56 protein-coding genes (2 of these 56 cut by a window edge) are annotated in these 55,047 nt (G+C 74.6%); 24 read left to right on the top strand and 32 right to left on the bottom strand.

Features of this window, described 5'->3' with window-relative positions; genetic code table 11:
- On the bottom strand, positions 1-12 hold the 5' portion of the coding sequence (gene efeO / locus LQ327_RS20610; protein ID WP_230737205.1) for an iron uptake system protein EfeO. The gene continues 1,113 nt to the left of window position 1, outside the view; the window shows 12 of its 1,125 coding nt (coding positions 1-12); it begins with the start codon at positions 10-12; the stop codon falls past the left edge of the window.
- Positions 9-872 carry an iron uptake transporter permease EfeU gene (efeU, locus tag LQ327_RS20615; RefSeq protein ID WP_230737207.1) on the bottom strand — a complete coding sequence of 288 codons (864 nt, stop codon included), beginning with the start codon at positions 870-872 and terminating at the stop codon, positions 9-11. The genes efeO and efeU overlap by 4 nt, the downstream gene beginning before the upstream one ends.
- A gap of 315 nt (positions 873-1,187) precedes the next feature.
- On the opposite strand from efeU, the gene LQ327_RS20620 reads away from it, so the two are divergent.
- Genes LQ327_RS20620 through LQ327_RS20635 form a run of 4 tightly spaced genes read left to right on the top strand, consistent with a single transcriptional unit; the run spans position 1,188 to position 7,340 of the window.
- On the top strand, positions 1,188-2,021 hold the full coding sequence (locus tag LQ327_RS20620) for a COG4705 family protein (RefSeq protein WP_230737209.1): 834 nt from the start codon (positions 1,188-1,190) through the stop codon (positions 2,019-2,021).
- Entirely contained in the window at positions 2,018-4,648 is a 2,631-nt protein-coding gene (locus LQ327_RS20625; RefSeq protein ID WP_230737211.1) for an AMP-binding protein, read from the top strand. The genes LQ327_RS20620 and LQ327_RS20625 overlap by 4 nt, the downstream gene beginning before the upstream one ends.
- Before the next feature lie 5 nt (positions 4,649-4,653).
- Positions 4,654-5,931, top strand: coding sequence for an alpha/beta hydrolase (locus LQ327_RS20630; RefSeq protein ID WP_230737213.1), 1,278 nt, complete (start codon positions 4,654-4,656; stop codon positions 5,929-5,931).
- Positions 5,928-7,340 carry an acyltransferase family protein gene (locus LQ327_RS20635; protein WP_230737215.1) on the top strand — a complete coding sequence of 471 codons (1,413 nt, stop codon included), beginning with the start codon at positions 5,928-5,930 and terminating at the stop codon, positions 7,338-7,340. Before LQ327_RS20630 ends, LQ327_RS20635 begins: the two co-directional genes overlap by 4 nt.
- A gap of 13 nt (positions 7,341-7,353) precedes the next feature.
- On the opposite strand, the gene LQ327_RS20640 is transcribed toward LQ327_RS20635, so the two are convergent.
- The 5 genes from LQ327_RS20640 to LQ327_RS20660 are packed head-to-tail and all read right to left on the bottom strand — an operon-like array spanning position 7,354 to position 12,411.
- On the bottom strand, positions 7,354-8,790 hold the full coding sequence (locus LQ327_RS20640) for a sensor histidine kinase (protein WP_230737217.1): 1,437 nt from the start codon (positions 8,788-8,790) through the stop codon (positions 7,354-7,356).
- Between the two features lie 21 nt (positions 8,791-8,811).
- Entirely contained in the window at positions 8,812-9,516 is a 705-nt protein-coding gene (locus LQ327_RS20645; RefSeq protein WP_230737219.1) for a response regulator transcription factor, read from the bottom strand.
- A gap of 11 nt (positions 9,517-9,527) precedes the next feature.
- Positions 9,528-10,307 (bottom strand): ABC transporter permease, encoded by a 780-nt coding sequence (locus LQ327_RS20650; RefSeq protein WP_230737221.1) that lies wholly within the window; start codon positions 10,305-10,307, stop codon positions 9,528-9,530.
- The gene (locus tag LQ327_RS20655) at positions 10,304-11,224 is read right to left on the bottom strand and encodes a DMT family transporter (protein ID WP_230737223.1); all 921 of its coding nucleotides are present in this window, start codon (positions 11,222-11,224) and stop codon (positions 10,304-10,306) included. The genes LQ327_RS20650 and LQ327_RS20655 overlap by 4 nt, the downstream gene beginning before the upstream one ends.
- Positions 11,224-12,411 (bottom strand): MGDG synthase family glycosyltransferase, encoded by a 1,188-nt coding sequence (locus tag LQ327_RS20660; protein ID WP_230737225.1) that lies wholly within the window; start codon positions 12,409-12,411, stop codon positions 11,224-11,226. The genes LQ327_RS20655 and LQ327_RS20660 overlap by 1 nt, the downstream gene beginning before the upstream one ends.
- A 294-nt stretch (positions 12,412-12,705) precedes the next feature.
- Here LQ327_RS20660 and LQ327_RS20665 point away from each other — a divergent pair, with 294 nt between their 5' ends.
- Positions 12,706-13,596: a COG4705 family protein gene (locus LQ327_RS20665; RefSeq protein WP_230737227.1), complete on the top strand. Its 891-nt coding sequence runs from the start codon at positions 12,706-12,708 to the stop codon at positions 13,594-13,596.
- Here LQ327_RS20665 and LQ327_RS20670 read toward each other — a convergent pair whose 3' ends face one another.
- Entirely contained in the window at positions 13,597-13,938 is a 342-nt protein-coding gene (locus tag LQ327_RS20670) for a CPBP family glutamic-type intramembrane protease (RefSeq protein WP_230737229.1), read from the bottom strand. It lies immediately after the preceding gene.
- A 339-nt stretch (positions 13,939-14,277) separates the two neighbouring features.
- On the opposite strand from LQ327_RS20670, the gene LQ327_RS20675 reads away from it, so the two are divergent.
- Positions 14,278-15,297, top strand: a complete 1,020-nt coding sequence (locus LQ327_RS20675; protein ID WP_230737232.1) for an NAD-dependent formate dehydrogenase — start codon at positions 14,278-14,280, stop codon at positions 15,295-15,297.
- Positions 15,298-15,322: 25 nt separating this feature from the next.
- Here the strand turns inward: LQ327_RS20675 and LQ327_RS20680 are convergent, their stop codons facing one another.
- Positions 15,323-15,595, bottom strand: a complete 273-nt coding sequence (locus LQ327_RS20680) for a hypothetical protein (RefSeq protein ID WP_230737234.1) — start codon at positions 15,593-15,595, stop codon at positions 15,323-15,325.
- A 209-nt stretch (positions 15,596-15,804) separates the two neighbouring features.
- On the opposite strand from LQ327_RS20680, the gene LQ327_RS20685 reads away from it, so the two are divergent.
- Both LQ327_RS20685 and LQ327_RS20690 read left to right on the top strand, forming a co-directional pair.
- On the top strand, positions 15,805-16,074 hold the full coding sequence (locus tag LQ327_RS20685; protein ID WP_230737236.1) for a DUF2795 domain-containing protein: 270 nt from the start codon (positions 15,805-15,807) through the stop codon (positions 16,072-16,074).
- 92 nt (positions 16,075-16,166) lie between these two features.
- Positions 16,167-16,418 carry a WhiB family transcriptional regulator gene (locus LQ327_RS20690; RefSeq protein WP_230737238.1) on the top strand — a complete coding sequence of 84 codons (252 nt, stop codon included), beginning with the start codon at positions 16,167-16,169 and terminating at the stop codon, positions 16,416-16,418.
- 39 nt (positions 16,419-16,457) lie between these two features.
- On the opposite strand, the gene LQ327_RS34885 is transcribed toward LQ327_RS20690, so the two are convergent.
- The 3 genes from LQ327_RS34885 to wsfD form a co-directional block, all read right to left on the bottom strand.
- On the bottom strand, positions 16,458-17,123 hold the full coding sequence (locus LQ327_RS34885; RefSeq protein ID WP_308286350.1) for a transglycosylase family protein: 666 nt from the start codon (positions 17,121-17,123) through the stop codon (positions 16,458-16,460).
- A 265-nt stretch (positions 17,124-17,388) separates the two neighbouring features.
- Positions 17,389-18,819 carry an indoleacetamide hydrolase gene (iaaH, locus tag LQ327_RS20705; protein ID WP_230737240.1) on the bottom strand — a complete coding sequence of 477 codons (1,431 nt, stop codon included), beginning with the start codon at positions 18,817-18,819 and terminating at the stop codon, positions 17,389-17,391.
- A gap of 60 nt (positions 18,820-18,879) precedes the next feature.
- A complete protein-coding gene (gene wsfD, locus LQ327_RS34890; protein WP_230737242.1) occupies positions 18,880-20,352 on the bottom strand; it encodes a glycan biosynthesis hexose transferase WsfD in 1,473 nt (490 codons plus the stop codon).
- Between the two features lie 45 nt (positions 20,353-20,397).
- Here wsfD and LQ327_RS34895 point away from each other — a divergent pair, with 45 nt between their 5' ends.
- Both LQ327_RS34895 and LQ327_RS20720 read left to right on the top strand, forming a co-directional pair.
- Entirely contained in the window at positions 20,398-21,093 is a 696-nt protein-coding gene (locus LQ327_RS34895; protein ID WP_308286353.1) for an NADPH-dependent F420 reductase, read from the top strand.
- A 96-nt stretch (positions 21,094-21,189) separates the two neighbouring features.
- Entirely contained in the window at positions 21,190-22,506 is a 1,317-nt protein-coding gene (locus tag LQ327_RS20720) for a serine/threonine protein kinase (protein WP_230737246.1), read from the top strand.
- A gap of 4 nt (positions 22,507-22,510) precedes the next feature.
- Here the strand turns inward: LQ327_RS20720 and LQ327_RS20725 are convergent, their stop codons facing one another.
- Positions 22,511-23,194: a TetR/AcrR family transcriptional regulator gene (locus LQ327_RS20725; RefSeq protein ID WP_230737248.1), complete on the bottom strand. Its 684-nt coding sequence runs from the start codon at positions 23,192-23,194 to the stop codon at positions 22,511-22,513.
- 77 nt (positions 23,195-23,271) lie between these two features.
- Between LQ327_RS20725 and LQ327_RS20730 the strand changes: the two genes are divergently transcribed.
- Both LQ327_RS20730 and LQ327_RS20735 read left to right on the top strand, forming a co-directional pair.
- Positions 23,272-24,405: an FAD-dependent oxidoreductase gene (locus LQ327_RS20730; RefSeq protein WP_230737250.1), complete on the top strand. Its 1,134-nt coding sequence runs from the start codon at positions 23,272-23,274 to the stop codon at positions 24,403-24,405.
- A 139-nt stretch (positions 24,406-24,544) separates the two neighbouring features.
- A complete protein-coding gene (locus LQ327_RS20735; protein ID WP_230737252.1) occupies positions 24,545-25,945 on the top strand; it encodes an NAD(P)-binding domain-containing protein in 1,401 nt (466 codons plus the stop codon).
- Between the two features lie 11 nt (positions 25,946-25,956).
- On the opposite strand, the gene LQ327_RS20740 is transcribed toward LQ327_RS20735, so the two are convergent.
- Complete coding sequence (locus LQ327_RS20740; RefSeq protein WP_230737254.1) at positions 25,957-26,403, bottom strand: ester cyclase; 447 nt, start codon at positions 26,401-26,403, stop codon at positions 25,957-25,959.
- A 183-nt stretch (positions 26,404-26,586) separates the two neighbouring features.
- Here LQ327_RS20740 and LQ327_RS20745 point away from each other — a divergent pair, with 183 nt between their 5' ends.
- The 5 genes from LQ327_RS20745 to LQ327_RS20765 all read left to right on the top strand — a co-directional run bounded on the left by LQ327_RS20745 (position 26,587) and on the right by LQ327_RS20765 (position 29,364).
- Entirely contained in the window at positions 26,587-27,255 is a 669-nt protein-coding gene (locus LQ327_RS20745; RefSeq protein WP_230737256.1) for an alpha-ketoglutarate-dependent dioxygenase AlkB family protein, read from the top strand.
- On the top strand, positions 27,252-27,422 hold the full coding sequence (locus LQ327_RS20750; RefSeq protein ID WP_230737259.1) for a hypothetical protein: 171 nt from the start codon (positions 27,252-27,254) through the stop codon (positions 27,420-27,422). The genes LQ327_RS20745 and LQ327_RS20750 overlap by 4 nt, the downstream gene beginning before the upstream one ends.
- Positions 27,423-27,606: 184 nt before the next feature.
- The gene (locus LQ327_RS20755) at positions 27,607-27,870 is read left to right on the top strand and encodes a hypothetical protein (RefSeq protein ID WP_230737261.1); all 264 of its coding nucleotides are present in this window, start codon (positions 27,607-27,609) and stop codon (positions 27,868-27,870) included.
- A 129-nt stretch (positions 27,871-27,999) separates the two neighbouring features.
- Complete coding sequence (locus tag LQ327_RS20760; RefSeq protein ID WP_230737263.1) at positions 28,000-28,602, top strand: cytochrome c oxidase subunit 3 family protein; 603 nt, start codon at positions 28,000-28,002, stop codon at positions 28,600-28,602.
- 30 nt (positions 28,603-28,632) lie between these two features.
- Positions 28,633-29,364 carry a hypothetical protein gene (locus LQ327_RS20765; RefSeq protein ID WP_230737265.1) on the top strand — a complete coding sequence of 244 codons (732 nt, stop codon included), beginning with the start codon at positions 28,633-28,635 and terminating at the stop codon, positions 29,362-29,364.
- A gap of 6 nt (positions 29,365-29,370) precedes the next feature.
- On the opposite strand, the gene LQ327_RS20770 is transcribed toward LQ327_RS20765, so the two are convergent.
- Genes LQ327_RS20770 through LQ327_RS20780 form a run of 3 tightly spaced genes read right to left on the bottom strand, consistent with a single transcriptional unit; the run spans position 29,371 to position 32,565 of the window.
- Positions 29,371-30,171, bottom strand: coding sequence for an enoyl-CoA hydratase/isomerase family protein (locus LQ327_RS20770; protein WP_230737267.1), 801 nt, complete (start codon positions 30,169-30,171; stop codon positions 29,371-29,373).
- Between the two features lie 31 nt (positions 30,172-30,202).
- Positions 30,203-31,522, bottom strand: a complete 1,320-nt coding sequence (locus tag LQ327_RS20775) for a protoporphyrinogen/coproporphyrinogen oxidase (RefSeq protein WP_230737269.1) — start codon at positions 31,520-31,522, stop codon at positions 30,203-30,205.
- On the bottom strand, positions 31,519-32,565 hold the full coding sequence (locus LQ327_RS20780; RefSeq protein ID WP_230737271.1) for an LLM class flavin-dependent oxidoreductase: 1,047 nt from the start codon (positions 32,563-32,565) through the stop codon (positions 31,519-31,521). Before LQ327_RS20780 ends, LQ327_RS20775 begins: the two co-directional genes overlap by 4 nt.
- Positions 32,566-33,231: 666 nt before the next feature.
- On the opposite strand from LQ327_RS20780, the gene LQ327_RS20785 reads away from it, so the two are divergent.
- The gene (locus LQ327_RS20785) at positions 33,232-33,654 is read left to right on the top strand and encodes a hypothetical protein (RefSeq protein ID WP_230737273.1); all 423 of its coding nucleotides are present in this window, start codon (positions 33,232-33,234) and stop codon (positions 33,652-33,654) included.
- 106 nt (positions 33,655-33,760) lie between these two features.
- Entirely contained in the window at positions 33,761-34,285 is a 525-nt protein-coding gene (locus LQ327_RS20790; RefSeq protein ID WP_230737275.1) for a hypothetical protein, read from the top strand.
- Here LQ327_RS20790 and LQ327_RS20795 read toward each other — a convergent pair.
- Genes LQ327_RS20795 through LQ327_RS20805 form a run of 3 tightly spaced genes read right to left on the bottom strand, consistent with a single transcriptional unit; the run spans position 34,180 to position 37,549 of the window.
- Positions 34,180-35,427 carry a glycosyltransferase gene (locus tag LQ327_RS20795; protein ID WP_230737277.1) on the bottom strand — a complete coding sequence of 416 codons (1,248 nt, stop codon included), beginning with the start codon at positions 35,425-35,427 and terminating at the stop codon, positions 34,180-34,182. The genes LQ327_RS20790 and LQ327_RS20795 overlap by 106 nt on opposite strands.
- Entirely contained in the window at positions 35,418-36,293 is an 876-nt protein-coding gene (locus LQ327_RS20800) for a hypothetical protein (RefSeq protein ID WP_230737287.1), read from the bottom strand. Before LQ327_RS20800 ends, LQ327_RS20795 begins: the two co-directional genes overlap by 10 nt.
- On the bottom strand, positions 36,293-37,549 hold the full coding sequence (locus tag LQ327_RS20805) for an FAD-dependent monooxygenase (RefSeq protein ID WP_230737289.1): 1,257 nt from the start codon (positions 37,547-37,549) through the stop codon (positions 36,293-36,295). Before LQ327_RS20805 ends, LQ327_RS20800 begins: the two co-directional genes overlap by 1 nt.
- Positions 37,550-37,626: 77 nt before the next feature.
- Here LQ327_RS20805 and LQ327_RS20810 point away from each other — a divergent pair, with 77 nt between their 5' ends.
- On the top strand, positions 37,627-38,763 hold the full coding sequence (locus LQ327_RS20810; protein WP_230737298.1) for a lipid II:glycine glycyltransferase FemX: 1,137 nt from the start codon (positions 37,627-37,629) through the stop codon (positions 38,761-38,763).
- On the opposite strand, the gene LQ327_RS20815 is transcribed toward LQ327_RS20810, so the two are convergent.
- Genes LQ327_RS20815 through LQ327_RS20840 form a run of 6 tightly spaced genes read right to left on the bottom strand, consistent with a single transcriptional unit; the run spans position 38,751 to position 46,818 of the window.
- The gene (locus LQ327_RS20815; RefSeq protein ID WP_230737300.1) at positions 38,751-39,821 is read right to left on the bottom strand and encodes a GNAT family N-acetyltransferase; all 1,071 of its coding nucleotides are present in this window, start codon (positions 39,819-39,821) and stop codon (positions 38,751-38,753) included. The two genes, LQ327_RS20810 and LQ327_RS20815, sit on opposite strands and share 13 nt — an antisense overlap.
- Complete coding sequence (locus LQ327_RS20820; RefSeq protein ID WP_230737310.1) at positions 39,818-41,941, bottom strand: sugar transferase; 2,124 nt, start codon at positions 41,939-41,941, stop codon at positions 39,818-39,820. Before LQ327_RS20820 ends, LQ327_RS20815 begins: the two co-directional genes overlap by 4 nt.
- Positions 41,935-43,563, bottom strand: coding sequence for a lipid II flippase MurJ (locus LQ327_RS20825; protein WP_230737312.1), 1,629 nt, complete (start codon positions 43,561-43,563; stop codon positions 41,935-41,937). The genes LQ327_RS20820 and LQ327_RS20825 overlap by 7 nt, the downstream gene beginning before the upstream one ends.
- Entirely contained in the window at positions 43,560-44,663 is a 1,104-nt protein-coding gene (locus tag LQ327_RS20830; RefSeq protein WP_230737314.1) for a YveK family protein, read from the bottom strand. The genes LQ327_RS20825 and LQ327_RS20830 overlap by 4 nt, the downstream gene beginning before the upstream one ends.
- A complete protein-coding gene (locus LQ327_RS20835) occupies positions 44,660-45,802 on the bottom strand; it encodes a DegT/DnrJ/EryC1/StrS family aminotransferase (RefSeq protein WP_230737316.1) in 1,143 nt (380 codons plus the stop codon). Before LQ327_RS20835 ends, LQ327_RS20830 begins: the two co-directional genes overlap by 4 nt.
- A complete protein-coding gene (locus LQ327_RS20840) occupies positions 45,799-46,818 on the bottom strand; it encodes a Gfo/Idh/MocA family protein (RefSeq protein ID WP_230737317.1) in 1,020 nt (339 codons plus the stop codon). The genes LQ327_RS20835 and LQ327_RS20840 overlap by 4 nt, the downstream gene beginning before the upstream one ends.
- Positions 46,819-47,351: 533 nt before the next feature.
- On the opposite strand from LQ327_RS20840, the gene LQ327_RS20845 reads away from it, so the two are divergent.
- Positions 47,352-47,531: a hypothetical protein gene (locus LQ327_RS20845; RefSeq protein WP_230737319.1), complete on the top strand. Its 180-nt coding sequence runs from the start codon at positions 47,352-47,354 to the stop codon at positions 47,529-47,531.
- A 14-nt stretch (positions 47,532-47,545) separates the two neighbouring features.
- On the opposite strand, the gene LQ327_RS20850 is transcribed toward LQ327_RS20845, so the two are convergent.
- Entirely contained in the window at positions 47,546-47,821 is a 276-nt protein-coding gene (locus LQ327_RS20850; RefSeq protein WP_230737321.1) for a hypothetical protein, read from the bottom strand.
- Between the two features lie 74 nt (positions 47,822-47,895).
- On the bottom strand, positions 47,896-48,423 hold the full coding sequence (locus LQ327_RS20855; RefSeq protein WP_230737324.1) for a hypothetical protein: 528 nt from the start codon (positions 48,421-48,423) through the stop codon (positions 47,896-47,898).
- Between the two features lie 174 nt (positions 48,424-48,597).
- Here LQ327_RS20855 and LQ327_RS20860 point away from each other — a divergent pair, with 174 nt between their 5' ends.
- From LQ327_RS20860 to LQ327_RS20870, 3 genes are read left to right on the top strand one after another with little or no spacing between them, the layout of a single operon-like run.
- Entirely contained in the window at positions 48,598-49,065 is a 468-nt protein-coding gene (locus LQ327_RS20860; protein WP_230737326.1) for a DUF7144 family membrane protein, read from the top strand.
- A 27-nt stretch (positions 49,066-49,092) separates the two neighbouring features.
- The gene (locus tag LQ327_RS20865) at positions 49,093-50,889 is read left to right on the top strand and encodes a GAF domain-containing sensor histidine kinase (RefSeq protein WP_230737334.1); all 1,797 of its coding nucleotides are present in this window, start codon (positions 49,093-49,095) and stop codon (positions 50,887-50,889) included.
- Positions 50,886-51,530, top strand: coding sequence for a response regulator (locus LQ327_RS20870; RefSeq protein WP_230737336.1), 645 nt, complete (start codon positions 50,886-50,888; stop codon positions 51,528-51,530). The genes LQ327_RS20865 and LQ327_RS20870 overlap by 4 nt, the downstream gene beginning before the upstream one ends.
- Here the strand turns inward: LQ327_RS20870 and LQ327_RS20875 are convergent.
- The 4 genes from LQ327_RS20875 to LQ327_RS20890 all read right to left on the bottom strand — a co-directional run.
- Positions 51,505-51,897 carry a response regulator gene (locus LQ327_RS20875; protein WP_230737345.1) on the bottom strand — a complete coding sequence of 131 codons (393 nt, stop codon included), beginning with the start codon at positions 51,895-51,897 and terminating at the stop codon, positions 51,505-51,507. The genes LQ327_RS20870 and LQ327_RS20875 overlap by 26 nt on opposite strands.
- Before the next feature lie 53 nt (positions 51,898-51,950).
- The gene (locus tag LQ327_RS20880) at positions 51,951-53,012 is read right to left on the bottom strand and encodes an Acg family FMN-binding oxidoreductase (RefSeq protein ID WP_230737347.1); all 1,062 of its coding nucleotides are present in this window, start codon (positions 53,010-53,012) and stop codon (positions 51,951-51,953) included.
- 74 nt (positions 53,013-53,086) lie between these two features.
- Positions 53,087-54,478, bottom strand: a complete 1,392-nt coding sequence (locus LQ327_RS20885) for a GAF domain-containing protein (protein WP_230737349.1) — start codon at positions 54,476-54,478, stop codon at positions 53,087-53,089.
- 50 nt (positions 54,479-54,528) lie between these two features.
- Positions 54,529-55,047: the 3' portion of an Acg family FMN-binding oxidoreductase gene (locus LQ327_RS20890; protein WP_230737351.1), read on the bottom strand. 474 nt of this gene lie beyond the right edge of the window; 519 of the gene's 993 nt are visible here — the last part of the coding sequence; its start codon lies beyond the right edge, outside the window; it ends in the stop codon at positions 54,529-54,531.

Consider the following 55,047-nt stretch of genomic DNA (forward strand, 5'->3'; position numbering starts at 1 on the left):
GCGGACGCTCATCGGACGTCCCCGGACTCGGCGGCGGTCACGACGGTGCTCGGGGTGCCCGCCGCGCTCGGCCGTCGCTGCGGCCAGAGGACGAACGCCAGCATCGGCACCAGGTAGACGACCCAGACGATGCCCTCGAGGACGGTCGGCTGCGGCTGGATGCCGAACACGCCGGTGACGATCGAGTACATCGGCGTGCCGTAGGAGACGACACCGGAGAGGTCGACGAGCCGGTCCTGGCCGAACGCGATCCACCCGGCGCCGTGGGCGGTGTGCGCGGCGGTGGTGAGGATGCCCGCGGCGACGACCACCAGGACCACGGCGGTGATGGTGAAGAAGCGGCCGAGGTTGATGCGCACACTGCCCCGGTAGATGCCGTAGCCGAGCGCGATCGACACGACGATCCCGAGAACCGCCCCGGACACGGCGGCGATCGGCGCGATCGACGAGGTGAACTGGGCGACCAGGAACACCGCGGTCTCGAATCCCTCCCGCAGGACGGCGAGGAAGGCCATCGCGACGAGCGCGGCGGACGACCCGCGGTCGATCGCGCCGGCGGCGGCGCTCTCCAGTTCACGGCGCATCCCGCGGGCGTGCGAGCGCATCCAGAAGATCATGTAGGTGACCATGCCGACGGCGACCAGGCCGATGACCGTCGACATCGCCTCCTGCCCGGCCTGCGGCAGTTCGACCGCGACGATCTCGAGCACGACCCCGACCAGGACGCAGATCGCGACCGCGAGACCGAGCCCGAGCCACATCGAGCGCACCGCGCCGGGTGGTCCCTGACGCCGCAGGAATCCCGCCACGATTCCCACGATCAGAGCCGCTTCCAGGCCCTCCCGCAGCCCGATCACGAATGTGGCCAGCACCGATGTCCCTCCCGGATCAGCACAGGCTCACCTCAATGAAGTGAGCCTCACCTTATCGACGTCGAGAGTGAACCGGACAATGCCGGCCCGGACAAGAGGAATGCGTAGCACATACCAGGAATTCCGCTGAGCGCAATTTTCAGAATTCTCACACGATCCATCAATGTTCGACGTGCTGATGCGTTCGTAGGTTCTCGCGCTCTTACCCAGTTCCGACCCGGGTTACGTCGGGGCTTCACCCGCGCCGATCAAGGTTGCTCGTCGGGCCCGGTCGACCGGTCGGGGCCAGGGACGAGAAACCGAGGTAGGCCCCCGATGCCCCCGAGCGGAACCACGCCCTCCCGAGCGCGCGTCTCCACCCTCCTGAGCAAGGTCCCGGAGATCACCCTGATGTTCTGGGCGGCGAAGCTGCTCACCACCGGGATGGGCGAGACCACCTGGGACGCCCTCGACATCGCCTTCGACCAGTACGTCGCGGTCGCGATCACCGGCGTGCTCTTCGTGGCCTCGATGGTCATCCAGTTCGCGCGGCGCTCCTACAACGCCTGGTCGTACTGGTTCGCGATCGTCATGGTCTCGGTGTTCGGCACCACCGTCGCCGACCTGGTCCACAACGACTTCGGCGTGCCCTACACGGTCTCGACGTCGGTGCTGTTCGTGCTGGTGCTCGCGACGTTCGGGCTCTGGTACCGCGTCGAGGGGACGCTGTCGATCCACTCGATCACCACCCGGCGCCGGGAGGTCTTCTACTGGGCCGCGGTGCTGCTGACGTTCGCGCTGGGTACGGCCGCCGGTGACTGGACAGCGTCCACGCTGCACCTGGGCTACCTGCCCTCGGGGATCATGTTCGCGATCCTGTTCATCCTGCCCGCGATCGCCTACCACTGGTTCGGGCTCGACGCGATCGCCGCGTTCTGGATCTCCTACATCCTGACCCGGCCGTTCGGGGCCTCGTTCGCGGACTGGTTCGGTGGCCCTCCCGGGCGCGGTGGGCTGGCGCTCGGCATGGACCGCACCGCGATCGTGCTCACCGTCCTCATCCTCGGGGTGATCACCTACTTCGCCGTCAGCAAGGTCGACCGGCCGCAGCCGGTCGAGGCCGGGACCCCCGCCGTCGAGACCGAGGCCTCCAGGACGAGCGCCCGATGAGGACCGCAGCCCCGACTCGGCCCGCCCCGGCGTTCGTGACGGGGCTGCGCCGGCACGGCGCCCGGACCGCGCTCATCGGCGACGGCGAGCGCCTGACCTACGCCGAGCTGGCCGACCGCGTCGACGACGCCGCGGCGGCGCTGGCCGGTCCCCGCCGGGTGGTCCTGCTCGCCGCGTCGTCGACGGTGTCGTCGCTCGTCGCCTACCTGGCGGCGCTGCGCGGTGGGCACGTCGTCCTGCTCGCCCCCGCCGGCGACCCGGGCACCCTCGAGGCGCTGCGGGACGCCTGGCGTCCCGACCTCGTCGTCGGACCCGACGGCAACGTGACCCGGAACCCCTCCGGCGCCCACCACGAGCTGCACGACGACCTGGCGCTGCTGATGGCGACCTCGGGCTCGACCGGCTCACCGCGACTGGTGCGGCTGGCGCGGGCCTCACTCGAGGCGAACGCGGCGGCGATCGCCGACTACCTCGACATCCGCCCCACCGACCGCGCCGTCACCACGCTGCCGCTGCACTACTGCTACGGCCTGTCGGTGGTGCACGCGAACCTGCTCACCGGTGCGGCGCTGGTGCTCACCGACGCCTCGGTGACCGAGCCCGGCTTCTGGGAGCAGGTCCGCGAGCACGGCGTGACCAGCCTGCACGGGGTCCCGCACAGCTTCGCGCTGCTCGAGCGGGCCGGGTTCGCCGCGATGGACCTGCCCCACCTGCGCTACGTCACCCAGGCCGGCGGACGTCTCACCCCCGACCAGGTCCGGTTCTGGGCCGCGACCGGCGAGCGCCGCGGCTGGCGGTTCGTCGTCATGTACGGCCAGACCGAGGCGACCGCGCGGATGGCCTACCTGCCGCCCGGGCTGGCGGCGTCCGCGCCCGAGGCCATCGGGCGGGCCATCCCCGGCGGGGAGCTGCGCATCGACGCCCCGGACGTCGACGGGGTCGGTGAGATCGTCTACCGCGGGCCGAACGTGATGCTCGGGTACGCGCACACCCCGGCCGACCTCGCGCTCGGGCGCGCCGTCACCGAGCTGCGCACCGGCGACCTCGGCCGGCGCCGCCCGGACGGGCTGTTCGAGGTGACCGGGCGCCGGTCGCGGTTCGTCAAGCCGTTCGGCGTGCGGGTCGACCTCGACGCGGTGGAGACCCTGCTCGGCGCGCAGGGGCTCACCGCGGCGGTGACCGGGGACGACACCGGGCTCGTCGTCGCCGTCGAGCACCACGACGCCGCAGCCGGCTCGCTGGCGGAGGCGACCACGGAGCACGACCTCGCCGCGCGGGCCCGCGAGCTCCTCACGGCCCGGCTGCACCTGCCCGGCTCCGCGGTCGCCGTGGTCGTCGTGGCGGAGCTGCCCCGGCGGGCGAACGGCAAGCTCGACCACCCGGCCGTCGCGACGCTGGCCCCGGTCGACGTCCCCCGGCGGCGAGGCACGGTCGCCCGGCTGTGCGAGAGGGTCGCGTCCGGCAAGCTCCCCGCAACGGTCCACGAGATCTTCGCGCGGACGTTCCCGGGACAGGAGCTCGACGACGCCGCGTCGTTCGTCGACCTCGGCGGGGACTCGCTGACCTACGTCGCCGTCTCGGCCGACCTCGAGCGGGCCCTCGGCGAGCTGCCCCGCGACTGGGACACCGTCCCGCTCGGCGAGCTCGCCGCTCGTGCAGCCCCCACCACACGGCCCTCGCGCTGGGCCCGGCTCGAGTCGGTGGTCGTGCTCCGCGCGCTGGCGATCGTGCTCGTCGTCGGCGAGCACGACCACCTCTGGACCTGGCTCGGCGGCGCCCACCTGCTGCTCGCCATCGCCGGGTGGACCTTCTCCCGCTTCCTGCTCACCCGCGCCGACGACGGGGACCCCGCGCTCGGGGTCTCGGCCCGGCTGCCGCAGCGCATCCTGCGCTCCGCGGCCCTGATCGCGGTGCCCAGCTCCCTGTGGATCCTGCTGCGGTCGACCATGACCGGCTCGGTGCAGCACCAGGACGCGCTGCTGCTCGGGTCGGTGTTCCACCCGCTGGTGCAGGGCTACTGGTTCGTCGACTCCCTGGTCCAGATCCTCGTGATGATGGCCCTGCTGTTCTCGGTGCCCGCGGTACGGCGGTTCGAGCGGCGGCACCGCTTCGGGCTGCCGGCGACGGTGCTCGCCGCCTCGCTGACGCTGTGGTGGGTGCCCAGCTACGACCGGACGGTGGTCTCCGATCTCTACAGCACCCACCTCGTGCTCTGGCTGTTCGTGCTCGGCTGGATGCTCCACCGGGCGACGACGCCGGCGCAGCGGGCGGTCACCGTGGCCGCGGCGCTGGTCCTGGTGCCCGCGTTCTTCGGGAGCGAGCTCGAGCGCGCGGCGATCGTGCTGGTCGGGCTCGGGGTGCTGCTGTTCGCGGCGCGCATCCGCGTCCCGCGGGTGCTCGCCGCCCCGCTCACGGCGATCGCGAGCGCCTCGCTGGGCATCTATCTGACCCACTTCGCGCTGCTGCCGCTGGCCGACGTCGGTGTCCCGCCGGTCGCGCTCGTCGCGCTCGGCCTCGTCGTCGGGATCGCGGCCTGGCGCCTCGGGAACGCCGCGGTGCACCGCGCGGTGCTGCTCCGGGCGCCGCGGCGCCCGCGGGTGCCGGCGGCGGCGCCCGCCACGCGGTGACCGAGGTGAGCGCGCGTCGGGTCCGGTCGCCCGGGGACGCGGTCGGCGACGGCCTCGCGCTGGTGGTCCTGACCGGGGTGGCCGCGGTCGTGCTGGTCGTGGCCGACGACGTCTGGCGGCCCGGGCGGACCCTCACCGGGTTCCTCGCGCCGATGCCACTGCTCGTGCCGGTGTACGGCCCGGTGATCAGCGTCGTCGCGGCGGTCGCCCTGGTGCTCGCCGGGTGCGTCTGGTTCCGGGCGCGCCGCGCGGGCCCGGCCTGGTCGCTCGCGGCGGCCGCGGTGGCAGTGCTCGACGCCGCGGCGCTGGTCGCGATCACGCTCCCGGTCGCCGACGTGGTCACCACGACCGTGCGCGCCGGCGGCTCGATCGACCCGCTCAGCGCGGTCGCGCTGCCCCAGCGCACGGTCCGGGCACCCGACCTGCGCACGGTGTTCACGACGACCGCCGAGGGGACGCCGCTGCACCTCTCGGTCTGGCGGCCCACGACCGGCACCGCGTCCCCGGGCGACCCCGACCCGGCGGCGATCGCCGATCCGGCCGCGGCGCCGGTCATCGTGTGGGTCCACGGCGGGGGCTGGGTGGGCGGGACCGATCTCGGCCAGGCCGCGGCGCTGACCCGCTGGGCGGACCGCGGCTGGCTGGTCGTCAGCGTGGAGTACGGCCTCGATGCCCCGGGGCACCCGACCTGGGACACCGCCGGGCCCCAGGTGGCCTGTGCGCTCGGCCGGGTCGCGTCCGACGCGGCCGCGCTCGGGGGCGACCCGGGCCGGATCGTGCTCGGCGGCGACTCCGCCGGCGGCCAGCTCGCGGTGTCGGTGGCCTACCACGCCGCCTCGCACACGCAGCCCTCGTCGTGCGGCGCTCCGGTCCCGGTGCCGCGGGCGGTGGCCGTGGAGTACCCGGCCGTCGACCTGGTCGACGGCTACGAGCACGGCGCCCGCTCCCCGGTGCCGCAGTTCGACGCCCGGTGGCTCGCCGCGACCTACACCGGCGGCAGCCCGGCGCAGGTCCCCGAGCGCTACCGGGCGATCTCGGGAACCGCCGCGCTGACCCCGCAGGCTCCGCCGACGCTCGTCGTCGGCGCGGGCCGCGACAGCCTGGTCCCGTTGCCGGGCCTGCAACGGTTCGTCGCCGCGGCCCGCGCGGGCGGGGTCGACGCCACGCTGGTCACCGTCCCCTTCGCCGACCACGCCTTCGACGTCGTCGACGGCTCGCTGGGCGCCCAGGCCGCCTCGTCGGTCCTGCGGGCCTGGGCCGCGGGCAGGGTCGGGGCCCCGTGAGGACGGCGCGCGACCCGTGGACCGACCTGCTGCGGATCGCCGCGCTGGGGATGGTGATCCTCTATCACAGCACCTTCATCGGGCCCCAGGTCTATCCGCAGTTCCTCGCCCGGCACCTGGTCTTCGCCCACCAGATCGGGGCGAGCGTGCTGCTCGTGATCTCCGCGCACCTGGCGGCGGGCTCGCTGGCCGACCCCGCCCACGCGACCCTCCGCTGGTGGTTCTCCCGCCTGGCCCGGCTGCTGCCCGGCTTCGTCGTCGGCACCCTCGCCGCGACCCTGGCGTTCGACTGGCTCGCACCCGCGGGGATGTACCGCGCGAGCGTCGGGGACCTGCTCGCCAATCTCGCGATGCTGTGGAACTGGAACGGCTACCACCACTGGGACTACGTCGACGGCTCCTACTGGACCCTGCCGCTGCAGCTCGCGGCGTTCTCGCTGGCGCCCTGGTTGCGCCGCTCACGTCTCGGCGGTGGGCGCGGGCTGCGGGTGCTGCTCTGGGCCGCGGTGCTGGTCCCGCTGGCGCAGTGGCCGCTGGCCCAGGGCGCGGGCGGGATCTACGACTCGGTGGTCGACGGGCTCGGGCTCTACCGCTGGCACCTGCTCGTCGCCGGCGTCGCCACCTGGATGCTCGGCAACGGACGTCTGCGCCCCGCCCAGGGCGCCGGGCTGCTGGCCGTCTGCGTCGCCGCGCACGCCGTCCAGAACGGCTGGTGGTCACCCACCGCGGGCCTGGTCACCGACGGCTGGTCGGTGCTCGGGGTCGGCCTCGGCATCGTGGCGCTGCTGCTCGCCCCGCGGGCCCGCGGGATCGCGCCGCCGCGTCCGGTGGCCGGCCTGTCCGCGCGGTTCGCGGGGATCTCCTACGGCGTCTACCTCGTCCACCAGACGCTGGGCTACGTGCTCATGCTGCGCCTGCAGGAGTGGTTCGGTGCCGGACCGACCGTCCAGACACTGGCCATGGTCGCCCAGGCGGTGCTGCTCGGCGCGGCCATGACCCGGTACGTGGAGCGCCCCGCCCACCGGGTCCTGCTGCGCTGGTTCGACGGGGTGGAGCGGGCCTCGGAGGGAGAAGGTCCGCCCCACCGCACATCAGACGATCAGCCCTGGCCGGGGGCGTCCGGCGTGTCGCCGGGCTCCGGGGTGTCCGGTCCCGGCTGGTCCGGGGTGTCGCCCGGCTCCGGGGTGTCGGCCGTGGCCGTCGACGCCGGCACGGCCGCCGGGACCGCGGCGGGGGCGGTGGTGCTCGCCAGGGCGAGCCCCGTGCTGCCCGCCGCCAGCAGCACGGCGGCGGCGCCGGCGACCACGAGGTACTTGGTCCGCATGGGTGGTGTCTCCTCTCGGTGGTCCGAAGGTCGGACCCACCGAGCGTCGCGGGTGGGCGATGAGACACGAATGTGCCGTTCCTGAACTTCGGTGAGCACTAGGACGGCACGGCCGCCGTGCGGTCCCCGTCCGGCACGGACCCGCCGTCGCCGGCGGAGCGGGGCAGGTCGATCTCCACCAGCGCCCCGCCCTCGGCGCGGTTGGCGGCCCGGACCCGCCCGTGGTGGGCGTGGGTGATGGTCTCCACGATCGCCAGGCCCAGTCCGCTGCCGCCGTCGCTGCGGGCGCGGGCGGTGTCGGCGCGGCGGAACCGCTCGAAGGCGTGGGGGAGGAAGTCGGCGGGGAAGCCGGGGCCGTCGTCGGCGACGGCGAACACCGCGCGGTCGTCCTCGCCGGTCAGGGTGAGCGTGACGACCGCGTGCTCCGGGCTGTGGCGGATCGCGTTCGCGAGGACGTTGTCCAGCGCCTGGCGCAGCCGGTCGGGGTCCACGTCGGCCTCGAGATGGGGTGGGGAGTCGACGACGACGTCCACGTCGCGCCGGTCGCCGACGGCGGAGGCGGCGCGGGCGGCCGACGCGGTCACCTCGGCGAGGTCCACCGTCCGGGCCCGGAGGAAGCCGCCGGACCCGTCGGCGCGGGCGAGGGTGAGCAGGTCCTCGGCGAGGCGGATGAGCCGGTCGGTCTCGCCCGCCGCCGAGGTGATGGCCTCGACGAGCTCGTCGCGGTCCCGCCCGGGACGGCCGGCGAGCTCGAGCTCGGCACGCAGGGTGGCCAGCGGGGTCCGCAGCTCGTGGCCCGCGTCGGCGACGAAGCCGCGTTCGCGCTCCAGCGCCTGGCGTTCCTGGGTGAGGGCCTGGCGCTGGCGGTCGAGCAGTTCGTTGAGCGTGGCCGCGAGCGAGGCGATCTCGTCGCGGGTGCCGGGCACGGCGAGGTGGGTGCCGTCGTCGTGCCGGGCCAGCCCGGCGCTCTGGCGGCGCATCCGTTCCACCGGGCGCAGCGCGGCGCCGGAGAGCCACCACGCGCCGAGCCCGGCCGCGATCACCGCGATCGGCCCGAGGATCAGCAGCCCGGTGTCGACGTGCTCGTCGGCGGCGTCGGCGATGTCGGTCCCGGTGCCCACGACCAGGACCAGCCCGTCGCGGTCGGAGAGGACGGTGGCCAGGAAGCGGGTGCGTTCGTGCTCGTCGCCGGTGGTGAACCCGAGCGGGCCCGCGCCGTCGACCCGGCGCGCGAGGACGGCCGCGAGCGCGCGCTGGTCGAGCACCGGCCCGCCCGTGAGGTCGGTGGAGCTCACGACGACCCGGCCGTCGGCCGACACCACCTGGACCGGCTCCTCGTCGCGGGTGGTGCGCAGCGCCGGGAGTCCGCCGGAGGTGTACTGCTCGGTCAGGGTCGCGGCGCGGCTGGCCAGCCCGACGTCGAGGGTGGCGTAGAGGCTGGTGCGCAGCTGCAGCACGAACCCGAGCCCGACGACGCCGATGAGCAGCGCCGTGCCCAGCGCGAACCCGAGCGCCAGGCGCACGCGCAACGGCACGGGGATCGACCCCCTTCCTGCTCAGCGCCCCGGGGTGGGTGCGGGCCGCTCCGGATCCGGGGCCCGGAGTCGGTAGCCCGCGCCGCGGACCGTCTCCAGCAGCTCGCTGCCGTAGGGCTTGTCGATCTTGCGGCGCAGGTAGGACACGTACTGGTCGATGATGTTCGAGACGCCGTCGTAGGCGAAGTCCCACACGTGCTCGAGGATCGTGGTGCGCGAGAGCACCTGGTCAGGATGCCGCAGGAACAGCTCGAGGAGCGCGAACTCCTTCGTCGACAGCGCCAGCTCGTCGTCCCCGCGCCAGGCCCGCCGGCTGGCCGGGTCGAGCACGAGATCCCCGACGCGCAGCACCGTCGGGCGGTCTACCCCGCCGCGCCGGATCAGGGCCCGGACCCGGGCCGCGAGCTCGCCGAAGCTGAACGGCTTGGTGAGGTAGTCGTCCGCCCCGACGTCGAGGCCCCGGATCCGGTCGTCGACGCCGTCGCGGGCGGTCAGCATCAGGATCGGCGACCAGCGACCGGACTCGCGCAGCTGGCGGCACACCTCGAACCCGTCGGCGCCGGGCAGCATCACGTCGAGCACGATCGCGTCGTAGCCGAACTCGCCGGCCTGCCAGAGGCCGTCCGGCCCCGTCGTCGCGATGTCGACGGCGTAGCCGTCCTCCTCGAGGCCACGACGGATCAGCGCGGCCATGCGCACCTCGTCCTCGACCACCAGCACCCGCATGGATCGTGACCCTAGGTCCGTTCCGTGTACTTCCGATGAGAGTCCGCCGGGGGCCGGACGACCCTGCCGCGGGCGACCAGTTCGAGGATCCCGGCGACGGCCACGGTCTCCGCGGCGAGCAGGCCGATCAGCACCAGCACCTGCGCCGCGGCCGCCTGGACGGGGTTCCCGCTGCCGATGAGGACGCCGACGAACGCGCCGGGCAGCGTCACGAGCCCGACGGTGCGGGTCTGGTCCATCGGCGGTACCAGGGCCTGGGTCGCGGCGGGCCGGCAGACGAGCATGGCCGCGTCGCGGTGGCGGCCGCCCAGGGCGAGGGCGGCCTCGTACTCGTCGCGGCGCTGCTCCAGATCGTCGAGGGCGCGGCGTCCGCCGAGGGACGTGGCGGTCATGGCGCCGCCGATGACGATCCCCGCCACCGGTACGACCGCGATGCCGGTGAGGGGGACCGCGCCGCTGAGCAGCGCGATCGCGAGCACCGGCAGGACGCCGGAGGTGATCGCGGCGGTCGCGAACAGCCCGCTGCGGTGCGGGGTCATCCGGCGCGCGGAGGTCCAGGAGGCGACGCCGAGCATGACCAGCACGAACGCGACCGTGAGCCACCAGGACCGCACCACCGCGACGATGACCGTGGCGACCAGGGCGAGCTGGACCACGGCCCGCAGCGAGGCCACCGACAGCATCCGCGCGATCCCGAAGCGAGCCACCAGCGAGACCGCCACCGCCACCGCGACGAGCACGAGCAGGGCGGCCGCCAGCCCCCAGCCGACGTTGACCGACGCACCGTTCATGCCGAGGAGCGTGACCCGACGAGCGTGCGGTCGCCGACGGCGGTGGTCGCGGAGGGCGACGGTGACGGATCGGGGATCGGCGTGGGGGAGTGGGACGTGACGATCCCGACGACGACCGTGACGGCGGCCGCCATCGCCGTCACGACGGCGTCCGTGGACACCACGACGTGCTCGCCGAACCAGGCGACGCCCGCGGCCAGGCCCACCACGGGGTCGATCACCACGATCACCGACACCGCGGCGGCCACCGCGCGGGCCCGCCGGAAGGCGTGCTGGCTGAGCAGCACCGACAACGGCCCGACGACCACCGCGATCCAGAGCGCCGGGTGCGTGAGCGGCGCCGCCCACCCGGAGGCGAGCTCGGCGCCGACGGTCTTGAGCGCGATCGCGGTGACGCCGTAGCCGAGGCCGGTTCCGACCGAGAGCGCGATCCCGGTCGTCCCGGGCCTCCGCGCCCGCCGGGCGGCGGCCGCGGAGAGCACCAGGGTCGTGCCGGCGAGCAGGAGCAGCGCCGTTCCGGACGGGAGCCGGGTCGCCGTCCCGGCGGTCGGGGAGAGCGCGAGCAACACGGTGATGAGACCCGTCGTCGTGAGGATCATCCCGGCCCAGCGGATCCCGCTCGGTGTCCGGCCCAGCAGGAACCACTCCGCGAGGGTCGTGGCGACGATGCCGCCGACGAGGACGGTCTGCACGACGATCAGCGAGCCGAGCGTCAGCGCCAGGAACTGCAGCGCCAGCCCGCCCACCGACGCCGCGGTGCCGACCCACCACCAGCTGCTGCGCACCAGGCCGGCGAGCAGGCCGCCCCGTACCCCGTCGTCGGTCGTGGCCATCCCGCGGCGCTGGGCCACGCTGGAGGTGCCCAGCAGCGCCGCGGCCGCTCCGGCGACGAGGGCCGCGTCGAGCGAGCCGCTCATCACCGGCCTCCGACGGCCAGGCCCGGCGTGCGACGGGTGGCCAGCACACCCTGCACGAGCGCGGCGGGGTCGGCGCCGACGGGCCAGAACCGCCCGGTGTGGCGGCCGGCGGCCGCGGCGTCGACGGCCTCGGCGAGCGCGGCGGCACTGCGGGGCCACGGCGCGATGCCGGACCGGTCGAGGACCTCGGCGTTGGCGCGGCCGTGGCCGGCGATGGGTCGGTAGGTGACGGCGGGCAGGGCGGCCGCGAGCGCCTCGGTCAGCGAGAGCCCGCCGGCGTTGTGGATCAGGACGTCGGCGGCTCCCATCAGCGCGGCGACGTCGTCGCGCCAGCCGAGGGCGACCACCCGCTCGAGGCGGCCGAGCCGGCGGGCCAGCGTGGTGTTGCGTCCGCAGAGCACGACGACGTGCAGCCGCGGGTGGGCCAGCAGGTCGTGCACGGTGCGGGGGACCGATCCCATGCCCAGCGACCCGGCGCTGATCAGCGCCACCGGGGCGTCGTCGGGCAGGCCCAGCTCGGCGCGGACGTCCTGCCGGCCGCGGGTCGGGGCGGCGAAGTCCCGGGCCGACAGCGGGCCGGCGGCGCGGGCCCGCACCCCGTAGCGCCGGGCGTCGCGGGCGGTGGCCTCGGTGACGGTCAGGTGGTGGTCGACGGCGGGATGGCACCAGGTGGCGTGCGCGGCCGGGTCGGTGAGGTAGGTGACGACGGGTGCCGCGACCCGGCCCTGTTCGCGCAGCGCGCCGAGGGTCTGCCCGGCCAGCGGATAGGTGGTGACGACGACGTCGGCGTCGCGGGCCCAGCGCTCGAGACCCGGCTCCGCCCAGCGGCACACCAGGCCCGCGGCGCGGCGCAGCACGCCGTCGTGCTCGAGGCCGTCGAAGAGGGTGTCGAACAGGACGGGCGCGTACTGCACGGTGGGCTGGTACAGGTCGCGCAGCACCCGGCGGGCCGGGGCGGGCAGCGCGTCGAGGTAGTCGTGGACCTCGACCTGGACGCCGCGGCCGGCGAGCCGTCGGGCGAGCTCGCGGGCGGCGCCCTCGTGGCCCTGGCCGACGGTGGCGCTGATGATCACCACCCGCCCGGTCAGCGACACCTTCTCCGGCCACCTCGTCGGACCGCCCGCCACCACCAGGGGGACGAGCCGGCGGACCGGCGAGTCGTGGGTGGGCGCTGTCGGCGAGGACATCGCGGACGACCTCCGAGCTGGGTTCTCCGGTGAAGGTCCACGGGGTGGACCACTTCCACAGTGCTCGGCGGGGGTGAAGCCGCCACGTACAGCGGGTGGGAGCTGGGTAAGAGCTGTGGATCACAGGGGTCAACTCCGGCCGACGCCCCGACCGTCCTCGGAGATCCGTGTGAGGCCGATGAGTGCGTGCGCCCCGCCACGGACCGTCCGCCGAGGTCTCGCGTACATCACCGTCACATCTCGCTGCAGTCACGCTGCGTCCGAGATCCGTGATCACGACAGTTCGGGGGAACGATGGATCGCAGCGAGACGACGGTGCGCGTACTGCGCAAGCTTCCCGAGGTCACCGCCCTGTTCTGGGTGCTCAAGATCGTGGCCGTGACGCTCGGGGAGACCCTGGGCGACGAGCTCGGGATCACCCTCGGCGTCGGGTACCTGGCGACCGCGCTGGTCCTGCTGGTGGTGTTCGGGGTGCTGGTCGCCGCGCAGCTCCGGGCGAGCCGGTTCGCGCCGGCGCTGTTCTGGGCGGTGGTCCTCTCGACGAGCGCGGTGGGCACCGAGATCTCCGACGGGATGGACCGCGGGTACCCCGGCCACGCCAGTTCGTCCGCGGGCGGCATCGGCTACGGCTGGGGTGCCCTCATCCTCACCGCCCTGCTGGCGGCGGTGTTCGTCGCGTGGTGGCGGACCGGGCAGACCTACGACGTCGAGAACATCGCCACCCGCCGCGGCGAGGGGCTGTACTGGGTCGCGATCCTGGTGTCGAACACGCTCGGCACCGCCAGCGGGGACTGGCTCTCCGACGACACCGGCCTCGGGTTCCTGGCCGCCTTCGGGATCGTCTCGGTGCTGCTCCTGATCCTGCTCGGCCTGCATCGGTCGACCGCGTGGCCCACCGCGCTGCTGTTCTGGCCGGCATTCGTCCTGACCCGCCCGCTCGGCGCCGCGGGCGGCGACTTCCTGACCAAGCCCGCCGACGAGGGCGGCCTCGGCTGGGGCACGCTCGGGGCGACCCTCGCCCTGCTGGCCCTGCTCGTCGTCGGGGTCGCCTGGCAGACGGTGCGGCTGCGGCGATCGCCGCCGGCGACCCTGCCCGAGCCCCGGCACCGGGTGACCGGCGAACCGCAGACCCCGAACGGCGCGCTCGTGACCGCGGGGGCGCCGGGTGAGCTCCCGAGCACGTGATCACCGACGGGCGGCCGCCGCGACCGCCCAGGTCGTCCGCGCCTCCGCCGGGGCCTCCCCGCGCCAGCGCTGCCGGTCGAGCACGAGCAGGCCGACGGCGACGGCCACCCACACTCCGGTGTAGATCAGGATCGGCCCAGACGGCTGGATGCTGCCCTCGACGCTGTGCGCGATCAGGACGAGGGGGAGGTGCCACACGGTGACGACGACCGCGAGGATCGCGATCGCGGTCGCGGCGAGCGGGGAGAGCCGGGCCTGCAGGCCGGGCAGCGCGAACCCGCGCCACCCCGGCTCCTCACCCAGCGGCCCGTCCAGCGGGTTCACCAGACGGACCGCGAACACGAGCAGGAAGCTCCCGACCGACCTCGCGCAGGCCGGCCCGTCCGCCGCAGAGCGGGGCGGCCACGAGGGCGCCGACCAGCGGGCTGAACGCGCCGAAGGATCCGAAGGGGACGAAGGCCCGGGCGACGACGAAGGTCACGACGAAGAACGTGACGACCGGATGCTCCCGCAGCCACGCCATGAGCGCCTCGCCCCCGCCCCGGTCGTCGACGGCCGTCCGGGCCGGATCCTCGCTCGACGCCCATCGGCGTCACCTCACCCGCATCGGGTGAAACCGGACGAACGCGTCGCCCGGGCGAGACGTGTTGCTCGCTACTGAACTCGGGTAGCCGCGCGGCCATGAAGGTCGTGTACGTGTCCTACCCGCAGTCCGGCTCCGGCGATGTCGATGTGCCGGCGAGCGCGGAGAACGCCCTCGGACTGCGGTCGTTCCTCGAGTCCGGCGGGCACGAACTGGTCGCCACCTCCGAGACCGGCGAGGCGCTCGACCGCGAGCTCGCCGACGCCGAGGTGCTGATCACGACCCCGTTCTGGCCGGTCTACCTCGACGAGGACCGCATCAAGCGGGCCGCGAACCTCTCGCTGGTCATCACGGCGGGCATCGGCTCGGACCACACCGACCCGGAGACCGCGAAGCAGCACGGCGTCACCGTCGCCGAGGTGACCGGCAGCAACGTCGTCAGCGTCGCCGAGCACAACGTGCTGCAGATTCTCGCCCTGGTCCGGAACTTCGTTCCGGCGCACATGGAGGCCCGTGAGGGTGGCTGGGACGTCGCGAAGATCGCCGCGCCGTCGCACGACCTCGAGGGCAAGACCGTCGGCATCGTCGGGCTCGGGGCCATCGGCGCGCGAACCGCGCTGCGGCTCAAGGGCTTCGACGTGCGGATGCTCTACTACGCCAACCACCGCCGCTCCGCCGGTGAGGAGGCCTCGCTGGGCGTGAAGTACGCGCGGCTCGACACCCTCGTCGCCGAGTCCGACGTCATCTGCCTGGCACTGCCGCTGATGGACGGCAGCCAGGCGCTGTTCGGGCCGGAGCGCCTGCAGGCGATGAAGCCCGGCGCGTGGTTGGTCAACACCGCGCGCGGCGCGATCGTGGACCGTGACGCGCTCGTCGAGGCGGTCGGGTCCGGTCACCTGGCGGGGTACGCGGGCGACACCTGGTACCCGCAGCCCGCGCCGGCCGACCACCCGTGGCGCTCGCTGCCCCAGGGCTCCGAGGCGATGACGATCCACTGCTCGGGCATGACGCGCGAGGCGCAGGACCGCATCGCCGAGGGCGTGCACGAGATGCTCGCCGCCCACCTCGACGGCCGTGCGATGCCGGAGGACTTCATCGTGGTCGATCCCGCGGCCTGACGGCCGCCCGGGTCGACGCGGCTCGTCAGGCCGGGCCGGGCCGAGGTCGACGACTCCCCGGGACGGCGAGCGGGCTCCGCCCCGGCCCGCCCGAGGTCTCGACGAGCAGCTCCTCGCCCGCTTCGGCGGCCAGCACCGCGAGCGCGGCGGCGTGCTCGGAGACGCCCTCGGTCACGGCCCGGTTCCGCAGGGCCTCGGCACTCTGTCCCTCGGTGAGCTGCCGTGCGCGGGCGACCAGGGCCCGGGCTCGGTCGATGTCCCGACGGGTCTGCGCCTCGATCGGGTTCGTGCGGACCATCTCTTCCTCTTCCCCCCGGAGTGGCTGGACTCGGCTCTCGTCGTGGGACGGGAGCGGCCGCCGACGAGGTCCGGGTCGACGCCGTCCAGCGTGGCGGACCACCGGGTCGGGAGGCCACCCCGCGCGGCGCGTCCACGGCAGGCAAGCGTCGAGCGGTGTAATCTAGGTCACTGTTACGCCCGGACCACGCGTGACTGGAGCTGATCGCGATGGCTGCGCCCGCCTCGAACGGCCACCACGTCCCCGGCCCCGACTCGGGGGTGCTGGAGATGCTGTCCAGCGTGCTGTCGAGCCTGTCCTTCCCGGCGCGCCCCTGGCAGATCATCGCCGCCGCGGAGGCCTACGGGGCCGACAGCCGGACCATGACGCGGCTGCACCAGCTCCCGTCCGCCACGTACCCGTCGTTGCGGCATGTCGCGCAGGCCTACGGCAACGCTCCCGGTCCCCGTCGCGGCGCGCCACCGGCATCGCACCGGTAGGTCGGCGTCCGACGGCTCACGCTGACCCGACGACGAGCTGGGTGCCATGGATGCACGCGTCTCATCGCGGGGCGTGTGGACGGAGCACGATCATGGACTGGCGGACCCTGGCGGCGTGCCGCGACGAGGACCCGGAGCTGTTCTTCCCCGTCGGGACCGGCGAGGCGTCCCGGGCCGACGTCGCCGCCGCCAAGGCCGTCTGCCGGGGCTGCCCGGTGGTCTCGCCGTGCCTGGCGTGGGCGCTCGCCTCGGGGCAGGACGCCGGGGTCTGGGGCGGCACCAGCGAGGGCGAGCGTCGTGCGCTCCGCCGAGCGGTACGCGTACGCGCCCGTCGCCCCGGTTGACCCGCCCGCCGGCCCCCGAGCCGACGGGCGGGAGCTGTCTCAGAGGTTCGATCCACCGCCGGGCATCGCCAGGTGCTGGCCCGGCATGATCATGTTCGGGTTGCCCGCCACCGACCGGTTCGCGGACGCCAGCGCCTGCCAGCCGCCGCTGACCTGGTGGCTGGTCGCGATCGAGGAGAGGGTGTCGCCCGCGACGACGGTGTAGTCGTCCGGCAGGGCGTGCTTCGGGGCGCTGCTGCGGCTCGACGACGAGCTGCTGGTCGACTTCTTCGTCGAGCTCACCTGCCGGTCCGACGAGGAGCTGCCGCTGGAGCTGCTGCTCGAGCTGCCGGAGGTCGACCCGCCGCCCTCGCTCCCGTGCTTCCCGCAGACCGGCCACGCGCCGATGCCCTGCCCGTCGAGGACCTTCTCGGCGACCGAGATCTGCTCCTCACGGGAGGCGCCCTGCGGGCTGCCGCTGCCCCCGAAGGCCTTCCAGGTCGACTGCGTGAACTGGAGGCCGCCGTAGAAGCCGTTGCCGGTGTTCGCGGCCCAGTTGCCGGAGGACTCGCACTGGGCGATCGCGTCCCAGTTCACCGAGGGAGCGGCGTTCGCGGCGGGCGCGACGACCGCCCCGAGGGCGGCGAGGGCGAGCGGACCGGTGGTGGTGGCGACGACCGTCGTCCGGACACGGGTCGGACTGACGGCGCGGTGCTTCGCGGGCATCGGGGAACCTCACGAGTAGGCCGGGGCGCGGGGACGCCACGGCGAGCGGGGGAGCAGGGCGGGTAACCGCGACGGGGGAGCGGAGCGGTGGACCCGCCAGCGAGATTAGGAACCGCTCCTGAGGGATCGCCCGTAGCTGAGAACCGGCGGCCCCTGGCTGCGCCCGCGAGCCGTTTCCCGGCGACCAGCGCCCGTGCGCAGCGCCTTTCGGCTCAACGGCTTGCGCCGGACGTCACGGGTCGGTCTCAGGAACGTCACGCGGCTCTCAGCGCGGCGGCGGGGCGGGGAGCGGCCCCAGGAGATCCTCGACCGCCATGCCGATGGCGAGCACCGCGGTGTCGGCGTCGACCGGGCCTTCGAGACCGAGGCCCACCGGCAGCCCGGCCGGGGTGCGACCGGCCGGCACCGACAGGCTGGGCACCCCGGCGCAGCTTCCGGGGCTCACGGTGCGGATGGTCGTCGTGAAGGTGTCCACGGCCGGCCCGCCGTCGACCGACAGCGTGCCGGACCCGTTGACCGCGTCGATGGGTGCGGGCAGCACGGGGGAGGTGGGGAACAGGATCGCGTCGAGGCCGTTGTCGGCGAGGTAGTCGGCGTAGACCTGCTGGAGCCGGGGCCGGTGGACGGCGATCGCGTCCGGGTACGCGTCGCCGAAGGCGTCGGCCGTCACCGCGGCGAACGCCGCCCGCACGTCCGGGCTCGCGATCCCGGCCGCGATGTCCTCCAGTTTGACTCCCTCGACGCCGGTCTCGCGCAGGTAGTCCGGGATGGCGGACCGCGGCTCGTGCAGCGCCAGCGGGAAGACGATCTTCTCGGTCAACGCCAGGGCGTCCGGCATGTCGACGTCGACGAGCACGACACCTGCGTCGGCGAGCCTCCTCCGGGCCTCGTCCATCACCGTCGCGACCGGCCGCTCGAGATCGCTCCACAGGACGGCTGGGGTACCGATCCGGAGGCCGGCGAGCGGCACCGGCGCGGGCACCGACCCGCCGGTGATCACCGAGTCGAGCAGCGCCACGTCGCGGACCGTCCGCGCCATCGGCCCGACCGTGTCGAGGGTGTGGCTGAGCGGGAGGACCCCGGCCCCGCTGTAGCGACGCCGCGGGCCGCCGGTCGACGGGCGGAAGCCGACGATCCCGCTCAGCGCGGCGGGGGTGCGCACCGAGGCGCCGGTGTCGGTGCCGAGGCCGGCGGGCCCGATGCGCGCCGCGATCGCCGCGGCGGTGCCGCCCGACGATCCGCCGGGGATGCGGGTGGGGTCGTACGGGTTCCGGGTGATCGCGGCGTGCGGGGCGAGGTTCGTCGTGGTCACGCCGAGCGCGAGCTCGTGCATGGTCGTCTTCCCGACGACGACCGCCCCGGCCGCCACCAGGCGGGCGAGGACCGGCGCGTCCGACGTCGGGCGCACGTCGCGCAGTGCGGGCGTCCCGCCGGTGGTCGGCAGGGCGCTGGTGTTGATGTTGTCCTTCACGAGCAACGGCAGCCCCGCCAGCGGGCCGAGCGGGGTTCCCGCGTCCCGGGCGGCATCGATCGCGGCCGCCCACGACCGCGCGCCGTGCGGATCGAGCGCCACCACGGCGCCGAGATCCGATCGCTCCTCGGCCCTCTCGAGGACGGACTCGACGGCGGCGAGCGCGGTGAGCTCACCGCGGGCCACGGCGCCGACGACCTCGGTCGCGGTCAGGTCCTGGTGCACGCGCTCGCTCCCGACGGACTGGGGAGCCTCACCGTACTGGGTGAGGCCCCGTCGACCATCTCATCCGGGAGCGCGGACGAACCTCCGGCCGGCACGGCCGATCTCCGCGGCGACGGAGCCGAGCAGGCAGAGACCCGTCACCACGAGCAGGTAGGCCGCGAGCCAGACGTGCTTGAACACCTCGAAGTAGCCGTCCCCGAGCACCGCCGTCACGACGATGCCGAGGGCGGTGACTGCCCCGAGTCCGGCGGCCAGGCACCACCGGGCGGTTACCGGCGCCCGCCGTCGCCAGGCCACCGCGCTCCCGGCGGCGGCGACGGCGAGCAGCACCAGCGCCGTCGGGAGCCACGGCGGGCGGCGGGTCCCGTCCAGCACGGTGCGGAGGTCGGGCTGCCGGGCCCCGGACCAGCCGGGATCGCCCCCGGGCGGCGAGACCCGTGAGGTGTCCGCCGGTCCCGAGGCCAGGTACGGCAGGTCGGCGCGCGTCGTCGCCTGCAGGCCGACCCCGACCGCCCGGGTCAGCGCCGCCGGATGACGGGCCAGCGCGGCCCAGGCCGCCGAGCGGGTGTCGTCGGGCCGGTCGCGGATCGCACGGCTCCACCACAGGGCGCTCGGGTGCGGGGGTCCGTTGAAGTACCCGTCGCCGGTGAACGCGGCGGCGTCCGGGGGCAGCCCGAGCTCGGCGGTCGCTGCAGGGCCGAGCTCGGTGAGGACGAGGGTGAACGCGAGGTCGTGGACGTTCGCGCCCTCGTAGACCGAGTCCTGGAACTCGACGGCGGCACCGAGCGGCACGGCGACCGCGAGCACCGTGACCACCGCGACCGCGGGGCCGACCAGGCGCCGGCGCCCCACCGTCACCACCGCGCACGCGAGGACGGCGACGACGAGCACCGGCAGGTAGGCGACCTTGGCCGTCGCGGCGACCCCGCCCCCGACCCCGGTCACGATCAGCGCGACGACCCGCGCGGAACGGTCGTCCGGCCGCGTCACCAGCAGCGCCGCGACGCCGCACGCCACCGCGAGGGTGCCCAGCAGCCCGGCCGGCTCGCCGTAGGTCGAGAGGAGGAAGCGGGTGAACGAGCCGAGCGCGAGCGGGGCGACCGGCACCACGAGCACCGTCGCCCGCCACGTGCCCGCCGCGGACGCGGCCCACGCCGCGGCGGCCACGACGAGCCCGACGAGCACGGCGTACCACCCGGCCACCGCGCCCAGCGCGAGCGTCCCGTCGTTGCCCAGCATCGCCGCGCGCAGCACCAGCCCGGCCGACGACGGCGTCGACCAGCAGCTCGGGGTCCCGACGGCGAAGTCGGTGACGACCCCGCCCTTCCAGGCCCCGAGACGGTCGACGGTGTCGGGGACCAGGCCGGCCCCGCAGTAGAGCCGGTAGCCGTCGCCGTTGTCCTCCACGCCGTACGTCCCGCCGGTCAGCAGCCCGAGCCGCAGGACGACGAGGAGGGCCGCGGCACCGCCGGCGCCGAGACCGAGCGCGGGTCGGCGCCACCGGGCGCCACCCCGCACCGCCGGCACCGTCACCGGGCCCATCGTGCCCGGCGCCCCGTCCGGTGCCGACCGCGGGGAATAGCGGCCGGGCCGGGCCGGGTTCTCGCGGACATGAGGATCGGGATCATCGGTGCAGGCATGATCGGCGGCACGCTGACCCGGCGGCTCGCCGCCCTGGGCCACGAGGTGCGCGTGGCGAACTCGCGGGACCCGGAGACGCTCTCCGAGCTCGCCGCCGAGACCGGCGCGACGGCGGTGTGGGCGCGCGACGCGGCGGCCGACGCGGACGTCGTGATCGTGAGCATCCCGCAGAAGAACACCCCCGACCTCGCGGCCGGGATCGTGTCCGCCGCGAAGCCGGGCGCCCCCGTCATCGAGACGAACAACTACTACCCCCAGCAGCGCGACGGCCGGATCGAGGCCCTGGAGAACGGCACCCCGGAGAGCGTGTGGGTGGCCGAGCTCCTCGGCACCCCGGTGTACAAGGTCTTCAACGGCATCTGGTGGAAGCACCTGCTCGAGAACGGGAAGCCCCACGGCACCGAGGGCCGGATCGCGCTGCCGATCGCGGGCGCCGACGACGCGGGCAGGGACGCCGTCTCCGCCCTGGTCGACGAGCTCGGCTTCGACCCGGTCGACGCGGGCAGCCTCGAGGAGTCCTGGCGCCAGCAGCCGGGCACCCCGGTCTACGGCAAGGACTACGACGTCGAGCGCACCCGTAAGGCCCTCGCGGAGGCCTCCCCGGAGCGTCCGGTGGAGTTCCGGGCCGCCTGAGGGCGAATCCCCTGCTCCGGACGCGAGCGTGGCCCGACGATCGACGACATCGGGCTACGCTCGGCCGGACGCCGACGGCGGTGAGGGGGTTCGGCCGTGACGAGCCAGGACCTGTACGTGGGGCCGACGGAGCGCCCGGACAAGTATCGGCTGGTCCGGCTGGAGGGCTCCGGCGGTGAGGCGGCGCTGTGGCGCGCCGAGGTGGATCTGGCCGGCGCGTCCGAGACCGTGGCGGTCAAGGTGCTTCGGCCCGAGCACCAGAACGACCTCGCGCGGATCAGCGCACGGTGGGCCGAGCAGGCGGAGCTGCTGCGGTTCGTCACCCATCCCTCGGTGGTCGGGGTCCGGGAGCACTTCGAGGCCGGGCCGCCGCACCCCGCCCGGGGCGAGTGCCCCGACGGGCGCGCGCTGTACCTGGTGATGAACTGGGTGCCGGGGCTGGCGCTGCGCGACTGGCTGCTGCTGCGGGAGGGCCGCGAGGGCACGGTGGCCGGGCTGCGGCTGCTGGAGCAGGTCGCCGACGTGCTCGAGATGCTCCACTCCGGCCGGGCCACGCCGTCGGCCCGTCCGGTGGTCCACGGCGACCTGTCCCCGGGCAACGTCATGGTCGACGACGAGGGCCGGGCCGTGCTCGTGGACTTCGGGCTGGTGCGGCTGGCGTCGCACCAGACCCGGGACGCGGCCGGCACGCCCGGGTTCGCCGCCCCGGAGGTGTGGACCCGGGGGGAGTACACCCCGGCCGCCGACCGCTACGGCTTCGCCGCGCTGGGGTTCTACATGCTGCTCGGGACCCCGCCCCCGGACGACGAGGACGAGGTCGCCGAGGCGCTGTTCGCGCACCCGTTCCTGGTCAACGCGTCGTCCGCCGCGGTCGAGGGGATCCTCGCCGGCTTCAGCGCGGACCCGGACCGCCGGCCCCCGGTGGCCGACTGGCTCGCGCTGCTGCGCGGCGCGGCGTCCACCTCCGCGCGGACCGTCCCGCCGACCACCCCGGCCGGTGCCGGCCGGGCCCCGTCGCCGACGATCCACGCCTTCCGGAACGGCCACCCCCGCGACGCGACCACCCGGGCCACCCCGCGCCCGGCCGCCGGGGAGAGTCGCGTCGAGCGCACCGGGACCGACGCCGCCGTCGACGTCGAGGCCCAGCTCGCCGAGTGCCGGGACGGGCCGGGGGAGCGGGTGTGGTCGGCACTGCTCAGCCGGCAGTGGTCGGTGTTGAGCACCTGGTGGACGAACCACTACGGAGGCCGGACCTACCACGTGAAGCTGCGCGACCGGTCCGACGACTGGGTGGTCGTGGTGGAGATGCGGTTCTGCGGCGAGGACTCCAGCCAGCTGGTGTGGGCCAGCGGCGCCGGCGGCGAGATGACCGAGTGCTCCGGCGAACTGGACCGCTGGCTCGCGCTGCTCTGAGGGCCTACCCGGCGGGCGGGTGGACGGCCGTGATCCCGGCGAGGACGAGATCGATGCCGTCGAGGAACTGCTGTCGGTCGTCGTGCTCGCGCATCTGCTGCGCGACGGTCCGCGTGAACGAGTAGTCGTCCGGGTCGAGCTCCTCCCAGGCCGTGGACACCTTCGCGAGGAACTCGCCGCGGTCGGCCCCCGGGCCGAGCACCTGGGCGTTCGCGGCGTTCTGCGCCGCCGCGCCGAGGATGTACTGGACCACCACCGACGTCACCGTGAACCACTGCTCCCGCGGCACGCCCATCGCGCTGACGTGTCGCCCGACGCCCTCGAAGATCCGCGGGGTCGTGACCTGCCAGGAGCTCGCCGAGAGCTGCGCGGCGACCCAGTTGTGGGCGTCGACCGCGTCGAACAGGCCGAGCGCGAGGGCGCGGATGCGATCCCGCGGGGAGGCGCCCTCGGGCTCGGCCGCCAGCGCGGCGGCGACGACGGCGTCGGTCGCGGCGGCCAGCAGTTCGCCCTTGTTCGCGACGTGCCAGTAGATCGCCCCGGGCCCGGTCGCGAGGCGCTCGGTGAGCGCCCGGAACGTCAGCCCGCCCTCGCCGGCCGCATCGAGCATCCCGACGGCCGCCTCGACGATCCGCTCCCGCGAGAGCGCCTCCGTGCGCCGCGGTGACCGGCGCGCCTGCTGTGACACGGCTCCATATTGACACGCCTGGAACGTGGTTCCAAACTTCCTTGGAACGCCATTCCAGAGAGGCTGAAGGAGCCGCCATGAACACCACCGTCACGATCATCGGCGCCGGCCTGGGCGGACTCGTCCTCGCCCGCGTCCTGCACGTCCACGGGATCCGGGCCACGGTCTACGAGGCCGAACCCTCACCGACCGCCCGCGCCCAGGGCGGGATGCTCGACATCCACGCCGACAACGGGCAGCCCGCGCTCGAGGCCGCGGGCCTGACCGAGCAGTTCCGGGCCCTGATCCTCGAGGGCCGCGAGGCCACGCGGGTGCTCGACCCGGCCGGTGCCGTCCTGCTCGACGTCCCCGACGACGGGAACGGCGGGCGCCCCGAGGTGCAGCGCGCCGAGCTGCGGCACCTCCTGCTCGACTCCCTGCCCGAGGGCACGGTGCGGTGGGGCCACAAGGTCAGCTCCGTCCGCAGCCTCGGAGGCGGCCGGCACGAGGTCGCCTTCACCGACGGCACGAGCGTCACCGCCGACCTGCTCGTCGGCGCGGACGGCGCCTGGTCGCGGGTCCGGCCGCTGCTCTCCGACGCCACCCCGGCGTACGCCGGCCGGTCGTTCGTCGAGACGTGGCTCCACGACGGCGACGTCCGTCATCCGGCCGCCGCGGCGGCCGTCGGCGACGGCGGGATGATGGCGCTCGCGCCCGGCAAGGGCATCCAGGCCCACCGGGAGAGCGGCGGGACGCTGCACACCTACGTGGCGCTCTCCCACCCGCAGGAGTGGTTCGCCGGGATCGACTTCGACGACCCGGCCGCCGTCACCGCGGCGGTCGCCGCCGAGTTCGACGGCTGGGCGCCGGAGCTCACCGCCCTGATCACCGACACCGACGTGGCGCCGGTGCTGCGCACCCTCACCACGCTGCCGGTCGGGCACCGGTGGGAGCGCACGCCGGGCGTCACCCTGGTCGGCGACGCCGCCCACCTCGCGCCGCCGAACGGCGAGGGGGCCAACCTGGCGATGCTGGACGGGGCCGAGCTCGGCAGGGCCCTCGCCGCGCACCCCGACGACGTCGAGGCCGCGCTCGCCGAGTACGAGGAGGCCATGTTCCCGCGCGGCGCCGCGGCCGCCGTCGACGGCGACGAGCTCCACGAGCTGATGTTCGGCGACGACACGCCCCACGGTCTGATCGCCATGTTCGGCGGGGCGGAGCAGTCGGCCTGAGGCACGCCGTCCGGGACGTCGCCGCGGCCGGAGATGGGCAGGCGGGCCGGTCGGGATGGGCACGTGATGCCGATGGGCGTCGTCGTCGGCCTTCCTAGCGTCGTGAGCACCTCGAACGACGCACGAAGGAGCGACGACGATGTCCACGACGATCGTGATCGGGGCCGGTCAGGCCGGCCTCGCGATGAGCCGGTGCCTGACCGCCCGCGGGCAGCACCACGTGGTGCTGGAGCGAGGCCGGATCGGACAGCGATGGCGGCGCGAGCGGTGGGACTCGTTCACGCTCCTGAGCCCGAACTGGCAGACCCGGCTGCCCGGGCGGCGGTACGCCGGGGCCGACCCCGACGGGTTCATGACCGGCCGCGAGGTCGGCGACATGCTCGAGGACTACGCCGTCGAGACCGGCGCCCCGGTGTGCGAGGGCGTCACCGTCACGGCGGTGTCGCCGACCCGGCGCGGCTGGCGGGTCCGCACCGACAACGGTGACCTCGTCGCGGGATCGGTCGTGGTGGCCACCGGCGACCTCGACCGTCCTGCCGTGCCCGCCCTCGCCGACGACCTGCCCGGGCACCTCACCCAGGTCCACACCAGCGGCTACCGCAATCCCGACGCGCTCCCGCCGGGCGGCGTGCTCGTCGTCGGCGCCGGTCCGTCCGGCCAGCAGATCGCGCTGGAGCTGGCCCGCGCGGGGCGCACCGTGCACCTCGCCGTCGGGCGCCACAAGAATCTGCCGCGGCGCTACCGCGGGCACGACACCTACTGGTGGATGGACCGCATGGGCACGCTCTCCCGCACGGTGGACTCGCTGTCCGAACCCACCGCCACACGGACCCCCAACGCGGTGCTGACCGGAGGGACCCGAGACCTGGACCTGCACCGGCTCGTCGACGCCGGCGTCCGCCCGTACGGCCGGCTGGTCGGAGTCCGCGGGAACGCCGTCGGCTTCGACGACGGCCTGCCCGCCATGGTGGCCGACGCCGAGGCGAACGCGGTCCGGTTCCGGGCCCGCGTCGACTCCTGGGTCGAGGCGACCGGGCTGGCTGCGCCCGCCGAACCCGCCCCACCGGCCCGGAGCCCGTCCTGGGCGGCGGACGCACCGGCCGCGCTCGACCTCGAGGCCGAGGGCGTGTCCACCGTCGTCTGGGCGACCGGGTTCCGCCGCGACTTCTCCTGGATCCACGCCCCGGTCGTGGACGACGCGGGCGAGCCGGTCCACCGGCGCGGGATCACCACGGCGCCCGCGGCGGCCACCCGGTTCGGCGGGATCGTCGTGCAGGGCGGCGTGACGACCGCGGTGCTCAACGCGGTGGTCGCTGAGGATCTCCCGGGCCCCGGCAGCGTGTTCCTGTCGCTCGACCTCCGCTTCTCGGCGCCGGTGCGTCCCGGGGACGTGATCACCGGCCGGGTGGAGGTGACCGCCGCCCGCGCCGACAAACCGATCACCGAGCTGGCGGTGTCGGTCACCCGGGACGACGGCGTCGTCGCGGTCACGGGCACCGCGGTCTGCTACACCGCGACGCCCGCGACCGTGTCCGCCTGACGGGCGCGTCCCTACTGCTGCGGGATGAGTCCCAGCGCCTTCAGCGCGGTCACCCCGTCGTCGAGCCCGATCTCCTCGGTGATGAGGCCGTTCTCGACCCGCAGCACCGTGGTGCCGGTGAACCGCATGCTCCGGCCCGACGCGGCGGGCAGCCCACCGACCGGCAGGTCCTCGAAGGCCGGCCCGGTGTGGGTGCCGCCGCCCTCCCACCGGCCGACGACGTGGTCGCCCTCGGCGATGAGGTCCGCGGTGCCCCAGAAGTTCAGGTCGGGGAATGCGGTCCGGAATGCCGTCGCGAAGGCGCGGACCTCGTCGCGGCCGCGGCACGGGTCGTGCATGGAGTACTCGAACCGGATGTCGGGCGCCGCCAGCTCGTCGATGACGGCGGGGTTGAAGTCCTTGCCCCAGAACTCGCTGAACCAGCGGCCGACGACGGCCTTGTTGTCCTCGAGGGTCATGTTCTCTCTCCTGAGACGGCATCGGTGGGAATTCGTCCGCACGGACGGCCGGAACGGCCTCGGGTCTCGTTGTCGGACTGCCCCGGTGAACACCCGGTGCGCCGGCCGGGTTGCAGCCGGATCCGCCGCCGCGGTGTTCACTGGCGCGTGGACCCATTGACTCCTGGGGAGAGGGAGGACGACGTGCTCGACCTGTTCCGCCGGCCCCGTCGTGAGCTCGCCCCCGGGGTGGTGCACGTGCCGGGCTGGCTCGACGAGACCGAGCAGCACGCGCTCGTCGAGGCCGCGCGCGGCTGGGCCGCGGAGGGGCCGGGCGCCCGGCGGGCCGAGCTGCCGAACGGGGGCCGGATGACCGTGTCGGCGGTGTGCCTCGGCTGGCACTGGATCCCGTACCGCTACTCGGCCACCCGCGACGACCAGGACGGATCGCCGGTCACGCCCTTCCCGGACTGGCTCGCCGAGCTCGGCGCCCGGGCCGTGGCGGATGCGTACCAGGACCCCGACGTGGGCTACCGACCCGACGTCGCGCTGGTCAACTTCTACCGCGGGGACGCCCGGCTCGGGATGCACGCCGACCGCGAGGAGCTCGCACCCGATCCGGTCGTCTCGCTGTCGCTGGGCGCCGGCTGCGTGTTCCGGGTCGGCAACACCGAGAACCGGGGTTGGCCCTACACCGACCTCCAGCTCGAGTCGGGGGATCTCGTCGTCTTCGGACGGGAGAACCGACTGGTGCACCACGGGGTGCCGCGGCTCCTCCCGGATCTCCCGGTACCGCCGATCGGGACCGCGGACGGCGAGCGCATCAACCTGACGTTGCGGGTCTCGGGTCTGAACGGACGGGAGGCCCGATGACGACGACCGGCGGTGTGGGCGCCCACGAGTGGCAGGTGAGCGGGACGCTGGAGGCCTCGTACTTCTGGCTGTGCCGGTGCGGTGAGGGGTCCGATCTCCCGTACCGCTCGGAGCAGGCCGCCGCCTCCGCGGCCTCGGATCACGTACGGGCCCAGACCCGCCGCTGACGCCGTCCGACCCTTCTGGATCGAAACACCTGAAAGACCCGCGTTTCGCCGTCATCAGATGGGCCACCCCTGGCTGCACAGGGACGCGGACGGTGTTCGGGGATGCCGTCCGGGTCTTCGACCAGGGTCCCGATCCCGCTTCCGCCGCTGGGGAGCAGACGAGGAGCGGGATCGGGACCCGTCGTTGTCGCGAGCGGTCGTCGACACGTTCCTGGATCTCGATTCCCGGTTCGTTCAGGAGCAGATCATGTCTTCGCCGGCCGACCTGACATCGATGGCGCTGCCCGTTCTCGCCCGCCGATACGACTGCGATCTGGTGGCGGCGAAGTCGATTCTCCACGAATGGGCGGAGAACACCTGCATCGACGTGGAGAACGTCGCCGCCTGGGTGCTGTGGGAGGCCCCGACCCTCGAGTCCACGCCTGCCGCCGATCTGGTGAGCCACTAGCCTGACCCGCCCGCGAGCGCCGTCGTTGACCATCGGCACGCGCGGCCCCTATTGTGAGACGCCCTGACTCATAATTCATTGGGTCGGAGTCCCGGGAGGGGACCGCGCGCGTCGAGGGGAGCCGCCGCCATGTCACGGTCGACGGTGGCCGACGACCTCGAGCGAGCCACGCAGCGGGCCGGCCGCATCCCGGGAGAGCCCGGGATCTGGGTGTTCGTCCTCGCCGACATGACAGTGTTCGGCGCCTTCTTCGTCGTCTTCCTCGTGGTGCGCCTCGGGCAGCCGGAGGTCTTCGCCGCCTCGCGGCCGTCGCTCGAGGTCGGACTCGGGCTCGTCAACACCCTCGTGCTGATCACCAGCTCGGTGCTCGTGGCCCTCGGGGTACGACGAGCCCGGGATGGGCAGCGGGGGAGTGCGGCGCGCCTCGTGACCGCCGGGATGGCCTGCGGCCTCGCGTTCCTCGTGATCAAGGTGATCGAGTACTCGCTGGAGGTCGCGGCCGGTGTCGTCCCCACCACGAACGACTTCTTCATGTACTACTTCGTGCTCACCGGCATCCACGCCGCGCACGTGATCATGGGACTCGGTGGCCTCGCGGCCGTCCGCCGCACCCTGGGACGCCCCCGCCCGGGACCGCACGATCTCCGGACCGCCGAGACCGGCGCGACCTTCTGGCACATGGTCGACGCGCTGTGGATCGTGCTCTTCCCGCTCCTCTACCTGGCGGCCTGAAAGGCCGGCGGTCTGAAAGGACTCGCGACGATGGTCTCCTCCCCGCAGCGGATCTGCGCCTGGGCCGGCCCGGTGTGTGCCGTGATCTGGATCGTCGGCCTGCTCGTCTGCGCCCACTTCATCCCGCCGACGGATCCGCAGGCGACCTCCCAGGAGGTCGCGACCTTCTACGCCGAGCACGCCGTCGGCATCCGGCTCGGAATGGTGCTCCTGCTCATCGGAGGGGTCCTCTACCAACCGTGGGTGTCGGTGATCGCGGTCCAGATGAAGCGCATCGAGGGCCGGCAGCCGCCGCTGACCTACGTGCAGTTCGGTCTCGGGACGCTGTTCGTGCTGCTGTTCGTCCTCGCCGCCATCTTCTGGCAGACCGCCGCCTACCGTCCGCTCGAGGACGTCGTCATGACCCACCGCCTGGACGACATGGGGTGGTTCATGTTCCTGATCTCGGTGCCGATCGTGACGGTGCAGGGCGTGGCCTTCGCCCTCGCCGTGTTCCGGGACCGCGAGGAACGGTACTTCCCGCGATGGTTCGGCTGGTTCCAGCTCTGGGCCCAGGTCGTGTTCCTCCCGGGGACGTTCATCCCGCTCTTCAAGGACGGACCGCTCGCCTGGAACGGGATGTTCGCGTTCTGGATCCCCGCCGCGGCCTTCACGGTCTGGATGTGCTTGACGACCTGGGCGCTCCTGCGGGCGATCCGGGTCGAGGACCCCCACCGGACGCTCGAGACCGTCGAGGGCCCGCGGAACTCGGCGATGGCCTGAGGCTGCTCAGCCGAGCGTCGGCGTCCGGGGCGCGAACTCGGGACGACGCTTCTCCCGGAAGGCCGCCATCGCCTCGTCGAAGTCCGGGTGGTTCCGGAGGCGGCCCTGTTCGGACGCCTCGTGGACCAACTGGTCGGACAGGTCGGTGCTCAGTCCGCGGTGGTGCGCGGCCTTGACGGCCGCGACGCTCGACGGCAGGCCCTCGAAGCGCCGGGCGATCTCCTCGGCGGCCGGGACCGCGGCCCCGTCGTCGCACACGCGGTTCACGAGGCCCCACGCGAGGGCGTCGGACGCCGAGACGTCACCGCCGAGCATGGCGAGCTCGTTGGCCCGGCCGAGCCCGATCAGCCGGGGGAGCAACCACGTCGCGCCGGTGTCGGGCAGCAGCCCCACCTTGACGAACGAGAGCTGGATGCGGGCCGTCCCGTCCGCGACCCGGAGGTCGCTGGCCAGGGCGAGGGAGGCTCCGGCGCCCGCGGCCACGCCGTTGATCGCGGCGATGATCGGGATCCGGAGGGAGGTCATGGTCTCGATCAGCGGGTTCCAGGTGTCGCGGAGCACGGCCTCGGGGTCCGCGATCCCGGCCTTGACGTCGGCGCCCGAACAGAACGACCGGCCCGCTCCGGTCAGGATCACCGACCGGACCTCCGGGTCCCCCTCGAGCGCGCGGAAGCCGTCCAGGAGCATCTGCCCCATCGGCGGCGTGACCGCGTTCATCCGGTCGGGACGGTTGATCGCGACGACGCCGACCGAACCCCGCCGTTCCCAGGTGACCTCGCGCCCGGCGTCGGGAGCATCGTCCGTCATCGTGTGCTGCCTCCTCGTCGAAGCCGGGATCTCAGTGCCACGTCTCGACGACGCGGCGCGCGGTGCGCTCGCCGCCCAGGACGGCCCGTTCCACGCCGCCGGAACCGAACAGCGCGCTGGTGACGTGCACCGGGCCGGCCGGCAGCCGGGAGCGGACCTGCTTGATCCCCTGCCAGTACCCGGGGAAGGGCAGGTATCCGGTTCGGGGCCAGCGGCTGACGCTGCTCAGATCGCGCCGGCCTCGCAGCGAGGGGTAGTAGGTCTCGACGAACCCGGCGGCCCAGTCGGCGATCTCGTCGTCGGTCCCGGCCATCAACCGGGCCGTGGCCCCGGCCTCGGTGAACACGGTGACGAGCGTGTGGCCCGCGGGAGCGCGGTCGCGTGACTTGTTCTGCTGCATCATCACGAGCAGCGCGTCGTCGGACTCGCGGGTAGGGACCAGCACGGAGTAGGCGTCGGTGGGGGAGGGCGCGGCGTACCCGAGCGAGATGCTCATCAGCGGGACGTCGCGCAGCTTCTCCCCGAAGTCGCCGGCCACCCCGTCCAGCGCCGGCCACATGGCGCGGGCGTCGTGGTACGAGATCGCGAGGACGCCGGCGTCGGCGGCGAGGGTCGCCGACCCGGAGGCGGTCTCGTAGGTGACCTCGACCCCGTCGTCGCCGTCGGCGATCTTGGTGACCTCGGCGCCGCAGCGGACGTCGACCGACCGGGCGAGGGTCTCGGGCAGCGCCGCCATGCCGCCGGTGACGGCGTAGGCGGGACGGGTCCCGACGGCGAGGGCGGCCAGGACGGACAGGCCGCTCGTGCCGTCGACCCCGGTCCCGGCGAACGCCCGCACGATGGGGTCGACGACCCACTCGGTGACCTCGTCGTCGAAGTAGCGGTCGCAGAACTCCCGGGCGGTGCCGTGGTCGTCGGCCTGGCTGGTCAGCGCGTACGGGTCGAGCCGCCGCAGCGTCGGGACGAGCCGTGCGAGCCCTCGGGCCGCGGTGAGCTTGCCGCGGGTGGAGAGGATCGGGCTGCGGGCCAGGGACAGCGGTTTCCGGCGGTCGACGGTGATCGCCCGGCCCTGGCGGAGGACGTCGGCGACCGGGCCGGCGGGGACGACGTCGAGTCCGACCTCCTCGGCCAGCCCGAGGTAGTGGGTGAACGAGCCGTTGATCAGGTCGGCGCCGGTGTCGACGACGTAGCCGCCCGTCCGCTCGGTGCGGGCGAGCCCGCCCACGCCGGCCGCGCGTTCGAGGAGGACGACCTCGGCGCCGGCAGCGCGCAGCCGGTAGGCCGCCGCCAGGCCCGAGAGGCCACCCCCGACGACGACGACCCGGCGGCCCGCCGGTCCGCCGGCCGTCACGCGCGCTCCGCCGCCGCGGCGGCGGGCCGGAGGGCGCCGTGGCCGAAGGCGCCGACGATCTGGTCGAACGCGTCCTCGCTCTCCTCGGGCGTGAACGGCGGCACGTACGGGGTGTGCAGCGCGAGGTGGTCGACGACGCCCTCGTACCGCGCGGCCTTCTGCCGGGCCTCCTCGGGCGTGCCGGTGATGCTCAGGATCTCCACGAGCTCGTCCGGGGTGTGCTCGAACGCGGCGAGGCCCTCGGAGCGCAGCCGGCCGCGCAGCTCACCGACCTGCTCACCCAGGCCGTGGAGCTCCACCACGGGGTCGCTCACCGGGTGGACGACGTAGAAGCCGACCTGGCGGCGAGCGCGGGCCATGGCGACGTCGCGGTCGGGGTGCACGCAGCAGATGGTGAACACCGTCGTCTCGACGTCGGACAGCGAGCGGCCGGCCTTGTCGGCCCCGGCGGCGATCCGCGGCGTCACCGACTCCTGCAGGAACTCCGGGGTGGCGAAGTAGCCGAGCCAGCCGTCCGCCTTGCGCCCGCACAGCTCCAGCAGCTTCGGCCCCATCGCGGCCAGCGCGATCGGGACCTGCGGACGGGGGAGCTCCCGGACTCCCCAGGGGTTCAGTGTCAACGGGTCGAAGCGGTAGTGCTTCCCCTCGAACTTCTCGGCGTCACCGGTGTTGAGGTAGTCGAAGGAGCGGCGGAGGACCTCGATGTACTCGGACATCCGGCCCAGCGGGTGGCTCGCGTCGGTCGAGTGGAACCGGCGCAGGAACTCGGGGACCCCGGTGCCGATCCCGAGGAGCATCCGTCCGCCCGACATCTCGTCGATGTCGGCCGCGGCGTTCGCGGTCTCGAACGGGCTGCGGGGGAGAGCCGCCGCGAGCCCGGTCCCGAGGGTGGCCCGCTCGGTGCTCAGCGCGCACGTGCCCAGCATCGTGAAGGGGTTCCGGTAGACCTCGTAGACCCACGTGGCGTCGAAGCCCGCCGCGTCGGCGCGCTGCGCCATGCGGGGCACGTTCGCCATCGGCCCGGTCCGGCTGGGGATGGTCACGCCGAGACGCATGGTGCTCCTTGGTGCGGTCGGGGGCGAGGTCGCCGACGCCGAGGGACCGACCGGTCGACCTCAGACTGACAGTGACTCTCACTTTCGCAGTGGGTGCCATCCTGGTGGTGGGTCCCGCAAAAGTCCAGACGGGCCGGCCGGCCGGCCGGTGTCACCGGTGTGGTCGCGGCCGGGCCAGGCGGGCGACGATGACGTCCCGGTGATCACGCGTGCCTGGCCTCCGCCATCTGAACATCATCACCACGCGAATGGTGAATCGGTCCTCATAAGAAAATTCCCACCGACCTCGAGAACTCGACGCCGATTGTCACGCACCGTCGTCCCGGATCGATCTCACTCTCGGTCGCGGCATGAATTGCGGCAGTGACCGACGCAATTGTCCCGCGGACCGGACGGCGGGCCCCGAAGTGCGGATCTCTTCACTGAAACCCCTGGTCCGGGTTGGTCTCCGGTCACCTCGGACTGCTTCTCCCGGATCCTCGAGCAGTCGGTCATGACACATCCTTGACACCGAACCGCGTCCCTGATGCTCTGGTCGGAGAAAGTGATTCGGGGGCTTTACCGAGATCTGTCGTCCGGGTTCGTCCTGGACGATGCGCGTCTTCCCCCGGTGGGGAGAGAATTCGATCGCGAGGATCGACGGGGGGTGGCTCCGTGACCGTACGGGACATCGGGTCACGGCTCGGCGACGGCGTGCTCGTGGCCGTCGCCGAGGTGCCCGTCGTGCGGGTGCTGTTGATCCTCCGGGAGCACCGGCTGCTGGCCGACGTGCTGGCGCACCACCTGCACGACGAGCCGCGCCTCCTGTTCGCCGGTCGGGCCGACGGGACCGAGGACCATGCGGCTGCGATCGTCCGGACGCGGGCCGACGCCGTCGTCACCACCGATCCGGAGGTCGCGCGGTCCGTGCTCGCGCGGTTCCCGCTGATCGCCGTGGTGGTCCTGGCGGCGGGTGACCGTCACTGCGAGCCGGTGACCGTGACCCGTCCGGGGGTGACGGCGTGGATCCCGCGCTCGTGCGGCGTGGACGAGCTCCTGCACGTGCTGCGCGAGCTGCCGGCCCGAGACGACCGGTGAGGCGCCCGCACTCTCGTCGCCCCGGCAGGACCGCCGGACCGTTCCACAGGATTCACCCAGGTTCGTGCGGGCTCCCACCAAGGATCGGGCGACATGCTGACTCACCGTGAAGCCAGAGACGGCCGCCCGGGTCGCGGAGAGCTGGTACCGGATCGCCGGCGAGGTCGGCGACCCGGGAGGCTGCCGGGAACTCGATCCGGTGGCGCTCGCCGACGGTGAACGTCTCCGGGTCGACGTCGTGGGTATGCCCGACCTCGCCGCCGCACTGGCCGAGCTGGCCGCCCCGGCGTGGGACGTCCGCGCCGTGGACACCGACCGGGCGGTGTCGGCGCGGGCCGACGCCGTCGTCGTCCACGCCCCCCGGGCGTCCCGGGTCACGACGATCCGCGCCGCGGCGGTCCGGGCCCGGCTGGTCGCGACGTTCCGCGGTCCGGCTCCCGGTCCGGCGCGCGAGGTGGCCCTGCGGGCGGGGGTCGACGCGTGTGTCCAGGGCTCGTCGGCCGCCGTGGTGGCGACCTATCTCGGTCACCTGTGCGGTCGGCCGGTGGAGCGCGATGCTCCGGACGGGATCGGGGAGCCGGCGTCACCGGCGGCCGCGTCGCCGAGCAGCTCGGCGACGGTCGCGAGGTAACGACGGCGCTGGTGCTCCCAGCGCAGCGGTTCGCTCGTCGCCCGGGCGGCGGCGACCAGCGCGGCCCTCCGGGCCGGATCCCGGTGCAGCGCCAGCAGGACCTGGGCGAGGTCGTCGGGATCGTCGGCGGCGAAGAGCGCCACGGAGTCGCCGAACGTCTCCTGCATCGAGCGGGTCCGCGACGAGACCACGGGCAGGCCCATCGCGACGAAGTCGAAGACCTTGCCGGGCAGGGCGACGTCGCGGAACGGGTCCGGGCGCACGGCGAGCACCCCGATGTCGGCCCGGCCGAGCGCCGCGACGAGGTCCGGCATCGGGACGAACCGGCCGCTGAACGCGACGAGGCCGACGATGTCGAGGTTCTCCGCCAGGTGGCGCAACCGCGGCAGGTCGGAGCCGTCGCCGTAGACCTCGAGGCGCAGCCCCGGGATCCGCCCCCGCAGCCGGGCCACGGACCGCAGGACGGTGTCGAGGCCGTAGTGCTCCTCGACCGTCCCGTGGCTGATCAGCGTGAAGGTCCCGGTCCCGGCGGTCTCCCGTTCGGCCGGCGGGACGAACACCCCGGGATCGGCCCCGTCCATGACGGTCGTGACGCGCGCCGGGTCGGCGCCGCGGCCGACGAACGTCTCCCGCATCTGCTCGGTCGGGGTGATCGCGTGGTCTGCCACGGCGATGGCGCGCTGCTCGAGGACCTCGAGGAGCCGCACGACGGGGTGCGTGGGCCCGACGCCGAACTTGGTCGCGAAGAACTCCGGCATGCACTCCTGCAGGTCGAGCAGGACGCGTGCCCCCAGCGCCCGGGGCAGGAGCCCGGCGAGCACCAGGACATCCGGCAGCGAGTGGATCTGGACGAGGCGGTACCGGCGCCGGAGGTGCCGGGCCGCCACCAGGATCGTCGCCGCGACGAGGAACGCGGCGTACTCGACGGCGTAGCCCGCCGCACCACCGCCCTGGCGGTGGCGCAGCGGGACGCGACGGATCCGGACCGCGCCGAGCTGCTCGCGGGCCGGCTCGCCCGGGGCGCGCAGGCAGATCACGTCGACGTCGAAACCGTCCTCGGCGAGGGCCTGGGCGGCCCGCGCGACGCGGCTGTCCCGGGGCACGTAGTGCTGGCGCACCACGCACGCGCGCCTCACGACCACTGCAACCACGGTTTGTCGTTCAGGGCGCGCTGCACCCGGCTGATGTAGTTGACCGCGCCCGGGGTGTACCAGGCACCGGCGTTCCAGCGGCCGACGCAGCCCCACAGGTCGCCGGGGTGGTAGTTGGCGCCGAGCCACGGCTCCCAGCCCTCGTAGCAGGCCCGGATGACCGCGCCGTAGGTGTCGAGCGCGTACGCGGTGGAGTTCTCGGTCCAGGGCCAGCCGCCGTAGCCGGGCTGGGTCGGGTCGTTCAGGGTGCACCACTTGGCCTGCATGATCCCGAAGCTGGACGGACCGCCCGGACCGTAGGGCGCGGCCGCGGGCGAACCGCCGCAGTCGCCGAAGTCGCCGTAGCCCTGCTGGTCGACCGGCTTGCCGTCCGGGTCCTTGTGGTTCTGGTACCAGCCCGACTCGACGACGGCCTCCGCGCGGATCAGGTCGTCGGGCAGCCCCCACTTGGCCGCGGTCCACTGGATGATCTCGTCCGTCGTACCGGTGTAGTTGCCGCTGATCCGTCCGAACACGGCCGCCTCGTTGACCATGCCGGGGTAGCCGGCCGGGCGGAAGTCGGGCGGTGGCACCTGGTGGTTGGCCGCGTTGTTGGGCGGGCGGGGCTCCCAGGTGGAGCGGCGGACGGTCTGGGCGGCCGTGAAGTCGTCGGGCAGCGACGCGAACGCTCCCACCGGCCGCAGCGCGAAGTAGCCGTCCAGCGGGGGGCGGCCGTGGGCCGTCGAGTCGTCGGGGGCCGGGGCCTGCGGGTGGGGAACGATGGTGAGGTTGGGGTCGATGGCGGCCGGTGGCACCGAGCACGCCCCGACGAGCGCAGCGAGCACGATCAGGACGAGCAGCAGGGGACGGCGGCTCATCACAGCTCCTTTCCGGACGTGGCGTGCGGTGACGGATCGCTCGGGCCCCGGTCGGGCACGGCGACGGGGCGGGGCGCGACGGGCAGCGCGCGACGACCCGCGCGGACGTGGCGGCGCACCGTGCTGGCCGACGTCCGCACCCGCCGCAACGAGGCGTGCTGGCTGGCGCGGTGCAGGTACCAGCGCCAGGCCGGAGCACTGCGGCGCCGTTGCCACAGCGACCAGCCGAGCCGCAGGTCGTCGCCCTGCTCGAGCAGCGCGACCGGGTCCTCGAACCACGCGGTGCTGCGCGTCGCCTCGTCCTGCAGCGGCCGGATCTCGCGGCGTCGCCGGGTGTCGTAGGCGGCCAGCGCCGCGGGCAGCTGCTCGGGGCCCTGGACGCCGTGGGTGTGCTCGGCGAGCGCGATGGCGTCGCCCAGGGCGAGCCGGGTGCCCGAGCCGATCGCGAAGTGCGTGGTGTGCGCGGCGTCGCCCACCAGCGCGAGGCGCCCGGAGCACCAGCGGTCGTTGGTGACCCGGCGGAAGGTCTGCCACTGGGCCCCCGGCCCGGCGTGCAGCGTCGCGCCGTGCAGCACCGGGTCGAAGAGCTCGGACAGGGTGCGCAGGCAGGTGTCGATGTCGAGCCGGTCGAACCCCAGGGCGGTCCAGGTGGCCGGTGGGGCCTCGACGATGAACGTGCTGGTCTGCTCGTCGAAGCGGTACGCGTGGCACCAGATCCAGCCCGAGCCGGTGTCGACGAAGCCGAAGGTGAAGGTCGAGAACAGCGCGGGGGTGCCGAGCCAGAGGTAGGGGTTGCGGCCGGGCTCGAGCCGGGTGCCGAGCGTGTCGGCGTACCGGCGGCGCAGCAGGCTGCCGGCGCCGTCGGCGGCGACGACGAGGCCCCCGGGCTCGGCCGTGACCAGATCCTCGGGCGCGGGCGTGGCGTAGCGCAGGTCGACGCCGAGCGCCCGGGCACGGTCGGAGAGCAGCCCCAGCAGCCGGTGACGGCCGATCGCGTACCCGGAACCGCCGAGGAACACCGGTACGCGGCGACCCACCTGCACCGCCTGCCCGTCCCACACGACGGCGGCGGCCCGCACCTCGCGGGCGGAGACCGGATCGACGCGGTGCATCTCGTCGAGCAGGTCGTCCCAGAACACCACGCCCCAGCCGTGGGTGACCCCTGGCGGGTTCCGTTCCCACACCGTCACCTCCTGCCGCGGATCGTGCTGTTTCAGCGCGATCGCGGTGTAGAGCCCGGCCGGACCGGCGCCCACGCAGTGAGTTCTCATGCTCCGATCGCCTCCGGTGGTGCCACGCTGGAGCCGGACCGATCGATCCGTGGGGGGCCGGCATGGGGGACGACGTCGAGGTGGGAGTGCTCACCGGGCTCGACGACGGCACGCGTCGGGAGTGGGACGCGCTGGTCGCCGCGACCCCCGGGAGCGACGTCAACCAGCTCTCCGCCTGGGCGCGGGTGCGCGCCACGGTGGGCTACTCCACGCGGTACGTGCTGGCCCGCGACGGCGGGCGACTGGTCGGGGGAGCGCAGCTGCTGCTGCGGGCCGGCGCCGGTCCCGCCGGGCTCGCGTACCTGCCGTCGGGCCCGGTGATCTCCCCGGGGGCCGCCGACCGCGGCGTCGTGGTCGCCGCGCTGGCCGCGGCGCTGGACCGCTGGTCCAACCCGCTGCGGCCGCTGTTCGTGCAGCCGCCCGACGACGGGGACGACGTCAGCGCCGCCCTGCTGGCGCGCGGCTTTCGCCGGTCGGAGGCCGGGGTGGCGCCCGCGGGCACCCTGCGGCTCGACCTCGCCGTCTCCGAGGAAGCGCTGCGCGCCGGCCTGGGACGGCGGCTGCGCTACTGGACCGGCAAGTGGGCCGAGCGCGGGGTGGTGGTGCGCCGCGGCGACGAGCGCGACGTCGGCCTGCTCAGCGAGCTCATGGCCCACACCGCCGCCCACCAGGGCTACCAGGCGCTGCCCCGGCCGTACGTGGACGCGTTCTACCGCGAGCTCGCCCCCGACGGGCACGTGGTGCTGTTCGTGGGCGAGGTGGCGGGCAGTCCCGTCGCGGCCGACCTGCTCACGGCGTGCGGCGGCGTCGTCAAGGGACGCCTGGGGGGCTTCGACCGGTCCGGGCCGGCGGGCAAGCTCAGCGTGCCCGGCGCGATGCGCTGGGCGGCGATCCGCTGGGCCCGTGAGCAGGGGTACCGGTGGTTCGACTTCGGCGGCATCGACGCGGACATGTTCGCGGACCTGCAGGCGGGGCGGACCCGGAATGAGGAGTCCTGGCCGGGCGCCGACCGGGCCAAGCTCTCGTTCGGGGGCGCGCCGTACGCCTACCCCCCGGCGGTCGAGCGGATCGCCCCGCCCGCCCGGTGGGCCTACGACGCGGCCCGGCACAGCGAGGCCGGTCGCCGGCTGCTGTCGGTGGCGACCGAGCGGCTGCGGGGTGCGCGGCGTGATCATGGCGGGCCCGCTCAGCAGAAGTAGCGGTAGAGCTCCCGCCCGGCACGGGCGGTGAGCTCCTCGGGAACGGTCGGGTCGGTCAGCAGCGCCGTGACGGTGCCCAGCAGCGCGTCCACGCGCGTCGAGGCCGGCGGTGGGCCGAGGCGGACGCCGGCCACGCGGCGCTCGTCGTCGGCCCACTTGCGCTTGTAGGCCACCAGGCCGGGCTGGTCGAGGTCGCTGACCCCCCAGTCCAGCGCGCGCAGCCCGCGCGCGAGGGCGTGGTGCAGTCCGGCGAGGAACAGCGCGTCGTTGGGACGCAGCGCCAGGGCGGCGGCCCGTGAGGCCCCGAACTTGTAATAGAGCACCCCGTCCCACTCCAGGAACAGCGCCCCCGCGACCACGTCGCCGTCGGCCTCGGCGAGCAGGACGGCCATCGTGTCGCGGAGGTCGAACTCCGCGGCCAGTTCCTCGAACAGCTCGACCGGCGGGGCGAGCATCCGGTACCGCTCACGGCGGCGTTCGACGTGCAGGGCGTGCAGCGCGTGCAGGTCGGCGAGCGTCGTGCCGCGCCGGACCCGCACCCCGCGGCGGGCCGCCACGCGGCTGTTGCGTCGCACCTGCGGGTGGATCCGCTGCTCCAGCCCCTCCCGGTCGACGTCCAGCGTCGTCGCGTGCCAGGCCGCGCGTCCGGTGATCCGGGCGCCGGGCAGCGTGCGGATCGCCGTGGGCTCGAGCGCGCGCAGGGTCCACGGCAGGGCCGCGGGCCGGTCGGCGACCAACCGCCGCAGCAGTTCCGGATCCTCCGGGAGCGGATCGGCCCGGTCGGAGAAGGGCAGCGTGACGCGGCGGGGCCCCCGGACGTCGTCGACCGGCACCCAGGCCACGCCCGCGGTCCGCGCGTCCGGCCCGGTGACCAGGCGCGCGTGGGCGCTGAAGCCGTAGGTCCGGCAGACGGCGCGCAGCCACGGGGGCGAGCTGAACAGGCTCCCTCGCCCGCCCCCGACCCACTGCGCCCACCGTGGGTCGTGGCGCGGATCGAGCGTCCGCGGGGGCTCGGGGACCGGGCCCGAGGCGACCGGGGACGGCAGGGTGGTGCTCACCGGGCCCCTTCCCCACGGATCAGGACCGGCACGGTGCGCAGCAGGATGCCCAGGTCCTGGCGCAGTCCCCGGCCGTGCAGGTAGTCGAGGTCGAGGCGCAGCATGTCCAGCGTCCCGAGCGTGCTGCGGCCCTCCACCTGCCACAGCCCGGTCAGGCCGGGCAGCACCGAGAACCGGCCGGCGTACTCCGCGGGGAACATCGGGGCCTCCCATTCCAGGCACGGGCGGGGACCGACCAGGGTCATGTCGCCGTGGAGGACGTTGACCAGCTGCGGGAGCTCGTCGAGGCTGCTGCGGCGCAGCGCGCCGCCGACGCGGGTGATGCGGGGGTCGGCCAGCTTGGTGCTGCCGTCGACCCGGGTGTCCTCGCCGCGGAGCTCGGCCGCGATGAGCTCCCGCAGTGCCGCGTCGGACCCGCCCGTGCGCATGGTGCGGAACTTGAGGAGCACGAACGACCGCCGGTCCAGCCCGACGCGGCGCTGGCGCATCAGCACCGGTCCCGGACTGCTCAGGCGCACCGCGGCGGCGATCACCAGCAGCGGGACCGCGAGCACCACCAGCGCCAGGGAGGCCACCACGACGTCGGTGCCGCGGCGCAGGGCCGTCGCGGTCGCCGAGGGCGACCTCGGAGGCGGTGGCGCCGGGTCCTCGCCGGCTCCGGTGCCCGGTGCCGCCGGCGTGGGGCCGGTCGCGGGACCCGCCGTCGTCAGGGCCCTCCCCGGGTACACCCCGGCCGCGACGGCGAGCAGCACGAACAGCAGGTCCCCGGTGCCGCGCAGGGTCAGGTGCGCGTCCAGGACCGAGACGACGATGAGGGTCCACCAGCTGATGCCGAGCGCCTGCCCCAGCGCCCCGCGCGCGTCCGGCCCGGCCGCGGCGTCGCGGGCGGTCCGCAGCACCGCCCAGCTCAGCCACACGAAGCCCAGCAGCAGCGGGATGCCGCCGATCCAGAGCAGCTCCAGGTAGCCGGACTCGAGATAGATCACGTCGCGCCAGGTCTCCGGCGCGGGCAGCACCGAGTTCGGCCGGACCCCGAGCAGGAAGTGGAAGTCGCCGAGCGCGGGCAGGTAGAAGTGGCTCAGGTTGTCCCAGCGCGTCAGCCAGCTGACCGGCACGCCCGACGACGACGTCTCCTGCAGCCGCGCGGCGAGGGCCGGGATCCCCGCGGTGGCCAGCACGGCGAGGGGCACCAGGACCCGCCACCAGCCCCGTCGCAACCGGGGGAACGCCGCGAGCAGGAACGCCGCGGCCACCGCCGCGGAGATCCACGCGGTGACCTGGCCGGTCGCCACGATGCCGGTCACCAGGAGCGCGCCCGCCACGATCCGTTCCCGGCGTCCGAGCAGCCCGCGCACCGCGCAGCACACCAGGATCACCGCGGCGATGACCAGCACGTCGCCGGTCGCGAGCGGCGATCCCAGCGTGGTGGTGCCCCGCTCCTGGAGGTCGGCGGGGGAGTCCTGCGAGCCCCACCACGTCTGCAGCACCTGGAGCACGGGCGTGACCCCGAGCGTCTGCAGCACCGCGATGACCGACACGGTCGCGGCGGGCCAGATGATCAACCGGATGAGCGTCTCGATCTGCCTGCGCTCGCGCACGGTCACCCGCACCAGCAGGTAGAGCGCGGCCAGCTTGACCATCGGCAGCGTCGCGGCCAGGTCGGCGCCGGTGGGGGTCAGCCCGCGCAGCATCTCCGAGGCCACCGGCCAGACCGTGGCGAGCACGACGAAGGCGGCGAGCGGCGGATCCACCGGGTAGAGGACCGGGCGGGGCAGGGTGCCGGTGCGGGTCCACCGCACGATCCAGCCCGTCGTGGCGCCGACCAGGACGAGCGCGAGGACGGCCTCGTTGGGTCGCACCAGCGGGATGAGCGTCGACCGGTCGATGCCGGCGAGGAAGGGCAGCGTCGCGACGTAGAGGTAGACCGCGCTGACCGGGCGCAGGGCGGTGGCCACCAGGACCGCACCGACGATCAGCCCGAGCAGGACGACCTCGAGCAGCGTCGCGGCCGCGCCGGACCCGAGCCGCGTGGCGCCCAGCGCCAGGGCGACGGTGGCGACACCGGCGGCCACGAGCGTCGCCGCGGGTCCACCGCGGCCGCGCTGCGCCAGGGTCACCATGACGGGCTCCCGGGTCCGCGCGCGACGAGGCTCAGCCCGCCGCGCAGCACCAGGGCGTACACGGCGAGGACGACCGCGCCGGCCACGGCGAGCGCAACGACGGCAGCGGGACCGTGCGGCGGCAGGACCGCGAGCCCGGCCCGGGCGGCAAGTGCCACCGGGACGGCGATCACCGCCGCCCCGAGCACGACGAGCAGGGCGGGCCGGGGGAGCAGGGCCCGCGGTCGCAGCGCGCGGCGCAGCCGTTCCAGGACGACGGCCGTCGCGGTGGCGTCCCGGGCGACGACGGCGAGGCAGAGCACGGCGGGCCGGGCCGGTGGCGGCGCCGCCAGCGCGGAGAGCCCGACGACGACGGCGAGCACCGTGCCCGCGTCGGTCGCGAGGCGCGCGCCGCGGACGTCCAGGCGGGCGAACAGTGCCTGTCGCCCGATCTCGTAGGAGCCGCCGAAGAGCTGCGACACCCCGATCACCGCGATGCAGGCGGTGAGCTGCGCGATCACCTCCGCGGTGCGCAGCTCCCCGGTCGACAGGACCGTGGCGATCGGCCCGGCGAGGACGACCAGCACCACCGCGGCCGGGACGCTGACGAACGTGGCGTAGCCGAGCGCCCGGCGCCAGCCGGCGGCGAACGCGTCCCGCTCGTCCTCGTGGGCGGCCCGGGAGAGCTCGGGCAGCACCGCGGTGGTGACCGCGCGGGCGCCCAGCGCGGTGGGGACGGCGCCGATGCTGTAGGCCAGCCAGAAGACGGTCACCCCGCCCGGCGCGGTCGCGGCGACGGCGAGGAGGACGAACACCGCGGCGGCGGGCAGCGCGGCGACCCGCACCGACCCGCGCAGCCGGGTCGCGACGGCCCGGACCTCGGGGTCGTGGCGTCGCCACCGCGGCCGCAGCGTCGTCCCGGCCCGGGCGGCCCCGGCGACCTGCAGGGCGGCGTGCACGGCGACCGCCGCGGTGCTGCCGAGCCCGAGGACGAGGACCAGCCCGGTCGTGGCGGTGTCCACGTCCACGCCGGGGCCCCGGACGGCCAGGAGGGCGAGGACCACCGCGATCAGCCCGAGGTTCTCGACGGCGGGCGCCGCCGCGGCCAGGGCGAACCGGTGCCGGGCCTGCTGCGCGGCGGCCCCGAGATAGGCGACCGCGTAGAGGGGGACCTGGGGCGCGACGCAGCACACCAGCAGGACCGCGAGCCGGAAGGCCCGGGCCCGCTCGGCCGGGTCGTCGATGCCGGCGGTCAGCGCCCACGCGGCCAGCGGGGAGCACAGCACGGTGAGCGCGGCGAGCGCGCCCGCGGCGGCGAGGAGCAGGCCGGTCAGCCCCTCCAGGAGACGGCGGTGGTCCCCCGCTCCGCGCGTCGTGGCGGCACGCACCACGGCCGGCACGACGACCAGCGCGAGCACCGGGCCGGCCATGACTTCGTAGATCAGGTTCGGGACCTGGTTGGTGGACTGGAAGATGTTGGCGAAGTACGTCGGCCCGAAGACCGCGCCGACCGCGACGACCCGCAGGAGCCCGGTGCCCCGGCTGACCATCGTCCACCCGGCGACGGTCACCGACCCCCGGGCCGCGCCCGGTGGGGGACCGGCGGCCGCCTCGGCGCCGGTGCCCGCGGCGGTCCGCGTCACGACCCCGGGCCGCGGCGCTGCCATCGCCGGGCGAGGACGACCACGGTGACCAGCGCGACCAGCAGGCCGCAGACGGCGCCGGTGGCGGCCCCGAACCCGGGCCGCGGGCTGACGGCGCCGTCGAGGTAGGCGGGCGCGACGACCTGGGCCTGCGGTTGCGCGACCTGCGCGAGCATCAGCGTGTCCAGCTGCGAGCCGAGGCTGCCGGCGCGGTCCGCCACGGCCGGGAGCTGCGCCAGGGCCGGGGCGCTGCCGTCCACCCGGAGCTGCTGCATCTGGTTCTGGGCGGCGGTGAGCTGTCCCTGCAGGTACCGCATCTGGTCGGAGGAGGGCTGCGACGACGCGCTGATCTGCAGGTACTGCTTGGTCACCGAGTCCGCGAGGCGGACGGCGAGGTCCGGTGAGGGATCACGGACCTGGAAGTTCAGCAGTTCGCTGCCGTCCGGGACGGTGACGGTGAGCTTCTGCCCCAGCTGGGCGGCGGTGAGCCCGTACTGGGCGGCGACCGGGCCGAGCACGGCGTTGCTCTGGGCGAGCATCGCCTGGGTGGTCAGGTTGCGGTCCTCGCGCAGGAAGCCGGTCGGCTGTTCCTGGCTGATGATGTAGAGGACCGAGGTCTTGCCGGCGTACTCGGTGGGCCAGAGCAGCGACGCCCCGAAGCCGACGGCGCCCCCGAGCAGGACGAGCAGCACCCCGATCACGGTCAGCCGCCGGATCTCCCGGCGCCCCAGCGCGGTGTGGGCCGTTCCGTCGGGCGGGCCGGGCTCGGACTCCGGCGCGGAGTCCGCGGCGGTCGAGCCGTCGCCGTTGCCCCGGCGCTCCGCGGGACCGCGGGGCGCGGGCGGGGCGCCCGGGCCGGTCAGCCCGGCGGGGGCGGTCTCCGGCGTCGGGTCGGTGACGCCGGTGCCGGGCTCGTCCTCGGCGAGCGGTGCCCGGGGCGCGGGCGTCCCGGCCGCGCCGGCCGCCCCGGCCTCGGGTCGCGTGGACGGGATCAGGGAGACGGTTCGGGTGCTCCAGTCGGAGCCCTTCCACTCACCACGCGGCGACGGTGGGCGCGGCGGGCCGTCGGCGGACTCGCGATCGTCCCGGTCGTCGGTCATCGGTCCCTCCTCGGGTGATCGGCGAGCACGGCGGCGACCCGCTCGATCTGGTCGGTCGTGGTGCCGGGCGAGCAGGGGAGCGAGAGGATCCGCGCCGCGGCGGCGTCGGCCACCGGCAGCGACGGCGGTGGACCGTCGCCGGCGAACGCCGGCTGCCGGTGACAGGGGATCGGGTAGTGGATCCCCCAGCCGATCCCCGCGGCGGTCAGGGCGTCGGTCGCGGCCTCGCGGTCGTCGATCTCGACCACCGCGAGGTGGTGCACCGGCTCCCCGCGCGGATCGACGGCCAGGACGCGGCAGCTCTCGGGGAGCAGGTCGCGATAGGTGGCGACGACGCGACGGCGGGCGGCGTTGTCGGCGTCGAGGCCGCGCAGCCGCACCCGCAGCACCGCGGCCTGCACGGTGTCGAGCCGGCTGTTCCGGCCGCTGACGCGGTGGACGTGCCGGTCGTGCGGGTCCCGGCCGTGGTCGGCCAGGACCCGTACCCGGTCGACGAGGCCGGCGTCGGCGCTCGTCACCGCGCCGCCGTCGCCCAGAGCGCCGAGGTTCTTCCCCGGGTAGAAGCTGAACGCGGCGGCGTGCCCGAGGGCTCCGGCCCGGCGCCCGGCCAGGCGGGCACCGTGGGCCTGCGCGGCGTCCTCGACGAGCGCCAGGCCGTGGCGGCGGGCGATCGCGTCGAGCGCGGGCATGTCGGCCACCTGGCCGAAGAGGTGGACCGCGACGACGGCGGCGGTCCGGGGCCCGATCGCGGCCTCCACCGCGGCCGGGTCCACGAGCAGGTCGTGCGGCCGGACGTCGACGAACCGCGGCCTCGCCCCGACGGCCCGGACCGCCTCGGCGGTGGCGACGAAGGTGTTGGTCGGGACGACGACCTCGTCCCCCCGCCCGATCCCGAGGGCGGCCAGGATCAGCTCGAGCGCGTCGGTCCCGTTCGCGACGCCCACGCAGGCCCCCACGCCGACGTGGTCGGCGAACTCGCGCTCGAAGCGGGCGACCTCCGGGCCCCCGACGTAGGCGCCGTGGTCGAGCACCGCGGACCACGCCGCGTCGAGCTCCGGACGGATGCGCCGGTGGGCCTCCGGCAGGTCGAGGAACGGCACCGGCTCGCGCACCGGCCGTCGGGGCCCGAGGAGCGTCATGACGCGGTCCCCATCGTCTCGATCCGCCCGGACCCCGGCAGCAGGGCGTCGTCGGTCGACGCGAGGACGCGCACCACGTCGAGCCCCCGTTCGCCGGGTGTGGCCGGCCGCCGACCGGTCCGCAGGCTCTCGACGAAATGGGTGTCCTGGACCAGCAGCGGTTCGGCGAACTGGATGTACGGCGAAACGATGTCGCCGTTGCGGTAGGAGACGGGTCTCGCGTGGACGTCGTCAGGCTCGAGCGCATCCACGCCGATGTCGTAGATACGGACCCGCTCGTTGTCCGAGAGATCGTTGTAGACCGCCATCTTGCGTTCGCCCACGACCGTCACGCGGCGGACCTTGCACGGGTCCAACCAGCTCACGTGGACGTAGGCGCTGACACCCCGCCGCGGGAAGTTCATCCGCAGATAGGCGACGTCGGCGTGCTCGCGACCGACGTGCCGGCGCGCCCAGACCGCCGTCTCGTCGGGCATCTCGTCGAGGAGGTAGGACACGATGGATATGTCGTGCGGAGCGAGGTCCCAGATGACGTTGCAGTCATTCTGGTACCGACCGAGGTCGAGCCGGGCGGTATCGATGTAGAGAATTCTTCCGAGCTCGCCGGAATCGACGATTTCCTTCAACTTCCAGACGGCTGGATTGTATTCGAAGGTGTGTCCGACCATGAGGCAGGCACCCCGTGTCCGGGCGAGCTCGACCATCGCCTCGGCATCCGCCACGGACGTCGCCAGCGGTTTCTCGACGAGGACTCCCTTGCCGGCGTCGAGCGCGGTGGTGGCGAGCGCGGCGTGCGCCCCGGGCGGGGCGGCGACGACGACGGCGTCGAGGTCGTCCAGGCAGTCGTCCAGGCTCGTCGCGACCCTGACGGGACCGTGGACGCGCTGCGCCTCGACGAGTCGGGTGGGGTCGGCGTCGATGACGATCACCTCGACGTCCGGCAGGCCGTTCAGGACCCGGACGTGCTTCGACCCCCAGTATCCGTACCCCACGACGCCGACGCGCTGCGCAGTCACCGAAACTTCGCCCCCATTACCCCGATTGCCCTGACCGAGGACGTTCACGAGCAGTCAAGCACGCGGGTGGCGCACAGTCACCCATTTTCCGAGAAGAGAACGTTAAAGTCTCCGCCTCCGGTGCGGGCAGCGGTGATCAGTGCCGTCGGATCGGACGGAAATGGTCGCCCGCAGAACCCCCACACAGTTCTTGACGCGTGAGGAGGGGGGAGGTTGCTCACGACTGTGCGTCGATGGAATTGCGATACGGTGTCGACGCGAGATCAATTCGTCAGTGGCCCGAATGTTGCCATGACTCACTGTCCGGGTGCAATCCGACAGCGATTTTCGGACCGTTGCCCGGCGTGCGGATCCCGGATTCCCGGATCTCCTGGGGCGCCGGAGGTGGGCGCCCGGTCGCGACATCGTCGCGATCAGGTCGCAGTGACGACCGCCGGCATTCCGGCGGGCCGTCGCGGGCCTACCGTGGTGAGTCGGACGGGCGACACCGGGGACGCCTGTCGGGGGAGTGCGTCATGTCCGGACGTCGACGGATGGCCGTTCTGATTGGTACCGCTGCGCTGGCGGGCGCGGCCTGGGCGGCGACGCCGTGGGTGTCGATGGCCTGCCACCGCGGTATCGACGACTGTGCGCGGGCGCGGTGGCGCGAGGAGGGGACGACCCCGCCGCCGCGCGTTCCCGAGCCGCGGGACCTCCTGGCGGAGCCGGGCTGAACGGCGGCCGGGCCTCAGGAGAGGCCGGCGCGCCAGAGGTCGTGGACCACCGCGACGACGAGCGCGATCACGGCCGCCGCGGACCCGAGCGCGAAGCCGGCGGAACCGAGGAGCGCGCCGAGCCCGACGAGGACTGCCACGACCGCGACCGCACCGGGCAGCACGGCGACCACGCGGCGGCACCGCCGCCGGACGTCGACGCGCGGGCGCGGTGTGCGGTCGAGCGCCCGCTCCATCTCGACGAGGGCCGCGTGCTCGCGGCGGGTGAGCGGGCGGCTGCGGGGCGTCACGGGTACCGAGTGTGCCTTGGAAGGCCACGACGTCCGGACGAGGGCCCGCGTCACCGCCTCGGGCGTCCGGGCGATCACGTCCCGGGCTCGATCGGGTGCAGCGCGTCCTGCAGGTCGTCGACGCTCTCGGCGAGGTCGCGGAGCGACTGCGACCAGGGGCCGGCCCCCTGGGCGAGTTCGGCGAGTCGTTGCGCCTCCGCCCGGAGCCGGCCCGCGGTCCGGACCGGTTCGTCGCGCACCGCGATCGACACGGCGCTCTCGCGCAGGTCGCGAGCCACCTGTGCCACGGCGCCGCGGAGCTGCGGGGCGTCGAGCCGGGGGACGACGCCGTCGAGCTCGTCGCAGACCGCGAGCAGCTCACCCCGCGCGCCGCGACGCAGCGCGGCCCGTCGGACCTCGGTGGCGACCGCGTCGAAGATCGCCGGCCGGCGTTCGGTCACCGCCAGGGCGGCGCCGATCAGGTCGCGGTCGTCGGCATAGCGGGGACCGTCGACGTCGGGGAGCCGGCCGAGTCGTTCGGCCAGCGAACCGAGCAGTCTCAGGAGTCGCTGGTGGGTCTCCTGGCTCACGGCCACCACGAAGTCCGGGTTTTCCTGCGGCATCAGCGGGCCTATCGACCGCGGGCCCGGGTCCGTTACCGATTCGTGATGTGGCGTGTCCGGCTCCGAGGTGCCTCGGGTCCGCCGACTCCCCGTGGCGGGACCTTCGGACCTCCCCGCCGACCCGGCCCGCGCCCAGGCTTCCCCGAGGACGATCCCGTCGATCGGGGAGGAACCATGACCGAACCCAGCACCGAACCGCGCGGCGACACGACCGCCCGGACGCGGCCGCCGAGCACGCCGACACCGTCGACGACCAGCACGGGCATGAGCGGCTGGGTGCGCTTCGCCGGGGTCGTGATGGTCGTGGTCGGTGTGTTCGGGGTGATCGAGGGGCTGTTCGCGCTCCTCACCCCCACCTACTACCTGACCGGCAACGGCGTCGTCGTGGCGGTCGGGCTCGGCACCTGGGCCTGGGTCCACCTCGTGGTCGGCGCCGTCGTCGCGCTGACCGGTGCGGGCCTGCTGAGCGGGGACCAGCCCTGGGCGCGGGCGGTGGGCATGGTGATCGTCGGACTGAGCATCCTCGTGCAGCTGGTGTGGCTGCCCGCCGCACCGCTGTGGTCGATCCTCGTCATCGCGCTCGACGTGACGATCCTGGTCGCGCTGGCGGGCGCCACGTCCGGTGATCGGCAGCGGGCCTGACACGTCCCGGCGGGACGTTCGACCCTGGTGTCGGACGGCTGCCGGTCCGACCATGGTGGCCAGCGGGTGTGCGCCCGCGCGCACCGACCTGACGCGGGGGCCACCATCCGGGAGTCGACACCGGCGCTCCGGCACGAGGAGCCCGCCTGGCCGGGGCCGCCCTCCGGAGCGCTGCGGGTCGATCGCCTGCTGCGCTCGATGATCGCGGTCGCGGACGGTCTCGACCTCGAGGAGACGCTGGCCCGGGTGGTCCGCGAGGCGGTCGATCTCGTCGACGCCCGCTACGGCGCCCTGGGACTGCTCGACGACGACGGCACCGGCCTCGCGCGGTTCGTGACCGTGGGGGTCGACGAGCCGACCCGGGCCGGGCTGGGATCGCCGCCGACCGGACGCGGGCTGCTCGGCGAGCTGATCCGCCGGCCCGTCCCGCTCCGCGTCGACGACCTCGGCGGGCATCCGGCCGCTGTCGGGCTGCCGCCGGGACACCCGCCGATGACCTCCTTCCTGGGCGTCCCCGTCCGCGTCCGCGACCGGGTGGTGGGGAACCTGTACCTGACCGACAAGCGCGGCGGCTCGTTCACCGCCGACGACGAGGACGTGACGGCCGCGCTCGCCGCCGCGGCCGGTATCGCGGTCGAGAACGCCCGGCTGCACGAGCGGACCCGTCGCCTGGTCGCCGAGAGCCGGCTGCGGCAGCGATGGCTGGAGGCCTCGGGGGAGGTCACGACCACCCTGCTGGCCGGGGCGGATCCGGAGGAGGCGCTGGCCCTGGTCGCGCAGCGCGCCGCGGAGCTGCTGGGGGCCTCCGGCGCGCTCATCACCACCGGACCGCGGGCGGTCCCCGCCGGCGACGACCAGCCGGTGCGGGTGACGGTGTCGGTCGGCCTGGGCGGGCGCCACCCCGCCGGCTCCCGGCTGCCGCTGCGGGGCACGGTGCTCGAGGCCGTCGGGCGCACCGGCACCCCGCAGGCTGTCGAACACCTGGTGCTGCGCCCGGGGGATCGCGACGAAGGGGCCGGGTTCGCGGTCCCGATGCGGGGGAGCGAGGAGATCAGCGGGGTGCTGGTCGTCGCCGGCGTCGCGGGATGGATGCGGTCCGCCGACGACGACGGGCTCTCGATCCTGGCCTCGTTCGCCGATCAGGCCGCCCTCGTCCTCCGGCACGCCGAGTCCCAGCGGGCCCGTCGTCAGCTCGACGTCGTCACCGACCGGGAGCGCATCGCGGGCGACCTGCACGACCACGTCCTGCAGCGGCTGTTCGCGCTCGGTCTGGGGCTGCAGGCGGCGCACGCGCGGCTGCCCGCCTCGGACGCCGCGCAGCGCGTGGACGACGCGGTGGACCAGATCGACGGGATCATCCGCGACATCCGCACCTCGATCTTCGACCTGCACACCGCGCGCGGGGGCGGGGAGCTGGCCGAACGGGTCCACGCGGCCGCGGCGGAGATGGCCGCGGACACCGACGTCGACCCGGTGGTCCGGGTCTCCGGAGCCGTGGACGAGGTGCCCGACGACCTGGTGGTAGCGGTCGAGGCGGTCGTCCGGGAGGGCGTGAGCAACGCCGTGCGCCATGCCGCGCCCACCCACGTCGTCGTGACCGTGTCCGCGGACTCGACGCTCACCGTCGAGGTCGTCGACGACGGGATCGGGATTCCGGACGAGGTCGCGCGCAGCGGGCTGGCGAACCTCACCGCCCGCGCGCGGGCCGTGGGCGGCGACGCGCGCGTCGCCCGGCTCCCGGTGGGTTCCGGGACGCGGTTGACGTGGTGGGTGCCCCTCGGGCCCGACAGCACCCCTGGCGCTACGGAGGAGAGCGGACGATGACGACGGTGTTCCTGGTCGACGACCACGAGGTGGTCCGCCGCGGCGTGGCCGACCTGCTCGGCGCGCACGAGGATCTGACGGTCGTCGGGGACGCGGGCAGCGTGGCGGAGGCCCTGGCCCGCATCCCGGCCCTGAACCCGGAGGTGGCCGTGCTGGACGTGCGGCTCCCCGACGGCAGCGGCGTGGAGCTCTGCCGTGAGCTGCGCTCGCGCCTGCCCGACCTGCGCTGTCTGATGCTCACCTCCTACACCGACGAGCAGGCGATGTTCGACGCCGTGCTCGCGGGGGCCGGCGGGTTCGTGATCAAGGACGTGCGCGGCAACGACATCGTCACCGCCGTGCGCGAGGTCGGCGCGGGCCGCTCGCTGCTCGACGGGCGCGCCGCGAGCGCGCTGATGAGCCGGCTGCGCGAGCGCACCGAGACGGTCGACCCGCTGGCCGAGCTGACCGAGAAGGAGCGCGAGGTGCTGGGCCACATCGGGGAGGGCATGACCAACCGCGAGATCGGCCGGGAGATGTTCCTGGCCGAGAAGACGGTGAAGAACTATGTCTCCTCGCTCCTGGCGAAGCTGGGGATGCAGCGCCGCGTCCAGGCCGCGGTGCTCGCGAACCAGGTCAAGGGGCAGGCCTCCGGTCGGTGACCGCGAGCCGCACCGCGTCGACCAGGTCGTGACCACGCAGCGACTTGGGCACCACCGCGTGCACCCCGAGCGCGAGCGCACGCTCGGTCTCGGCGCCGGTGACCGCTCCGGAGTGCACGACCAGGGCGACCTCGGGCACCTCGCGCAGGAGGACCTCGCACAGCTCGAACCCGCCACCGTCCGGGAGGCGGTTGTCGACGACGACCACGTCCGGCCGCAGCCGGAGCACCGTCTCGTGCCCACCGCCGAGATCGCCGGCGGTGGCGATCACGTCGAGCCCCGCCGCGTCCAGCACCGCGACGAGGTGCTCCCGGACGGCGGGGTGGTCCTCCACCAGCACCACGCGGGTCAGCCTGCCGGTCGTCATCACGTCCGTCCTCGGTGTCATCGCGCCAGCCTGGTCCGTTCGTCCGTGTCCGATCAGGGCCGACGGGCGCGCGTCGACCCGACGGAGGTCCCGACCGGCTCCTCGGTGAGCACCGCCTGCAGCGGGCGGCGCGGCGTCGGAGGGATGCCCGGGGCGTCCGGGCGCCGTCGGCCGATGCGCAGGGCGATCGCCGGCACCCGGTGGCGGCCCAGCGCGAGCTGCCGGACCCGGGCGCGGGTCTCGGGCACCTCGAAGGGCTGCGCGAACGGGGTGACCCCGAGCCCGAGCGACTCGGCCTCGAGCAGCACCGCGCTCAGGGCCTCGCCGGCCCGGACCAGCGAGACGGTGTCGTCGGACGGCACGGCGATGAGCAGCAGCTGCGAGGAGTCCCGCACGTCGAGCCCGGACCTCGGCTGGTCGAGCGTCCCCGCCGGCATCCACCGCACCGCCATGTCCCCGTACGCCGCCGCGGGCGTCCCCGGCCGGGAGGTGGCCGGGATCCCGTCGTGGTCGCCCGCCGACCGGTGGGTCCAGTGCTGGAGCTCGCCGGCGTAGTCCAGGTGCCCGCGCTGGGCGAGGTCGGCGTCGCGGGCGGCGTCGAGCACCGCCTGCCGGGTCGCCCCCACCGCCAGGTGCACGGTGCCGCCGTAGGGCCGGGCGGCATCCACGAGCCGCTCGACCGCGTCGGTCCCCACCTCCCGTGCGGAGAACCGCCTGCGGTCCGTGCGCCGGGTGGGGATCGCGGCGAACCACCGCGCGGTGCGGGGGTCGGGGTCGGCGGCGCCGCCGAGGCGGATCCGCGCCAACGGGTGCTCGGGGTCCTCGTCGCTGCCGCGCCGGACCTCCACCCGTCGGCCGGCCGCCGCGAGCGCCACCTCGAGGTGGTGCAGCGCGCAGCCGCAGCCCAGCAGCACGCTGCGGGCACCCTCGTCGGTGGAGGGCAGGCGCCGGGTGCGGTCGGCCCGCAGGTCGAGGACGTCGTCGTGCAGCCGCCAGCGCCAGGGCTGGGTGTTGTGCTCGGAGGGGGCCAGCCCGGCGAGGCCGACGGCCCCGCGGAGCAGCTCCCGATCGGTCGGGCCGTCCACGTCCGTGCCCGGGGTGCCCTCGACCCTCATCGCCCGTCCTCCCTCGCCGCCGTCGCTCGGGCGAGCCTGGCCGGGAGGGGACGGTCGCGGTCAGGGGCGAACGGTCACGGCAGTCGGGCCGGAGGGGCCTGGCCTCCGGGCACGTCCGCGCCCGCCGCGTCCCGGCCGGGCGCCTGCCAGACCGCGCGTCGCAGTTCGCGGACGAGGTCGTCGAGCTCGTCGACCTGGGCGAGGACCCGGTCGCGCGTCGGCGGCTGCGCCGCGGACGCCGCGCTCGAGAGGGCGGTGCCCACGCGCAGGAGCCGCTGCAGCACGCGGGTGTTGAGATCGGCGACGAGGCTCTCCCGGTCCTCGACCCGGCGCAGCGCCTCCCGGTCGGCGCGGCTGCGGGCGACCGCGAGGGTCGCCGAGGCCTGCGCCGCCAGGCCCTCGACCAGGTCGACGTCGTCGTCGTCGAAGGAGCGGCGGCCGGCGTCCCGCACGAGCACGAGCACCGCGTGCGTCCCGTCGCCGGCGATGCCGTCGGAGAGCCGCATGGCCAGGGCGCTCCCGACGGCGGGCGCCACCTCCGCGAGCTGGGTGGCCCGTCGGTCCTCGGGGACCGCACTGATCACGATGGCCCGGCCCGTGGTCAGGGCCGCGTCCGTGATCGTGCCGTCGAGCGGGAACCGTCGGTCCTCGAGCTCGACCAGGGCACCGGTAGCGCACGGGACGGCGATCCAGGTCGGGTCGCGGTCGTCCACGGTCGTCAGCACCGCCCCGTCGCCGTCGCTGAGGACGAGGGCCTCGTCCAACAGGTGCCGCAGGCCCGAGGGCGGGTCGAGGGACCCCGCGAGGAGCCGTCGGCTCAGGTCGGCCGCCGCGGCCTGCCACCGGGCCCGTCGTCGGGCACCGTCGAGCAGCAGGGCGTTCTCGACGGCGACCCCGGCGGCCCCGGCCAGGGTGGTGAGGAGCTCCTCGTCGTCGCGGCTGAACTCCTCGGCTCCCTGCTTGTCGACGAGGTAGAGGTGGCCGTAGACGCCGCGCCCGACGCGGAGCGGGACGCCGAGGAAGCTGCCCGACGGCAGGGCGGAGTGCGGCCCGTCCGCGAGGCGGCGCAGCCGCAGCGGGTGGGAGTCGGCGATCAGCGGCCGCAGCACGCCGTCGCCCGTGGCGAGCTCCGCCAGCGCCGCGACCTCCTCGTCGCGCAGGCCGGTGTGCACGAACGACGCCCGGGTGCCGTCGACGATCCCGAGCGCGGCGTGGCGGGCGTCGACGAGGCCGCGGGCGCTGTCGACGACCCGCCGGCGCAGCTCGTCGGGGTCGAGCCGCTGGGCGATGTGGTGGGTCGAGGCGAGCAGCTTGCGCAGCCGCCCCTGTACGGACTTCAGCTCGCTGGCCCGGGCGATGACCTGGTCGAGGAGATCGTCCAGCTCGAGCCGGACCGCCCCCGGGAAGGCCAGGCCGGCGGGCACCTCGGGTGGCCCCGAGGATGACGGCCCCGCGCTGACGTCCACCGGCTTCATCGTGGGCCCGGGCCGGGGGCTGTCAAGGTTTTCCGGGCGGGTCAGCGCGTCTCGTCCGGTGCCCGGCGCGGCGGCCGGGGGACCGCACGGTGCCGGATGCCGAGTCGCAGCAGCACCTGCGGCCACAGGGCACGGCCGAGCAGGGTCCGCATCTCGGAGCGGGTGTCGGCGACCTCGAGCGGTGGCGCGACGAAGGACGCGGCCAGCCCTCGCAGGGTGGCCAGTAGCAGGACGTGCTGCAGGGCCTGTCCGGCGTGGAGGTGCGCGAGCGGCCGGTCGAGCGTGGTGGCGAGCACGAGCAGGGCGGGGTCGTCGTCCGCGACGGCCGGGCGGCGCTCGTCCTGCCGATCTCCGTCGGCGCCGAAGTCCCGCAGGCGCCACCGCCCGTCCGGCCGCGGCTCCCGGGGCCCGAGCTCCCGCGGGAGCCCGGTGCCCCGGTCGCCCTCCGCACCGACCCACCGGCGCCACTCGGCCCGGAACGCGGGATCGGACTGCTGCCGCGTGTGCGCCCGCGCGGTGATCGCCTCCAGCTCGCGCCGGTCGGCGCGGTCGTCCACGAA

Source organism: Actinomycetospora endophytica (assembly GCF_021026375.1).
Classification (GTDB): Bacteria; Actinomycetota; Actinomycetes; order Mycobacteriales; family Pseudonocardiaceae; genus Actinomycetospora; species Actinomycetospora endophytica.

What these genes read in the sequence shown, in the direction of transcription:
- LQ327_RS20800 (WP_230737287.1), bottom strand. Translation starts at nt 36,293, where the DNA reads ATGAGCCGCCGTCCCCTGCTGCTCGTCCTGATCGTGCTCGCTGCGCTC.
- LQ327_RS20655 (WP_230737223.1), bottom strand. Translation starts at nt 11,224, where the DNA reads ATGAGCGGCTCGCTCGACGCGGCCCTCGTCGCCGGAGCGGCCGCGGCG.
- LQ327_RS20855 (WP_230737324.1), bottom strand. Translation starts at nt 48,423, where the DNA reads ATGCCGCAGGAAAACCCGGACTTCGTGGTGGCCGTGAGCCAGGAGACC.
- LQ327_RS34885 (WP_308286350.1), bottom strand. Translation starts at nt 17,123, where the DNA reads ATGCCCGCGAAGCACCGCGCCGTCAGTCCGACCCGTGTCCGGACGACG.
- LQ327_RS20875 (WP_230737345.1), bottom strand. Translation starts at nt 51,897, where the DNA reads ATGACGACCGGCAGGCTGACCCGCGTGGTGCTGGTGGAGGACCACCCC.
- LQ327_RS20740 (WP_230737254.1), bottom strand. Translation starts at nt 26,403, where the DNA reads ATGACCCTCGAGGACAACAAGGCCGTCGTCGGCCGCTGGTTCAGCGAG.
- LQ327_RS20770 (WP_230737267.1), bottom strand. Translation starts at nt 30,171, where the DNA reads ATGACGGACGATGCTCCCGACGCCGGGCGCGAGGTCACCTGGGAACGG.
- LQ327_RS20645 (WP_230737219.1), bottom strand. Translation starts at nt 9,516, where the DNA reads ATGCGGGTGCTGGTGGTCGAGGACGAGGTGCGCATGGCCGCGCTGATC.
- LQ327_RS20830 (WP_230737314.1), bottom strand. Translation starts at nt 44,663, where the DNA reads ATGACCGACGACCGGGACGATCGCGAGTCCGCCGACGGCCCGCCGCGC.
- LQ327_RS20765 (WP_230737265.1), top strand. Translation starts at nt 28,633, where the DNA reads ATGGTCTCCTCCCCGCAGCGGATCTGCGCCTGGGCCGGCCCGGTGTGT.
- LQ327_RS20870 (WP_230737336.1), top strand. Translation starts at nt 50,886, where the DNA reads ATGACGACGGTGTTCCTGGTCGACGACCACGAGGTGGTCCGCCGCGGC.
- LQ327_RS20880 (WP_230737347.1), bottom strand. Translation starts at nt 53,012, where the DNA reads ATGAGGGTCGAGGGCACCCCGGGCACGGACGTGGACGGCCCGACCGAT.
- LQ327_RS20760 (WP_230737263.1), top strand. Translation starts at nt 28,000, where the DNA reads ATGTCACGGTCGACGGTGGCCGACGACCTCGAGCGAGCCACGCAGCGG.
- LQ327_RS20820 (WP_230737310.1), bottom strand. Translation starts at nt 41,941, where the DNA reads ATGGTGACCCTGGCGCAGCGCGGCCGCGGTGGACCCGCGGCGACGCTC.
- LQ327_RS20675 (WP_230737232.1), top strand. Translation starts at nt 14,278, where the DNA reads ATGAAGGTCGTGTACGTGTCCTACCCGCAGTCCGGCTCCGGCGATGTC.
- LQ327_RS20680 (WP_230737234.1), bottom strand. Translation starts at nt 15,595, where the DNA reads ATGGTCCGCACGAACCCGATCGAGGCGCAGACCCGTCGGGACATCGAC.
- LQ327_RS20625 (WP_230737211.1), top strand. Translation starts at nt 2,018, where the DNA reads ATGAGGACCGCAGCCCCGACTCGGCCCGCCCCGGCGTTCGTGACGGGG.
- LQ327_RS20665 (WP_230737227.1), top strand. Translation starts at nt 12,706, where the DNA reads ATGGATCGCAGCGAGACGACGGTGCGCGTACTGCGCAAGCTTCCCGAG.
- LQ327_RS20845 (WP_230737319.1), top strand. Translation starts at nt 47,352, where the DNA reads ATGGCCGTTCTGATTGGTACCGCTGCGCTGGCGGGCGCGGCCTGGGCG.
- LQ327_RS20750 (WP_230737259.1), top strand. Translation starts at nt 27,252, where the DNA reads ATGACGACGACCGGCGGTGTGGGCGCCCACGAGTGGCAGGTGAGCGGG.
- LQ327_RS20730 (WP_230737250.1), top strand. Translation starts at nt 23,272, where the DNA reads ATGAACACCACCGTCACGATCATCGGCGCCGGCCTGGGCGGACTCGTC.
- LQ327_RS20685 (WP_230737236.1), top strand. Translation starts at nt 15,805, where the DNA reads ATGGCTGCGCCCGCCTCGAACGGCCACCACGTCCCCGGCCCCGACTCG.
- LQ327_RS20835 (WP_230737316.1), bottom strand. Translation starts at nt 45,802, where the DNA reads ATGACGCTCCTCGGGCCCCGACGGCCGGTGCGCGAGCCGGTGCCGTTC.
- LQ327_RS20860 (WP_230737326.1), top strand. Translation starts at nt 48,598, where the DNA reads ATGACCGAACCCAGCACCGAACCGCGCGGCGACACGACCGCCCGGACG.
- LQ327_RS20735 (WP_230737252.1), top strand. Translation starts at nt 24,545, where the DNA reads ATGTCCACGACGATCGTGATCGGGGCCGGTCAGGCCGGCCTCGCGATG.
- LQ327_RS20690 (WP_230737238.1), top strand. Translation starts at nt 16,167, where the DNA reads ATGGACTGGCGGACCCTGGCGGCGTGCCGCGACGAGGACCCGGAGCTG.
- LQ327_RS20810 (WP_230737298.1), top strand. Translation starts at nt 37,627, where the DNA reads ATGGGGGACGACGTCGAGGTGGGAGTGCTCACCGGGCTCGACGACGGC.
- LQ327_RS20620 (WP_230737209.1), top strand. Translation starts at nt 1,188, where the DNA reads ATGCCCCCGAGCGGAACCACGCCCTCCCGAGCGCGCGTCTCCACCCTC.
- LQ327_RS20650 (WP_230737221.1), bottom strand. Translation starts at nt 10,307, where the DNA reads ATGAACGGTGCGTCGGTCAACGTCGGCTGGGGGCTGGCGGCCGCCCTG.
- LQ327_RS20660 (WP_230737225.1), bottom strand. Translation starts at nt 12,411, where the DNA reads ATGTCCTCGCCGACAGCGCCCACCCACGACTCGCCGGTCCGCCGGCTC.